At 75.3% G+C, this 40,453-nt stretch carries 39 protein-coding genes and 1 pseudogene; 14 read left to right on the forward strand and 26 right to left on the reverse strand.

Translation table 11 applies throughout. The annotated features are described in order from the left end of the window. Positions 1-894 (reverse strand): 1-acyl-sn-glycerol-3-phosphate acyltransferase (locus tag MNY60_RS14990; protein WP_242360974.1); only part of this gene is annotated, 894 nt, incomplete at its 3' end. Positions 895-1,104: 210 nt separating this feature from the next. Between MNY60_RS14990 and MNY60_RS14995 the strand changes: the two genes are divergently transcribed. Then, positions 1,105-1,635: a ferritin family protein gene (locus tag MNY60_RS14995; protein WP_242360975.1), complete on the forward strand. Its 531-nt coding sequence runs from the start codon at positions 1,105-1,107 to the stop codon at positions 1,633-1,635. A gap of 113 nt (positions 1,636-1,748) precedes the next feature. Next, complete coding sequence (locus MNY60_RS15000) at positions 1,749-2,072, forward strand: FKBP-type peptidyl-prolyl cis-trans isomerase (protein WP_242340479.1); 324 nt, start codon at positions 1,749-1,751, stop codon at positions 2,070-2,072. Positions 2,073-2,086: 14 nt separating this feature from the next. Here the strand turns inward: MNY60_RS15000 and MNY60_RS15005 are convergent, their stop codons facing one another. The 5 genes from MNY60_RS15005 to MNY60_RS15025 form a co-directional block, all read right to left on the reverse strand. Next, on the reverse strand, positions 2,087-2,341 hold the full coding sequence (locus MNY60_RS15005; protein WP_242340478.1) for a hypothetical protein: 255 nt from the start codon (positions 2,339-2,341) through the stop codon (positions 2,087-2,089). Positions 2,342-2,434: 93 nt separating this feature from the next. Continuing rightward, complete coding sequence (locus tag MNY60_RS15010; protein ID WP_242356415.1) at positions 2,435-2,626, reverse strand: hypothetical protein; 192 nt, start codon at positions 2,624-2,626, stop codon at positions 2,435-2,437. Between the two features lie 200 nt (positions 2,627-2,826). Further along, positions 2,827-3,240 carry a peptidoglycan-binding domain-containing protein gene (locus MNY60_RS24320; RefSeq protein ID WP_242360977.1) on the reverse strand — a complete coding sequence of 138 codons (414 nt, stop codon included), beginning with the start codon at positions 3,238-3,240 and terminating at the stop codon, positions 2,827-2,829. Further along, positions 3,237-4,388: a DUF748 domain-containing protein gene (locus MNY60_RS15020; protein WP_242360979.1), complete on the reverse strand. Its 1,152-nt coding sequence runs from the start codon at positions 4,386-4,388 to the stop codon at positions 3,237-3,239. The genes MNY60_RS24320 and MNY60_RS15020 overlap by 4 nt, the downstream gene beginning before the upstream one ends. 143 nt (positions 4,389-4,531) lie before the next feature. Further along, positions 4,532-5,980: an aminoacyl-histidine dipeptidase gene (locus tag MNY60_RS15025; protein WP_242360981.1), complete on the reverse strand. Its 1,449-nt coding sequence runs from the start codon at positions 5,978-5,980 to the stop codon at positions 4,532-4,534. A gap of 133 nt (positions 5,981-6,113) precedes the next feature. Between MNY60_RS15025 and MNY60_RS15030 the strand changes: the two genes are divergently transcribed. Further along, positions 6,114-6,308 carry a hypothetical protein gene (locus MNY60_RS15030; protein WP_242360983.1) on the forward strand — a complete coding sequence of 65 codons (195 nt, stop codon included), beginning with the start codon at positions 6,114-6,116 and terminating at the stop codon, positions 6,306-6,308. 9 nt (positions 6,309-6,317) lie between these two features. On the opposite strand, the gene MNY60_RS15035 is transcribed toward MNY60_RS15030, so the two are convergent. The 3 genes from MNY60_RS15035 to MNY60_RS15045 form a co-directional block, all read right to left on the reverse strand. Continuing rightward, positions 6,318-6,845 carry a ribonuclease H gene (locus MNY60_RS15035; RefSeq protein ID WP_242340472.1) on the reverse strand — a complete coding sequence of 176 codons (528 nt, stop codon included), beginning with the start codon at positions 6,843-6,845 and terminating at the stop codon, positions 6,318-6,320. 84 nt (positions 6,846-6,929) lie between these two features. After that, positions 6,930-7,412, reverse strand: a complete 483-nt coding sequence (gene ybaK, locus MNY60_RS15040) for a Cys-tRNA(Pro) deacylase (RefSeq protein ID WP_242340471.1) — start codon at positions 7,410-7,412, stop codon at positions 6,930-6,932. Then, the gene (locus MNY60_RS15045; RefSeq protein ID WP_242360985.1) at positions 7,409-8,017 is read right to left on the reverse strand and encodes a phosphorylase; all 609 of its coding nucleotides are present in this window, start codon (positions 8,015-8,017) and stop codon (positions 7,409-7,411) included. The genes ybaK and MNY60_RS15045 overlap by 4 nt, the downstream gene beginning before the upstream one ends. Positions 8,018-8,121: 104 nt before the next feature. Here MNY60_RS15045 and MNY60_RS15050 point away from each other — a divergent pair, with 104 nt between their 5' ends. Then, a complete protein-coding gene (locus MNY60_RS15050; RefSeq protein WP_242360987.1) occupies positions 8,122-8,742 on the forward strand; it encodes a tRNA-uridine aminocarboxypropyltransferase in 621 nt (206 codons plus the stop codon). A 26-nt stretch (positions 8,743-8,768) separates the two neighbouring features. Here the strand turns inward: MNY60_RS15050 and MNY60_RS15055 are convergent, their stop codons facing one another. Beyond that, complete coding sequence (locus tag MNY60_RS15055; protein ID WP_242360989.1) at positions 8,769-9,713, reverse strand: Ig-like domain-containing protein; 945 nt, start codon at positions 9,711-9,713, stop codon at positions 8,769-8,771. 127 nt (positions 9,714-9,840) lie between these two features. Then, positions 9,841-10,929 carry a PLP-dependent aspartate aminotransferase family protein gene (locus MNY60_RS15060; RefSeq protein ID WP_242340467.1) on the reverse strand — a complete coding sequence of 363 codons (1,089 nt, stop codon included), beginning with the start codon at positions 10,927-10,929 and terminating at the stop codon, positions 9,841-9,843. Positions 10,930-11,147: 218 nt separating this feature from the next. Here MNY60_RS15060 and MNY60_RS15065 point away from each other — a divergent pair, with 218 nt between their 5' ends. Further along, positions 11,148-11,897, forward strand: a complete 750-nt coding sequence (locus MNY60_RS15065) for an NYN domain-containing protein (protein ID WP_242340466.1) — start codon at positions 11,148-11,150, stop codon at positions 11,895-11,897. On the opposite strand, the gene MNY60_RS15070 is transcribed toward MNY60_RS15065, so the two are convergent. Further along, positions 11,898-13,670, reverse strand: coding sequence for a monovalent cation:proton antiporter-2 (CPA2) family protein (locus MNY60_RS15070; RefSeq protein ID WP_242340465.1), 1,773 nt, complete (start codon positions 13,668-13,670; stop codon positions 11,898-11,900). It abuts the gene before it with no gap. Between the two features lie 73 nt (positions 13,671-13,743). Between MNY60_RS15070 and MNY60_RS15075 the strand changes: the two genes are divergently transcribed. Continuing rightward, positions 13,744-14,928 carry a 6-phosphofructokinase gene (locus tag MNY60_RS15075; protein WP_242340464.1) on the forward strand — a complete coding sequence of 395 codons (1,185 nt, stop codon included), beginning with the start codon at positions 13,744-13,746 and terminating at the stop codon, positions 14,926-14,928. A gap of 130 nt (positions 14,929-15,058) precedes the next feature. Further along, positions 15,059-16,009, forward strand: a complete 951-nt coding sequence (locus MNY60_RS15080) for a cation diffusion facilitator family transporter (RefSeq protein ID WP_242360991.1) — start codon at positions 15,059-15,061, stop codon at positions 16,007-16,009. Positions 16,010-16,031: 22 nt separating this feature from the next. On the opposite strand, the gene MNY60_RS15085 is transcribed toward MNY60_RS15080, so the two are convergent. The 7 genes from MNY60_RS15085 to MNY60_RS15115 all read right to left on the reverse strand — a co-directional run bounded on the left by MNY60_RS15085 (position 16,032) and on the right by MNY60_RS15115 (position 23,925). Then, complete coding sequence (locus MNY60_RS15085; RefSeq protein WP_242360993.1) at positions 16,032-16,736, reverse strand: spermidine synthase; 705 nt, start codon at positions 16,734-16,736, stop codon at positions 16,032-16,034. Then, the gene (locus MNY60_RS15090; protein WP_242340461.1) at positions 16,733-17,245 is read right to left on the reverse strand and encodes a TerB family tellurite resistance protein; all 513 of its coding nucleotides are present in this window, start codon (positions 17,243-17,245) and stop codon (positions 16,733-16,735) included. Before MNY60_RS15090 ends, MNY60_RS15085 begins: the two co-directional genes overlap by 4 nt. Positions 17,246-17,322: 77 nt before the next feature. Continuing rightward, entirely contained in the window at positions 17,323-17,712 is a 390-nt protein-coding gene (locus tag MNY60_RS15095) for a cupin domain-containing protein (RefSeq protein ID WP_242340460.1), read from the reverse strand. Positions 17,713-17,987: 275 nt separating this feature from the next. After that, the gene (locus MNY60_RS15100; RefSeq protein WP_242360995.1) at positions 17,988-18,827 is read right to left on the reverse strand and encodes an Fpg/Nei family DNA glycosylase; all 840 of its coding nucleotides are present in this window, start codon (positions 18,825-18,827) and stop codon (positions 17,988-17,990) included. Positions 18,828-18,842: 15 nt separating this feature from the next. Then, positions 18,843-23,489: a DEAD/DEAH box helicase gene (locus tag MNY60_RS15105; protein ID WP_242360997.1), complete on the reverse strand. Its 4,647-nt coding sequence runs from the start codon at positions 23,487-23,489 to the stop codon at positions 18,843-18,845. Positions 23,490-23,503: 14 nt separating this feature from the next. Further along, positions 23,504-23,707, reverse strand: coding sequence for a (2Fe-2S)-binding protein (locus tag MNY60_RS15110; RefSeq protein ID WP_242360999.1), 204 nt, complete (start codon positions 23,705-23,707; stop codon positions 23,504-23,506). Beyond that, positions 23,704-23,925, reverse strand: a complete 222-nt coding sequence (locus tag MNY60_RS15115; protein ID WP_242356298.1) for a hypothetical protein — start codon at positions 23,923-23,925, stop codon at positions 23,704-23,706. Before MNY60_RS15115 ends, MNY60_RS15110 begins: the two co-directional genes overlap by 4 nt. A 322-nt stretch (positions 23,926-24,247) precedes the next feature. Between MNY60_RS15115 and MNY60_RS15120 the strand changes: the two genes are divergently transcribed. The 4 genes from MNY60_RS15120 to serC all read left to right on the forward strand — a co-directional run bounded on the left by MNY60_RS15120 (position 24,248) and on the right by serC (position 29,731). Further along, the gene (locus tag MNY60_RS15120; protein WP_242361001.1) at positions 24,248-26,542 is read left to right on the forward strand and encodes a CHASE domain-containing protein; all 2,295 of its coding nucleotides are present in this window, start codon (positions 24,248-24,250) and stop codon (positions 26,540-26,542) included. Between the two features lie 77 nt (positions 26,543-26,619). Further along, positions 26,620-27,003, forward strand: coding sequence for a hypothetical protein (locus tag MNY60_RS15125; RefSeq protein WP_242361003.1), 384 nt, complete (start codon positions 26,620-26,622; stop codon positions 27,001-27,003). After that, positions 27,000-28,373: an MFS transporter gene (locus tag MNY60_RS15130; protein WP_242361005.1), complete on the forward strand. Its 1,374-nt coding sequence runs from the start codon at positions 27,000-27,002 to the stop codon at positions 28,371-28,373. The genes MNY60_RS15125 and MNY60_RS15130 overlap by 4 nt, the downstream gene beginning before the upstream one ends. A gap of 230 nt (positions 28,374-28,603) precedes the next feature. Next, a complete protein-coding gene (serC, locus tag MNY60_RS15135) occupies positions 28,604-29,731 on the forward strand; it encodes a 3-phosphoserine/phosphohydroxythreonine transaminase (RefSeq protein ID WP_242361006.1) in 1,128 nt (375 codons plus the stop codon). Between the two features lie 45 nt (positions 29,732-29,776). Here serC and MNY60_RS15140 read toward each other — a convergent pair whose 3' ends face one another. Next, a complete protein-coding gene (locus MNY60_RS15140) occupies positions 29,777-30,070 on the reverse strand; it encodes a hypothetical protein (protein ID WP_242340629.1) in 294 nt (97 codons plus the stop codon). A 429-nt stretch (positions 30,071-30,499) separates the two neighbouring features. Here MNY60_RS15140 and MNY60_RS15145 point away from each other — a divergent pair, with 429 nt between their 5' ends. Beyond that, positions 30,500-31,345 (forward strand): hypothetical protein, encoded by an 846-nt coding sequence (locus tag MNY60_RS15145; protein ID WP_242361008.1) that lies wholly within the window; start codon positions 30,500-30,502, stop codon positions 31,343-31,345. A 9-nt stretch (positions 31,346-31,354) separates the two neighbouring features. Continuing rightward, a complete protein-coding gene (locus MNY60_RS15150) occupies positions 31,355-32,149 on the forward strand; it encodes an alpha/beta fold hydrolase (RefSeq protein WP_242356291.1) in 795 nt (264 codons plus the stop codon). Positions 32,150-32,190: 41 nt separating this feature from the next. On the opposite strand, the gene MNY60_RS15155 is transcribed toward MNY60_RS15150, so the two are convergent. The 4 genes from MNY60_RS15155 to MNY60_RS15170 all read right to left on the reverse strand — a co-directional run bounded on the left by MNY60_RS15155 (position 32,191) and on the right by MNY60_RS15170 (position 37,003). Then, positions 32,191-33,183, reverse strand: coding sequence for a BON domain-containing protein (locus tag MNY60_RS15155; protein WP_242356289.1), 993 nt, complete (start codon positions 33,181-33,183; stop codon positions 32,191-32,193). 233 nt (positions 33,184-33,416) lie between these two features. After that, positions 33,417-35,213: a cytochrome c biogenesis protein gene (locus tag MNY60_RS15160; protein WP_242361010.1), complete on the reverse strand. Its 1,797-nt coding sequence runs from the start codon at positions 35,211-35,213 to the stop codon at positions 33,417-33,419. Between the two features lies 1 nt (position 35,214). After that, a complete protein-coding gene (locus MNY60_RS15165) occupies positions 35,215-36,378 on the reverse strand; it encodes a cytochrome c biogenesis protein ResB (RefSeq protein ID WP_242361012.1) in 1,164 nt (387 codons plus the stop codon). Continuing rightward, positions 36,359-37,003: a hypothetical protein gene (locus MNY60_RS15170; protein ID WP_242361014.1), complete on the reverse strand. Its 645-nt coding sequence runs from the start codon at positions 37,001-37,003 to the stop codon at positions 36,359-36,361. Before MNY60_RS15170 ends, MNY60_RS15165 begins: the two co-directional genes overlap by 20 nt. Before the next feature lie 270 nt (positions 37,004-37,273). Here MNY60_RS15170 and MNY60_RS15175 point away from each other — a divergent pair, with 270 nt between their 5' ends. Continuing rightward, on the forward strand, positions 37,274-38,344 hold the full coding sequence (locus MNY60_RS15175; protein WP_242340622.1) for a 3-deoxy-7-phosphoheptulonate synthase: 1,071 nt from the start codon (positions 37,274-37,276) through the stop codon (positions 38,342-38,344). A gap of 31 nt (positions 38,345-38,375) precedes the next feature. On the opposite strand, the gene MNY60_RS15180 is transcribed toward MNY60_RS15175, so the two are convergent. Then, positions 38,376-39,512, reverse strand: a complete 1,137-nt coding sequence (locus MNY60_RS15180; RefSeq protein ID WP_242361016.1) for a DNA topoisomerase IB — start codon at positions 39,510-39,512, stop codon at positions 38,376-38,378. 133 nt (positions 39,513-39,645) lie between these two features. Then, positions 39,646-40,453, reverse strand: a pseudogene (locus MNY60_RS15185) (peptidase M48); the annotation flags it as partial.

Consider the following 40,453-nt stretch of genomic DNA (forward strand, 5'->3'; position numbering starts at 1 on the left):
CGCCGGGGGCGAGGCGCGCCGCTCGCGCGCCGCGCCGCGCGGCGGGGTGGGCGGCCCGGCGGCCTCCTCCGCCTCGGCGTGGCGCGCTCCGCGCACGAGCGCGACGAGCGAGGCGACCTGCGCGAGCGTCCGGTGCGCCGCGGCGTGGTCGAGGGTCGCCTGCACCGTGCGCTGCACCTCGCGCGCGACGGCGCTGCTGTACTCGGAGTCGACGAGCGCGTCGCGCCCGCGCGCGCCGACCTCGACGGGCGGGTGGAACACCACCTTCCAGCGCGCCGGCAACGGGAGGGCGAACACCGGCAGCCCGATGGAGGAGCCGATGAGCGGCTCGAGGAAGCGCACCGTCCAGGCCACCGGCAGGCTCTCCTCGCCCCCGAGGATCGCGACGGGGACGATGGGCGCGTCCAGGGCCGCGGCGACGCGGACGAACCCGCGGTTCCACGGCCGCATCCGGTAGGCCTCCCAGAAGGGCTTCGTGTTCCCCTCGACGCCCTCCGGGAACACGCCGACCGTGCGGATCTCCGGCGGGAGGCGCTCGGGACGCCGGAAGGACGACGCCGGCAGCGCGCCGAGGCGCCGCAGGAACGGCCCGAGGAGCGGCGCGGCCAGCGCCGCGTCGGCCGCGGCGAAGTACGGGCTCGCCTCGCGCCCGAGGACGCGGCGCACCGCCAGCGCGAGGAAGAACGCGTCGAGCGCGAACCAGCCCGCGTGGTTGGGCGCGAGGACGAGCCGGCCGCTCCGCGGGAGGTGCTCCGCTCCCTCCACCTCGAACGAGAACCACCCGAGCCGGACGAGCCGCTCCATCAGGGGGACGAGCTTCCCGCCGACGAGCGCCTCGTCGATGGCCGGGGGCGCGGCCGGCTCGAGCGCCGAGGGGCGATGCGGCGTGGACATCCTGAGGGCCTGTGGGCCGGGCAAGCTCGGGAACCGCCTCGCCCGCACGTCCGGCTCCCGGGCGGGCCACGGCAACGCTGCGCTCCAGCCGCCGGGGCGAGAAGCCCCCACACGGAGACCCAGGGCGGTGCATCGCTCGGCGATGTGCAGCGTTAGGTCTGCTGGGCTCCCTCGACCCGCGCAGCGCAGGCGCCCACGCCTGGAGGAACCATGAACGACGCCGCGATCGACTTCGCCAAGCTGAACCTGCAGGACGCCCTCGATCTCGCGATCCTGATCGAGGAGGAGGCGCGCGATCGTTACCAGGAGTTCACCCGGATCGTGGGCGGCCGCTACGCCGGGGACGCCTCCGACATGTTCATGCTCATGGCCTCCTACGAGAAGCGCCACGGCACGGAGCTCGCCGAGCGGCGCCGCGCGAGGTTCGGCGACGCCCCGCGGCGCGTCTCGCGCGAGCAGCTGTACGACATCGAGGCCCCCGACCCCGGCCAGCCGCGCGTGTTCATGTCCGCCCGCCAGGCGCTGGAGGTCGCGCTCTCGTCCGAGAAGAAGGCGTTCGACTTCTTCTCCTCCGCGCTGCCCTACGTGAAGGATCCGGACGTGCGGGCGCTCTTCGAGGAGCTGCGCGCCGAGGAGCAGAAGCACCAGACCCTCGTGCGGGACCGGCTCGAGAAGCTGCCGCCCGGCCCGGACGTCGAGGAGGAGGACGCGGACGAGCCGGGCTCCGATCCCGGGAATTGACGGCCGGCCTGCGCGACGACGGCCGATTACGTTTCGCGTCACCTGAGGAATCGCGTATCACGAGCTGTCGTCTAGGATGGTGCCCCGACCACCCGAGCGCGAGGAGTACACGCATGGCCAAGCCGAAGATCGAGGACGTCGTGAAGGGGAAGGGCCCGGAGGCGGTGCGGGGCAAGACGGTCGAGGTGCACTACACGGGCTGGCTCACCGACGGGAAGCAGTTCGACTCGTCCGTCGGCGGCGATCCGTTCTCGTTCCGGCTCGGCGCCGGAGAGGTGATCGAGGGCTGGGACCGCGGCGTCGCGGGGATGCGCGTCGGCGGCAAGCGAAAGCTCACGCTGCCCCCGGACCTCGCCTACGGGGCGCGCGGAGCGCCGCCGGCGATCCCGCCCGACGCGACGCTCGTGTTCGAGGTCGAGCTGCTCGCGGTTTACTGAGCGAGCAGGCCGGATCAGAGCGGCTGGCAGTGCGGCAGGCGAGCCGCGTGCTCGTCGTCCACGCGGCGGAAGCGGTACGTCCGCCCGCAGCGCTGGACGTGCCTCACCTCCCCGGCCTCGTCGAAGAGCACCGGGAACCCGGCGCGTCGCCACTCGCGGCGGGTCCCCACGGTGTTCAGCACCCGGGCGACGGTCGGCGGCGTCGACGCGTCGTCCTCCCCCTCGAGCTGCCAGCAGTCCGGCTCCGGGGCGGTCGGCAACAGGGCCATGTTCACCTCCGCGCTGCTCCGAGCACGCTAGCAGCGTGGCCCGCTCGCCGGCGGCGTCCTCGATGTGTTCGGCCGAAGCGGGGACGTGCGCTTTCACCGCGCTCGGAGCAGGAACGCCACGCCGCCCCACACGCCGGCGAGGCCGGTCGCGACGTAGAGCGCGCCCGCGGCCATGGCCCGGCCCCCCGTCAGCGTCCCCGCGCTCGTGCGCATCGACCTGCGCAGGAATCCGTCCCGGACTCCGAGCCAGGCGCACGCGAGGCCCGAGACGAGGAGCACCGCCACGGCGAGCCAGTGCAGGGGGTTTCCGCGATCGAGGAAGAGCTCGATGACCGCCTCCGGGGCTTGCCCGCGCCGAATCTACCGCGGAGGCGCGCGCGTGTCCGCCGGGCCTGCCGCCCGCCGGCGCGTGGGCCCGCGCGGGAGCCGGCTCGGATCCGGCGAGCTCGCCCGGGCGAGGATGGCTGCCCCGGCGGACCGGGCGTTCAGTCCCCCTCCCCGCCCCCCTCGCGCCCGTAGGCGCGGTCGGGGTCGACCCCCAGCCGCTGCAGGGTCTCGCGGTCCGGGAAGCCGGTCGCGGCGAGGTCCTGCGATTCCTGGAACTTGCGAAGCGCGCGCGAGGTCGGCGCGTCGAGCTCTCCCGCGCGGTGCTCCCCGAGGAGGCCGCGATCCGCGAGGGCGCCCTGGATGTCCTTCACCGCCCCGGGGGCGAGGAGCGCCTCGGGGCCCGCCGGGATGCGCGGCCGCCCGGCCTTCGGCGGGACGCCCTTCTCCCCCGCGCGGTCCGGCGCCTCGGGCCGGGGCGACTCGCCGCCCGCCGGCGAGGTGGGGTGCTGCGGATGGCGGCACGCCGCGGCCGCGAGCGCGACGGCGACCACGAGCGTCCGCCGCCGGATCACTTCTCCCCCGTCGGCTGGGCGCGCGGCTGCGCCTCCCGCCTGGGCGACAGCGCGCGCCTCGCCTGCTCGACGACGTTCTCGGGCCTCTTCGCCTCGGGCGGCGGCAGGCCGGAGAGGCCGTCCTCGAGGCCGCGGACGAACGCGTTCCGCACGATCCCCAGGATGGTCGGGACGGCCTGCGCCTCTGGATCGTCGACGGTCCCCTGGATCGGGATCGTCGTGGCGACCGCCTCGCGGCCGGGGACGTCGTCCTTGAAGATGCTGAGCGTCACGTCGGCGAGGAGCGACTTCAGCTTCGGCCCGAGCCCCGGCTTCGCCGGCCTCGTCCCGGCGTCCTTCAGGATGGGGCGGACGCCGCCCGAGATCTTCCCGCCCTCGGCGCGGAAGCGGAGCGACATGTCGAGCTCGCCCTTGTCGGGCGCGATCCCCGCCTTCGCGCCGACGATCGAGGCGAGCTCGACGAGCTGCAGGCGCTCGAGCCGGCCCTGCCCGGCGAACGTGAGCTTCTTCGCGAGCGGGTCCGCGGTCGCGAAGAGCGAGACGGCGCCCGAGCGCTGCAGCACGCCGCGCGCGGCGAGCACCGTCGGCTCGTTCTTGGCGAGCGCCTTCCGCGTCGCGAAGTTCTCGAGCGTCCCCTCGATCCGGTGCACCCAGAGCTCCGGCCGCTCCGGCTCGCGCTCGTCCACCCAGCGGAGCTCCCCGTCCTTCACCTGGAGGCGATCGAGCCGGAACGGCGCGAGCGCCTCGATCCCGTGGCCGACCTGCGGCGCCTCCGCGGCGCCCTGCTTCCTCGGCTGCTCCTTGGCGCTCACGAGCGTGAGCTTGGGCTTCTCGAGCTCGACGGCGGCGACGACGTGTCCGCGGACGAGCTCCTTGAAGTAGAGGCCGAAGCTCGCGCGCTCGACCTGGAAGTACGGGAGCGCCGAGCCGCCCGGCGCGAGCTTCTCGATGCGCAGGCCGCGGATGGCGTAGGACAGGTCGTGGACGCTCACCTCGACGTCCTGGAAGCGCCCGCGCATCCCCTCCATCCCCGCGAGCACCTTGCGCGTCCGCCAGGTGACGAGCGGGTCGAGCGCCGCGCGAGCGCCGACCAGCACGACGAACAGGATGGCGAGCGCTACGAGGAGGCGCTTGCGGCCGCGGCGCATCGAGACCCCCAGCGAAAGCTGGGAACCCGCCGCCGCGCGCGCACGCGACTCGAGGCGAGGGCGACGCGGGGGCCGCCCGGCCGCCCGACGCGCGCGCCCCCTGGTCACCGCGCGAGCGGCTCACGCCGTCGCGCCCCGGGCGCTCAGACGCGCTCGAGCACGGCCACGAGCAGCCTCCAGAACGCCGCCACCGAGGCGATGCGCGCGTGCTCGTCGGGCGTGTGCGCGTCCTTGATGTCGGGGCCGATCGAGGCCATCTCGACGCCCGGGTACTTCTCGCCGATGAGGCCGCACTCGAGCCCGGCGTGGATCGCCTTCACGATCATCGGCTTCCCGAACACCTCCGCGTGCACCCGGTCCACGAGCTTCACGAGCGAGGACCCGGGCTCCGGCTTCCACCCCGGGTAGCCGCCCTCCTGGCTCGCCTCGAAGCCGGCGAGCGCGCACGCCGCCGCGATGCGCGCGGCCAGCGCCTGGCGCGAGGCGTCGATGGCGCTGCGGGTGAGGAAGGTCACGAGCACCGTCCCGTCCTGCGTCTGGACGAGCCCGAGGTTCGTCGAGGTCTGGACGAGGCCGGGGATGGCCGGGCTCATCGCCTCGACGCCGTGCGGCCCGGCGAGGAGGAGCCCGAGGACGGCGCGCGCGTCGCCGGGCGACATCACGCGATCGGCCTCGCCCGGCTCCACGTCGATCGCGAGGTTCGGGTCGAACGCGCCGAGCGCGGCGCGCCACTCGCGCGCGAGGCGCGCCACGTCCTCCCGCAGCGCGGCCTCGCGCCCCGCGTCCACGCGCACCATCGCCGAGGCCTCGCGCGGGATGGCGTTCCGCTTGTTCCCGCCGCTCACCGTCGCGAGCGCGATCCCGTGCCGCTCCACGAGTGCGTCGAGCACCTGGGCCAGGATGCGGATGGAGTTGCCGCGACCCGCGGCGATGTCCACGCCGGAGTGGCCGCCCTTCAGGCCCGAGAGCTTGATCCGGAGCGGCAGGGTGCCCGGGGCGGGCGCCGAGAGGGCGACCTTGCGGGTCGCGACCGTGTCCACGCCGCCGGCGCAGCCGATGGTGAGCTCCCCCTCCTCCTCGCTGTCGAGGTTCAGGAGGTAGGGCGAGCGGAACCAGCCCGGCGCGACGCCCTTCGCCCCGGTGAGCCCCGTCTCCTCGTCGATCGTGAGGAGCACCTCGACCGGGCCGTGGCGGACGTCCTGGCTCGCGAGCACCGCGAGGCCCGCCGCGACGCCGATGCCGTTGTCGGCGCCGAGCGTCGTGCCGCGGGCGCGCACCACCTCGCCGTCGCGGTACACGGGGATGGGGTCCTTCGCGAAGTCGTGGGGGGTGCCCTCGTTCTTCTCGCAGACCATGTCGACGTGGCCCTGGAGGCACACGCCCGGGCGGTCCTCGCGGCCCTTCGTGCCCGGCTTGCGGATGAGGACGTTCCCGAGCGCGTCGGTCAGGACCTCGCAGCCGAGCGCGCGGCCCTGGTCGGCGACCCAGCGGGCCGCCTGCGCCTCGTGCTTCGAGCCGCGCGGGATCCGGGAGAGCTCGAGGAAGTACCGCCAGAGGAGCCTGGGCTCGAGGTCGCTGAGGAGATCGCTCATGGGTGGCCTCCGGTGCCGGAATGGAATGGGCGCGCAGGGTACCACGGCCCCGCCCGGCGCCCGGACCGCGTGGCAGGCGACCCCTCCCTCCCGGGGGCGTGCCACGGAGCGGCGGAGGTGCGACGTTCCCGGCGTGGATCCCGCCGCACCATCGCCACGCCCCCGGTCGGAGGAAGACCTCGAGCGCTGCGCCTCCTGCGGCGAGCGGCTCCGGCCCCGGGATGCCCGGTCGTGCGCGCTCTGCGGCCGCCGCACCTGCCTGCGCTGCCTCGCCCCGTACGGCCACTTCATGCAGGCGTGCGAGGAGTGCCGGCTCGCCTCCTGGTGACTGCAGCGCTCAGCGGATGACGGCGGCCGCGCGAAGCGCCTCGACGACGCTCGCCTCCGTCGGCCCGGGGACACCCCGCGCCGCCGACTGGGCCAGCGCGTCGACGACCTCGTTCACCGCGTGCCCGTCGTGGCCCCGGACCCAGGCGTAGCGGACGGAGAGCTCCCGGCCGCGCGCGTCGAGCGCCTCGATGAGGTCGCGGTTCAGCACCGGCTCGCCGGCGGCCGTCTTCCAGCCCTTCTTGCGCCAGCCGTGGATCCACTTCGAGAGGGCGTCCACCACGTAGCGCGAGTCCGAGACGACCTCGACCGACTCGCCCGCGGGCAGCCCCTGGAGCGCCTCGAGGACGGCGCGCAGCTCCATCCGGTTGTTCGTGACCGCGTACGTGCCGTCCTGCACCCAGCGCGTCGCGCCGAAGCGGAGCGCGGGCCGGACGCGGTCGACGACGACGAAGCCCGTGCCGCCCGGGCCGCCGGGGTTCGAGAGGGAGGAGCCGTCGGAGAAGGCGATGTAGCGGGCGGGAGCGTCTTTCGGCATGGGGGCGGCAAGGTAGCGGAGGGATCTGACCCCGACCCCGACCTCGACCCCGCTCGTGACCACGTGCGGTCTACGCGCCCGCCTCTACTGCTCGATGGCGACGTCCACGGGGACGGGGGAGAGGACGCGCACGAGGTCGGCGGGCGCGATCCCGACGAGGAAGCCGCGCGAGCCGCCGTTCACGTAGAGCTTCGGCAGCTCGAGAATTGTCCGCTCGACGTGCACCGGCATCGCCTTGCGCGTTCCGAACGGGCTCGTGCCGCCGACGAGATAGCCGCTGTGGCGCTGGGCGACGTCCGGCTTGCAGATCTGCACCGTCTTCTTCCCGAGCTGACGGGCGAGCGCCTTCGTCGAGACCTCGCGGTCGCCGTGCATGAGCACGACGAGCGGGGCGCCGGTCTCGTCCTCCATGACGAGCGTCTTCACCACGGCGTGCTCCGGGACGCCCAGCTCCCGCGAGGACACCGCCGTGCCGCCGTGCTCCTCGTAGCGGTAGACGTGCTCGGTGTACGGGACCTTCTGCTGGCGCAGGAGCCGGGTGGCGGGGGTCGACGGGGTCTTGCTCATTCGAGGAGCTCCTCCGCGCCGAACACGCCGCGCTCGCGCAGCGCCGCGACGAGCGCCCGGCTCGCGGTGGCGTGGTTGGCCTTCCACTGCTCGTGCGCCCCGGGGCCGACCCGGTTCGCGACGGCGAGCGCTGCGGCCGCAAGCACGTTCGCCGCGGCGCACGCGGCGAAGACGCCCGTGAGCTCGAGGTGCTCCGCGGCGGCCACCTCCGCGAGCGCGCGCGCGCCCTCCTCCGTGAGCGTGATCGCGGGCGGGACGGCCACGCGGTGCGCGGGGAGCGGCAGCGTGAAGGTGGCGGGCCAGCGGGTGCGCTCGAGCGCGGGGCGATAGGCGCGGCCGGCCCGCTCGTCGAGCGAGGTCGCGATGGCCTCAGACGCCGCGATGAGCTCGCCCGGCGCGAGCCGCGCGTCGTACGCGCCGCAGGTCCCGACGAACAGGACGCGCTCCGGCGCGTGAAGGGCGAGGAGCCGCGCGGTCTCCACGGCCGCCGCGAGGGCGCCGACGCCGGTGCAGGCGACCGCCCAGCCCTCGGGCGGCGCGGCGTCGAGGCCGGCGAGCTCCGGAGGGAACGCCGCGAGCAGCAGGCGGGCGGGGCGAGCGGGCATGGCGCGCATGGTACGCCAACCGGGGCGCACGGGCGGCGCGTTCCTGGCGGCTCCGGGGCCGCTCGACGCGCGCCCGGCGCCGTGCTTTCCTCCCGCGCTCTCCCATGCGCCCGACCTGCCGCCGCTGCCTGCGCCCCACGGAGCTCTGCGCCTGCGCGGACCTCCCGGTGATCCCGTCGCGGACGCGCGTCGTGCTGCTCCAGCATCCGCGCGAGGCGCGCCTCGCGATCTGCAGCGCCTGGCTCACCCGGCTCGCGCTCGAGAACTGCGAGCTCCACCGCGGCGTCGCGTTCGAGGAACACCCCGCCGTTCGCGCGGCGGCCGCGACGCCGGGGGCGGCGCTGCTCTTCCCCGGCGACGGCGCCGTGCCCGCCGAGGCGCTCGCCGGCGCGCCGCCCCCCGTGCTCTTCGCCGTCGACGGGACGTGGCCTCAGGCGGTGAAGATGATCCGGGCGACGCCCACGCTCGCGGCGCTGCCGCGGGTCGGGATCGTGCCGGCGCGGCCGAGCGGCTACGGCGGCCTGCGCCGCGAGCCGGGGCCCGAGCACCTCTCCACCGCGGAGGCGGTCGCGCTCGCCCTGGGCGCGCTCGAGGGCGCTCCCGCGCGCTTCGAGCCGCTCGTCCGGGCGTTCCGCGCGAGCGTCGAGAAGCAGCTCGCCTGCGCGCGCGGAGAACGGCGCAGCCCGCGCCACCGGCCAGGGAGCCGGTGGGCGGGCAGCGGGTAGCCGGGACGCCGCGGAAGGCGCGGGCGCTACTTCGCCACGCGCAGGTTCAGCGACGCGGTCTTGGTGCTCGTCCCGTCCGTGGCGGTGAGGGTCACCTTGGTCCTGCGGGTCACCGCGGACGTCGTCACGGCGAAGGTCGCGCTCTGCGCACCCGCCGGCACGGTCACGGTCTCGGGGACCCCGACCGCGGCGTTGCTGCTCGTCAGCGTGACGATGACGTCCTCCGTCGCCGGCGAGGTCAGCGCGACGGTGCCGACGACCTGCACCGGGCCGCCGCCGATGACCGACCCGCGGGAGAGGCCGAGGTAGGAGAGCGCCGCCGGCAGCGTCGTCACCTCCACGGTGATGCTCGCCGTCGCGCCGGAGACCGGCTCCACGGCGGTGATCGTGGCGGTCCCGACCGCGACCGCGGTGACGAGCCCGCCCGGAGACACCGTCGCGACGGCGGCGTCCGAAGTCGTCCAGGTGACCGTCGCGGTGACGTCGGCCGTGGTGTCGTCCACGAGCGTGCCGTCCGCCTGGAGCTGCAGCGTGGTGCCCACGAGCAGCGTCGGATCGATGGGCGACACGGCGAGCGACACGATCGGCGGGACGACCTCCACCGTCACCCTCCCCGTGACCCCGCTCATCGGCTCGGTGGCGCTGACCTCGCTCGTCCCGACGGACGCGCTCGTCGCGAGCCCGGCGTCGGCCGCCGCGTTCGAGACGGCGACGATCTCGGGGGCCGCCGAGCTCCACACGACCTCTGCCGTGACGTCGCGCGTCGTGCCGTCGGAGTACGTCCCCGTCGCGGTGAGTCGCACGGACTCCCCGACCAGGACGGAGACCACCCCGGCGCTGGCCGGCTGGACCTGGATCCCGGCCAGGTGAGGGCCTGCAGCGGGGCTCTTCTCGCCGCTGCAGGCGGCGAGCGAGACGGCGGCGAAAGTGAGGACGGCGAGCCTTCGAGCGGTGTGACGGTAGGCGAGCATGCTTTCTTCCCCCTGGAGACGCGGCGCCCGGACGGACGCCTGCCCGCTCGGACGGTGATGTCGCAGGGGGACGGATGCGAGTCCGTCGATGTCGGGACACCGTCACGGGGCGTGAGGCCGCCCGCCGTCACGGCCGGGGGCTAGAGCGCCCGCCGATCGCCGCGAGCCCTCGGGCGAGATCGCGCTCGAGGTCCTCGGGATCCTCGATCCCGACCGCGAGCCGCAGGAGCGCCGGCGGCGCGTGCGGATCCTGCTTGCGTCGCCACTCGATGAGCGACTCCACCCCGCCGAGAGACGTGGCGTCGCGGAAGAGGCGCAGGGCCCCCGGGAGCTCCCGCGCGGCGGCCTCCGTCGCGAGCTCGATGGACAGGATCGGGCCCGGCCCGCGCATCTGCCGCTTCGCCAGGGCGTGGCCCGGGTGCGAGGGGAGCGACGGGTGCCACACGCGCGCGACGCGCGGCTCGAGGAACGCCGCGAGCCGGGTCGCGGTCGCGGTCTGCTGCCGCACGCGCAGGCCGAGCGTGCGGACCCCGCGCAGGACGAGCCAGGTCTCGAGCGCGCCGGGGACGCCGCCCGTGACGGTGCGGGTCGCGCGGAGCCCGTCCGCCAGGGCGGGATCGCGGGCGACCAGGACGCCGCCGAGCGCGTCGGAGTGGCCGGCGAGGAACTTCGTCATCGAGTGGTAGACGAGGTCCGCGCCGAGCGCGAGCGGCGCCTGCAGCACGGGGGTCGCGAACGTGCCGTCGACGACGACGCGCGCTCCGGCCGGTCGCGCGCGCGCGACGTGCGCGGCGATGTCCTGCAGCTCGCAGGTCGGGTTCTTCGGGGTCTCGAGCCACACCACGTCCCCCGCGCCGAGGTCGGCCTCGAGGGCGACCTTCTCCACGCCGAACGGCGCGAGCGCGTCGATGGCCGCGTGCGTCCCGTGGTAGCCGCCCGTCGCGATCGCCACGCGGCGCGGCCGCAGGTGCAGGAGCGCCGCCGTGGCGGCCGCCTGCCCGGAGGCGAACGTCACCGCGTGTCCGCCGTCGAGCGCGCCGAGCACCGCCTCGAGCCGCCGCCGCGTCGGCTGATCGTTGCGTGCGTAGACGAGCCCGGCGTCGTTGTCCGCCGCGAAGGTCGTCGAGACGTGGATGGGCGGCGCGATGTCGGCGGTGGGCTCGACGGCGGCGTCCGCGTGGAGGGCGAGGGTGTCGGGCCGGAGGAGGTCGTCCATGGGCGGCATCCTCCGGCCCCGGCCGGTCCACGGCAAGCCCCGCGCGCCGCCGGCGCGTCACAGGCCGCCGAGCGCGCGGGTGGCCTCCCGATTACGCTCAGCGTGCGCGCCGCCCGCGAAGCCCGCATGGAGCCCGCTCGAGCCGCCATTCGCTTGCGCCGGGGCCTCTTCCCTGACAGGGTGCGCGCGCGGGCCCACGTCCGGGCCCGGGAGACCGAATGAAGCGCGACACCAGCCACGATCAGCGCATCGCCCTGTTCATCGACTTCGAGAACCTCGTCACCCGCACCGGCCTCTCGGCGGAGACGTTCGACCTCCAGCCGGCGCTCGACACGCTCCTCGAGAAGGGCAAGGTCGTCTTCCGCCGCGCCTACGCGGACTGGACCCGGTTCTCCGACGCGACGCAGCGGCTCCACGACAAGGGCGTCGAGCTCGTCGACGTGCCGCCCTCGACCCGCGCCGGGAAGAACGGCGCCGACATGCGGCTCGTCATCGACGCCCTCGAGCTCGCCTACCTGCGCGAGCACATCGACACCTTCGTCATCGCCTCCGGCGACTCCGACTTCTGCCCGCTCGCCTACAAGCTGCGCGAGAACGACCGCGTGGTGATCGGGATGGCGGTGCGCGAGTCGACGAGCCCGCTGTTCGTGAAGGCCTGCGACGAGTTCATCTACCTGCGTCCCGGCGGGAAGCGGCGCGCCGCGGAGCCGAAGGAGAAGGACCGGCCGGTGAAGGAGAAGGCGATCCCGGTCGTCGCCCGCGAGGCGGCCGCGGCGATGCTCGCCCGCGCGAGCGGACCGGTGAACCCCTCCGCGATCAAGGCCGCCATCGTGCGTCGCGAGCCGGACTTCGACGAGCGCGACCACGGCTTCTCGTCCTTCAGCCGCCTCCTCGAGGCGATGGAGAAGGAAGGGCTCCTGAAGCTGGAGCAGGGCGCGAAGGGGCAGTGGTACGTGGTGCCGGCGTAGCTAGGCCGGGCGCTGGCGCGCGTCCTCCTCGAACAATCGCTCCAGCTCCTCGCGGCCGCGCCGCGCGATGTCGGTGAGCTTGTCGAGGTCGTCCTGGTGCTGCCAGGAGGCCTCGAACTGCGCCTCGTCGTGCTCACGGAAGCGCTCGACGGCGCTCCGCGCCTCGGCGTAATCCACCCCCAGCGCTTCGAGCACGTCCGAGGTCATGACGAGCGAGGAGTGGAGCGTCTCGCGCACGATGCGCCGGATGCCGAGGCGGCGCAGCCGGTACGCGTGCTGCCGGTTGCGGGCGCGCGCGAGGATCGCCACCTGCGGGAAGTGCTCGCGCACCACCTCCGCCGTGCGCACCGACGCGTCCACGTCGTCGATGGCGAGGACGAACAGGCGCGCCCGCTCGACCCGCGCCGAGCGCAGGAGGTCGAGGCGCGAGACGTCGCCGTAGAAGACCTTGTTGCCGAAGCGCCGGATGAAGTCGATGTGCTCGGGGCTGGCGTCGATGGCGGTGAAGGTGATTCGCTTCGCGGCGAGGACGCGGCCGACCACCTGCCCCACCCGCCCGAATCCTGCGATCACCACGCAGGGATCGCCGGGGGGCACGACGTCGAACTCGCGCGCCGGGCCGCGCCGCAGCAGGCGCCTCCCCACGAGCGCGTGCAGCGCGAAGAGCACGGGCGTCGTCGCCATCGAGAGCGTGACCGCCACGACGAGGAGCGCGGCGACTCCCGGGTCCATGACGCCGTCGGCCGCGGCCAGCCGGAAGAGCACGAAGGCGAACTCGCCGCCCTGCGAGAGGAGGAGCCCGAGCGCGAGCGCGGGCTCCGCGCTCCCGAGGGCCCGCCGGCCGACGGCGAAGGCCACGAGGGCCTTCAGGGCGACCAGGCCGAGGACGACGCCGGCGACCGCGAGCGGGCGCAGGGCGAGCACTCGCAGATCGGCGGTCATGCCGACCGCGAGGAAGAAGAGCCCGAGCAGGAGCCCCTTGAACGGCGCGACGTCCGCCTCGAGCTCGTGGCGGTACTCGGAGGTGGCGAGCAGCACGCCGGCGAGGAAGGCGCCGAGCGCCATGGACAGCCCGGCGGCCGAGACGGCGAGCGCGGTACCCGCGACGAGGAGGAGCGCGGTCGCGGTGAAGAGCTCGGGGTTCCTGAGCGACGCCACGAACCGGAACACCGGGCGCGCCACGAGGCGGCTCGCGACCACCACGCCGCCGACGACCGCCACCGCCTTCGCGACCGTGAGCCACGCGGGCGCCGCCGCGGGCGTGCGCGCGCCGAGCGCGGGGAGGAGCGCGAGCAGCGGGATCACCGCGAGGTCCTGGAAGAGCAGGATGGCGAACGCCAGCTGGCCGTGCCGCGTCCCGAGCTCGTTCCGCTCCCCGAGGAGCTGCACCACGAGCGCGGTGGAGGAGAGCGAGAGACCCAGCCCGGCGACCGCGGCAGTTCGCCACGGCACCCCGAGGGCGAGCGCCACCCCGGCGATGGCGAGCGAGGTCACCGCGACCTGGAGCGCGCCGCGGCCGAACACGTCCCGGCGCAGCTCGACGAGGCGGCGGGGGTCGAGCTCCAGGCCCACGAGGAAGAGGAGGAGCACGACGCCCAGCTCGGCGACGCGGAGCACGCCCTCGGCGTCGCCCGAGAGGGCGAGCCCCTGCGGCCCCACGATCGCCCCGGCGACCAGGTAGCCGAGGACGGAGCCCAGGCCGACACGCGCCGCGAGCGGCACCACGACGACGGCAGCGGCGAGGTAGACGAACGCCGAGCGCAGGAACGGCACGGGGGACCTCCGCGGGGGGCCGACTGCCGGTTCTTAGCGGCGCTCCGGGCGAAGTGCGCCTAGGATTACCCGCATGGCACGCATGCGCGTCGGCATCCTCACGGGTGGGGGCGACGTCCCCGGCCTGAACTCCGTCATCAAGAGCGTCGTCTACCGGGCCGCGGACCACCAGATGGAGGTCGTCGGCATCCGGCGCGGGTGGGAAGGGCTCACCCACCTGAACCTCGACGATCCGGCGAGCCGCGGCCGCTACGTGCTGCCGCTCACCCGCGAGAACACCCGCACCATCGACCGGACCGGCGGGACGTTCCTGCACTCGAGCCGGACGAACCCCGCGCGGATGAAGCAGCTCCCGCCCCACCTCGCCGGCCGCACCTTCCCGACCGCGCAGACGACGAAGCAGGGCCAGACCTCGACGACCCACGACGTCTCGAGCGCGGTGCTCGCGAACCTCGAGGGCCTGAAGCTCGACTACCTCTTGCCCATCGGCGGCGACGACACCCTCTCCTACGCCGCGCGGCTGCACGAGCTCGGCGCGAAGGTGATCGCCATCCCGAAGACGATGGACAACGATGTGCGGAACACCGAGTACTGCGTCGGCTTCTCGACGGCGATCACGCGCGCGATCTCGGCCATCGAGCGGCAGCGGACGACCGTCGGCTCGCACGAGCGGATCGGCATCTTCCGCATCTTCGGCCGCGACGCGGGCTTCACCGCCTTCTACACGGCGTACGTCACCTCGATCCGCTGCATCATCCCGGAGCACAAGCCGAAGCTCGAGCACATCGTCGACCTGCTCGTGACGGACAAGCGCCAGAACCCCTCGAGCTACGCGCTCGTCGTCCTCTCCGAGGGCGCCGAGTGGGAGGGCTACAAGGTCCAGGAGTACGGGGAGCCCGACGCCTTCGGCCACCGCAAGAAGGCGAGCGTCGCCGAGTCGCTCTCCGACGCGATCAAGGCGCGAGCCGGCGAGGAGACGATCGTCTCGGACCTCACCTACGATCTCCGCTCGGGCGATCCCGACTTCGTCGACAAGCTCGTCGCGAACACCTTCGGCACGATGGCCTTCGACGCGCTGCTCGAGGGGAAGAGCGGGCTCATGTCGGCGATCGTCGACGGCAAGTACGACCTCATGCCCATCCCGGATCCGAAGCTCGGGCCCCGCAAGGTGGACGTGGCGTCGATGTACAACACCGACCGGCTGCGGCCGATCTACGCGAACAAGCGGGGGCTGCCCGTCTTCCTGAACCGCGCGTGAGCGGGGCGAGGCGGGAGGGAGCGCCCGCGCTCCCGGCGGCCGGCGCAGCGCGGCTCCGTGCCGCTTGCGGAGCGGAGGCAGGTCGGGCAGAAGGGGTGCGGGCGCCGCCTCGCGGCGCGCCCGCGCCGCCATGACCCGGTCCGCCCCATCCTCGCTCGCGCGCTTCGCCTGGCTCTCCATCGGCGCGGCGATCGCGACCATCGCGCTGAAGACGCTCGCCTGGCGCATGACCGGCTCCGTCGGCCTCCTCTCCGACGCGCTCGAGTCGATCGTCAACCTCGCCGCGGCCGTGATGACGCTCGTGATGGTGACCATCGCGGCGCGGCCGCCGGACGAGGACCACGCGTACGGCCACGGCAAGGCGGAGTACTTCGCGAGCGGGCTCGAGGGCGCGCTCATCCTCGTGGCGGCGGGCGGGATCATCTGGACCGCCGCCCATCGGCTCGTCCACCCGCGCGCGCTCGAGCGGCTCGGGCTCGGCCTCGCGGTCTCGGTCGGCGCCTCGCTCGTGAACCTCGCCGTGGCGCGGGTGCTCATCCGCACCGGCAAGGGTCGCCACTCCATCGCGCTCGAGGCCGACGGCCACCACCTCATGACGGACGTGTGGACGAGCGCCGGCGTGCTCGTCGGCATCGGGGCGGTCGGGATCACCGGCTGGACACGGCTCGACCCGCTCGTCGCCATCGCGGTCGCGCTCAACATCGTCTGGACGGGGGTGACCCTCGTTCGCCGCTCCGCGCTCGGCCTCCTCGACACGGGCCTCGCCGCCGCCGAGCGGCGCGCGCTCGAGGAGGTCCTCGCGCGCCACGCGGCCGAGCACGTGCAGTTCCACGCGCTCCGGACGCGCCAGGCCGGGTCGCGCCGGTTCGTCTCGGTGCACGTCCTCGTGCCGGGCGCGTGGACCGTGCAGCGCGGGCACGCGCTGCTCGAGGAGATCGAGCGCGACCTCCGCGCCGCCATCCCGAACCTCACCGTGACGACGCACCTCGAGCCGATCGAGGACTCGGTGTCGTTCGAGGATCAGGAGCTCGACCGCAGCGCCCCCCCGGCCATCCAGGATCCGGCCGGGCAGGGCCGCTGAGCCGACCCGCCGCAAGAGCCCGCTACACCGTCCCTCGGCGGCGGCCGAGCGCCCCCGCCGCGGGCCCGCGCACGCCCACGATCACGACGTGCCGCACGCCCCCGGCGTCGCCGCGCGCTGGCGCGGCGATCGCCTCCGCCGCGACCCCCGCGCGACCGAGCCGCGCGACGTAGCGGGGGTCCTGACCGGCCGACCAGACCGCGAGCGCGCCGCCGGCGCGGAGCGCGTCGCGGCAGGCGCGGACCCCGGCCTCGCCGTACAGCCGGTCGTTCGCGGGATGCGCGAGCGCGGAGGGGCCGTTGTCCACGTCGAGCAGGATCGCGTCCCAGGCGCCGCGGCCGGCGGTGAGGTGCTCGAGGACGTCGCCCTCCGCGACGTGCACCCGCGCGTCGTCGAGCGGGCGCCCGGCGAGGTGCGCGACCGGGCCGCGGTTCCAGCGCACGAGCGCGGGGACCAGCTCGGCCACCACCACGCGCGCGCCGGGCGGGAGCCGGTCGAGCGCGGCGCGGAGCGTGAACCCGAGGCCGAGCCCACCGACGAGCACGTTGCGCGGGGCGCGGACCCGCGCGAGCGCCGCGGCGGCGAGCGCCTCCTCCGAGCCGTGCGTCCGGCTGGTCATGAGCACCCGGCCGGCGGCCCGGACGGACCACTCCTCCCCACGGCGGGAGAGGACGAGCTCCGCGCCGTCCGGGGCGCGGGCGCGGTCCACCGTCTCCCAGGGGATCACCGCTTGTTCACCGACCGGTGCTCGGAGTACGCGCTGCGGATGTCGACGTAGTCGCGCTCGGTGAGCCGGAGCTCGCCGCAGATCCCGCGGATCGCCTCCTCCTCGGCGACGGAGATGGCGCCGTCCGAGGCGGCGACCGCGAAGAGGCAGTGCACGAGATCCATCCGCTCGGCGTCGCTCGCCTGGTCCCGGAACGTCCGGGCCGCGAGGAAGTTCTGCGTCTCGCCGCTCGCGCGGTGCTCCGCCTTCGCGATCTCGACCACGAGCGCGGCCTGGTCCTTCGGGAGGTGGCCGACGGTCTCGACGATCCGCGCCATGGCCTCGGTCTCGGCCGAGTGGACGTCGAGATCCACGTTGGCCACGCGGGCGAGGAGGAACGCGAACAGCGCGAGGTGCTCCGCGCGCTCCGCCGGGAGCGCCTCGAGGGCACGGGCGACGCGATGGACCACGCCGGCGTCGCGCGCCGGCTCCTCACGGGGGACGAGCCCGAGCCACTCCAGGATCGACATGGCCTTCTTCTACCGCGTCGCCCGCCGCGGCGCAGCGCGTCGCGACCGACGCCCTGGGCGGGCGCCGCAGCCTCCTGCTACTTCGCGGCGCCGCCCGCCGGCGGGGGAGCGGCCGCGGCCTTCTCGCCGCCCTCGGGGCCGTAGAACAGCACCCAGGTGAAGAAATCCTCGCTGAAGTCCTCGAACCAGTGGACCTCGCCGGCGGCGGCGAAGAGCACGTCGCCCGCGCGGAACGCGAAGCGCTGGGTGCCGTTCACGAAGGCGCCGGCGCCGCGGAGGACGACGTAGACCTCGTCGCGGTCGTGAGGCCGCTGCGTGTCGCGGCCGCGCGGCGCGAAGATCTCGACCTGCAGCGAGCCGTGGCGGAAGACGGTCTCGAACCGCTTGCCCCCCGCCCGCGGCAGCCTCGCCGTCGCCGCGCTCGCCGCCACGTGCCTCGCCAGATCGAAGACGTCCTGCCCCGCCATGTCACCCTCCCGAGAAGAGAGCGGAAGATACCTCATGGCGCCCGTCGCTTGCGTGGAGCCGTCGCGAGACGCGCGATGCCGTCGCCGAGCCGGGCGCTCCGAGGAGTGAGCACCGCAGGCGTGCCTGTAAGGCACGTCGAGGAGCGCAACGACGAGGCCGCCCGGCGCAGGCAGGCAGCGTGCGTCGCAGCAGGCTCCATGCGAGCGGGTGGTGCCATCAGAGCGGGCCGCCCGACCGCGCCATCGCGAGGCCGCGCGCTCCCACGCGCCGTCCGCTATCCGCCGCCGGGCGGCGGCTGGCAGCGCGGGCAGTGGTAGGTCACGCGGGCGCCGGGGCCCTGGCGACCGAGCCGGATGGCAGCTCCGCAGCGGCGGCACGGCTCGCCCGCGCGGCCGTAGACGAAGAGCCGCTCGTCGGGGTTCGACCGGCCCGTCGTGCGCCGGCCGCCGAGCCAGGTGGGGGCGCTCGCGCCGTACGGCGCCACCGCCTCGAGGAGGACCCGGCGGGCGACCGTGACCAGCGCGGCCAGCTCGGCGGCGGAGAGCGAGGCGACCGTCCGGTAGGGGTCCACGCCGGCGAGGAACAGGATCTCCGACTTGAGCTCGTTGCCCACGCCCGCGAGCGCACCCTGATCGAGCAGCGCCTCGCCGACCTCGCGCGCCGGCCGCGCGCGCAGCCGGCGCTCCGCCTCGGCGGCGTCGAAGTCCGGGGCGAGCAGGTCGGGCCCGAGCCGGGCGAGGTCCGGCTGCCGCGCGAGGCCTCTCGCGTCGAGGAGCTCCGCCACGGGCAGGTCGAAGCCCACCGCGAGCCAGGGGCGGGTCTCCACGAGGACGCGCATGGCGTCCCGCGGGCGCCGCCAGCGCTCGCCGGGGCGGTACAGGTGCCAGCTCCCGTTCATGCGGAGGTGGCTGCGCAGCCAGAGGTCCCCGGAGAAGCGGACGAGGAGGTGCTTCCCCCGGGCGCTCACGCCCTCGACGGTGCGACCGGCGACGGGGCGATCCGCGTCGACGCGCGCGAGCGGGGGCAGCACCGTCTCGAAGCGGACCACGGTCTCGCCCGCGAGCGCCCGGTGGAGGTTCGAAGCCGCGCGGTGGATGGTGTCGCCCTCTGGCACGCGCGCCTCGCTCCGCTACGGCAGCTCGCTCCCCGCCGAGAGCGCCGCCGCGGCCGCCCGCCGCGTGAGCTGGAGCCCCGCCGCGGTGGGCACGAACCCGGCCGCCTGGAGATACCCCGCGAGCGGGTGCGCCGCTGCGGGACCGCCGTCGATCTCCACGACGAGCGCCGCCTCCGCCTTGCCGTGCAGGGCGCGGACGAGCTCGGTGAGCGCCGCCGCGATGGCGGCGCCGGCGTGCGAGCGCTCCGGCTCGAACTCCGGGAGCCACGCGAAGAGCTGACGGGCGCCGCGCGCCACGTAGGCCGCGAGCTCGCCGTCCACGAGCACCACGTACGCGCCGACCGCGCGCGCGGGCCGCTTCCCCTCCGGGGCGCCCTGCACCGCGGGCCAGTCGAGCAGCGCGCCGTACGGGTTCGCGGGGTCCGTCGCGGCGAGCGTCACGACCTCCGGCGTCTCCGCGGGCTCGCGCAGGGAGCGCAGCAGGTCGAGCACGCCCGGCTGGGCGAACTGCATCGCGCCCACGCCGCCGACGAAGTAGCCGCGCCGGATCCGGCCGCTCTCCTCGAGGTGGCGGAGCACGTCGTAGACCGCGCTGAACCCGCCGGGCAAGGACTCCGCCGCGGCGGCGCCGCGGGTGACGAGGCCGTAGCGGACGAGGAGCTGCTGCGCCGTCGCCGCGCTCCACTCGGTCGCGGTCGGGATCCCGCCCGCGAGCTCCCGGCGCGCGGCGACGAGCGTCCAGCGCCCTCCGGCGGCGGGCGGTGCGGCCCGGCGCGACCGGAACGCGGCCGGAGCGCGCGCGACGACCCGGCCGCGCTCGCGGCGGGCGGCGGCCGGCTCGGCGTAGGCGCGGAGCACCTGGAACGTGTCGTTCGTGACGAGCCCGCGCCAGACGAGATCCCAGAGCGCGTCCACCGTCTGCTGCTCGTACCCGCCGCCCGCGGCGGCGTGCAGCTCGGCGAAGAACGAGGCGCCGCGCCGGGCCAGGTGCTCGAGGATCCGCGCGCCGCGCTCGCCCTGGGGCGCCTCCGCCGCCGGGCGGGTCGTGGGCAGGAGCCGGGGGAACGCGTCCGCGAGGTAGAGCGCGATGCGTCCGTCGTGCTCGCCGATGGGCTCGAGCCCCACCCAGAGCACCTCCCCCGCCGCGGCGAGCGCGTCGACGTCTCCGCGCAGGTACCCGTCCACCCGCGCCGGCAGGATCTCCGTCTCGAGGAGCGAGGCGGGGAGCGGCGCGCCCTGGAGCCTCTCGACCGCGTCGAGCACGGCGTCGAGGCCGCGGCCCTTGCGCGGGATGCCGTGCCAGCCGAGCAGCATGCGCGCGAACGCCCGCGGCTCGACCGGCTCGATCTCCTCGCGCAGCCGCGCGAGCGAGCGGCGGCGGAGGCCGCGCAGGACCTCCGGGTCGCACCACTCGCGCTCCGCGCCGTGCGGGCGGAACGCCCCCTCGAGGAGCCGGCCGCGCTCGAGGAGCCGCCGGAGCGCGCCCTCCGCCGCGGGGCGCGGGATCCCGAAGCGCGCGGCGAGCTCGCCGGTCGTGAACGGCGCGTGGCGGCGCGCGTGGCGCGCGGCGAGGCCCTCGAGCGCGTCGGCCACCGGCCCGAGCAGCGCCTCGGGCACGCCGGGCGGGAGCGGCACGCCGAGGGCGTCGCGGTAGCGCGCGGCGTCCTCCACGGCCACGAGCCGCTCCTCCCCTGCGATCCGGAGCGGGATCGCCCGCCGCTCCGCCACCAGCCGCTCGGCGCCGGCGGCCACCTCGGGGGTCGCCGACCGCCGGGCGATCTCCTCACGGGAGAGGTCGCCGAGGCGGAGCAGGAGATCCGCCACGCCGTCCACGCTCCGCGCGCGCGCGGCCGGGGCGAGGTGCTGGAGCTGCGCCTCCAGGGCGACGAGCGCGTCCGCGTCGAGGAGCTCGCGCAGCTCGGCCTCGCCGAGCAGCTCGCGGAGCTGGGCCTGGTCGATGGTGAGCGCCTGGGCGCGGCGCTCGGCGAGCGGCGCGTCGCCGTCGTAGATGAAGCTCGCCACGAACCCGAAGAGCAGCGAGGCCGCGAACGGCGACGGGACGCGCGTGTCGGCGGTGACGACGCGGACGCGCCGCGCGCGGACGTCGCGCAGGACCCCCTCGAGCGCGGGCAGGTCGAACACGTCGCGCAGGCACTCGCGGTACGCCTCGAGCAGCAGCGGGAAGGCCCCGTAGCGGGACGCGACGGCGAGGAGGTCCGCGGCGCGCTTGCGCTGCTGCCAGAGCGGGGCGCGCTGGCCGGGGCGGCGCTTCGGCAGGAGCAGGGCGCGGCCAGCGGCCTCGCGGAACTTGGCCGCGAAGAGCGCGGTCGCGCCGAGCTGGCCGACGACGAGGTCCTCCACCTCCTCCGGATCCGGCAGCAGGAACGACACGTCGGGCGGCTCGTCGGACCCCGGCAGCCGCACCGCGAAGCCGTCGTTCGTCCAGAGCGTCTCGACGTCCGCGCCGAGGCGCTCGCGCGCGCGGACCGTCGCCGCCATCGCCCACGGCGCGAGGACCGGGCTGCCGAGCGGCGCGAGCACGCACACGCGCCAGTCGCCCAGCTCGTCGCGGCAGCGCTCGACGAGGAGGGTGCGGTCGTCCGGGACGGCCCCTGTCGCCTGGGCCTGGTCGTCGAGGAAGCGGAGGAGGTTGTCGGCGGCGCGCGCGTCGAGATCGTGGGCGCGCACGAGCCGCGCGCGCGCGGCCTCGCGGGGCGTCTCGCGCAGGGCGCGCACGAGCCGGCCGATGCGGCGGCCGAGCTCGAGCGGCCGCCCCGCCGAGTCGCCGTGCCAGAAGGGCATCTTCCCCTGCTCGCCCGGCGCGGGCGAGACGAGCACGCGGTCGTGGGTGATCTCCTCGATGCGCCAGGTCGAGGCGCCGAGGAGGAACGTCTCCCCGACGCGCGACTCGAACACCATCTCCTCGTCCAGCTCGCCGACGCGGGTGTGGCCCTGCTTCCCGCCCGCCAGGTAGACGCCGTAGAGGCCGCGGTCCGGGATGGTCCCGCCGTTCACGACCGCGACGCGGCGCGCCCCCTCGCGCGCCCGCAGCTTGCCGCGCACGCGATCCCAGGTGACGCGCGGGCGCAGCTCCGCGAACTCCTCCGAGGGGTAGCGGCCGGAGAGCATGTCCAGCACGCCCTCGTAGACCGAGCGCGACAGCTCGGCGAACGGGGCGGCCCGGCGGACGGCGTCGTAGAGCGCGTCGACCTCCCAGTCGTCGAGCGACACCATCGCGACGATCTGCTGGGCGAGGACGTCGAGGGGGTTCCGCGGGTAGCGGGTCGCCTCCACCTCGCCCGCGTGCATCGCCTCGGTGAGGCCGGCGCAGGCGAGCAGGTCGGCCCGGTACTTCGGGAAGACGACGCCGCGGCTCGGCTCGTCGATGCGGTGGCCGGCGCGGCCGATGCGCTGCATCCCGCTCGCGACCGAGGGCGGCGCCTCGATCTGCACGACGAGGTCGACGGCGCCCATGTCGATGCCGAGCTCGAGCGAGCTCGTCGCGACGAGCCCCCGGAGGCGGCCCGCCTTGAGCGCGTCCTCGATGGCCACCCGCTGCGGGCGCGCGATCGAGCCGTGGTGGGCCTGCACGAGCAGCTCGCCCGCGAGCTCGTTCAGCGCCGCCGCGAGCCGCTCCGCGATGCGCCGGCTGTTCACGAAGACGAGGGTCGTCCGGTGGGCGCGCACGAGCTCGAGCAGGCGCGGGTGGATGGCGGTCCAGATCGAGGCCCGCACCGGCGCCTGGCTCGCGTCGCCGCTCGCGAGCTCGAGCGCCTCGCCGATGCGCGACATGTCCTCGACCGGGACCTCGACGCGGAGCTCGAGCGCCTTGCGCGCGCCGGCGTCCACGAGGGTGACCGGCCTGTGACGGAGCGCGCCCCCGGCGCGGAACTCGGCCATCGCCGAGGCGCCCGGGCTCGCCGGGGAGGCGGCGCCCTCCCCCGCGCCGCGGCGCCCGCGGGGCCGCGCGGGCGGCGGGGCCGGGACGGGCTCGGCGCCCCCGAGGAAGCGCGCGACCTCCTCGAGCGGCCGCTGCGTCGCGGAGAGGCCGATGCGCTGGAGGGGCCGCCCCGCGAGCGTCTCGAGCCGCTCGAGCGACAGCGCGAGGTGCGCGCCGCGCTTGGTCGGGACGAGCGCGTGGATCTCGTCCACGATGACCGTCTCGACCGAGCGCAGCACCTCTCGCGCGTTCGAGGTGAGCACGAGGTAGAGCGACTCGGGCGTGGTGATGAGGACGTCGGCGGGGACGCGCGCGAACCGGGCGCGCTCCGCCGCGGGCGTGTCGCCGCTCCGCACCGCCACCGCCGGGAGGCGGTACGCGTCGCCCCGCCCCGCGGCGACCTGGGCGATGCCCGCGAGCGGCGCGCGCAGGTTCCGCTCGACGTCCACGGCGAGCGCCTTCAGCGGGGAGACGTAGAGCACCCGGAGCCGCTCCTTCCTGGGCGGCTCCGGCGCGAACATCAGGCGGTCCAGGCAGGAGAGGAACGCCGCGAGGGTCTTGCCGCTCCCGGTGGGCGCGAGGAGCAGGGTGCTCTCGCCGCGCCGGATGGCCGGCCAGGCGAGCGCCTGCGCCGGCGTGGGCGCCTCGAACGCCCGCGAGAACCACTCGCGGACGGCGGGCTGGAAGAGCTCGAGCGCGGCCGCGCGGGCCTTCGCGTCCATCCGCCAGGTTTAACTCACGCGGCGCGCCGCTGCGCGGGCCGCTGCAGGACGACGCCCTCCGCGCGCGCCGCCTCGGCGAGGCGCGAGAGGGCCTCCTCGCACGCGCCGCAGTCGGAGCCGGCGCCCGTCGCCGCGACGACCTCCTCGACCGTCCGGCCGCAGCGCGCCGCCGCTCGCAGGTCCCCGTCCGACACGTCCCGGCACACGCAGATCTTCACGCCCGCACCCGCGACGCCCGGCAGAGCCAGCAGCGCCCGTACACGGTGAGCGAATGAGCCTCCACGACCACGCCGCGCGCGGCGGCGCGAGCCTGCACGCCGTCGAGCAGGCCCGCCGCGTCGAGCGGCGTGACGCCGCCGCAGCGGGTGCAGACCAGCCGATCGCGACCGGCGAAGGGAGGAACGGAGGGCGAGGGAGCTTCGGGACCTGGGTTCACGCCACGCTCGGGAGGCTTGGGCCGAGGCACGATGCGACGACCCGTGAGACTCAATCTCAGTATCACGTCGATTTCCGCCGCAACGTGATCCGGATCAAGGCTCCCCCCGAATGCGAAGTTCACGAATCCTGGGCAAAACACGGGGGCTCCCCTTTCGGGGCCGCACTGCCACTGAGGGGGGAGCGGCGCGACAGCGCCTCAGCGCGCTCGACGCTCGGGACCTCGATGCCCAGGCCCGCTGCCCGCCGCCGCCCCTGCTGGGATGCGCGCGGACGCGGGCCGTCCTTACCCTGATCGCAACCGCCCGAACGGCGGTTTCCTCATGCCGAGGCGCCTCCTCTCACCCGCGCGGGCTGCGCTCCGCCATCACCGGACGCCCGCCGTCGTGCTCGTACTGGGGCTCGCGGCCACGCTCGCCGCCTGGGCGCTCGCGCGATCGACGCTCCGGATGCAGTCGAGGGAGCGCTTCGTGGACGAGGTGGACCGGGCGAGCGCCGCGCTGAACGAGCGGATGGCCGCCTACGAGGCGATGCTGCGCGCGACGAGCGGCTTCCTCCGCGGCGTCGGCGCCGAGCCCTCCGCGCTCGCCTTCCATGACTTCGTCGCGACCCTCGACCTCCGCGATCGCTACCCGGGCATCCAGGGCATCGGCTGGAGCAAGCTCATCCGTCCCGACGAGCTCGCGAACCACGAGGCGGAGCAGCGCGCCGCCGGGCGCCCCGGCTACCGCGTCTGGCCGCCGGGCGCGCGCGCGCTCTACTCGAGCATCGTCCTCCTCGAGCCGCTCGACTGGAGGAACCAGCGCGCCATCGGCTTCGACATGTTCTCCGAGCCCGTGCGGCGCGCCGCGATGGAGCGCGCCCGCGACACCGACGATCCGGCGGCGACCGGGCGCGTCGAGCTCGTGCAGGAGACGGGACGCGAGCGGCAGGCGGGGTTCCTCGTGTACGTGCCCGTCTACGCCGGCGCGCCCGCGACGGTCGAGGAGCGCCGGGACCGCCTGCGAGGGTGGGTCTACGCGCCGTTCCGCGCCGGGGACCTCCTGCGCGCCGCCCTGGACGCGACCGCGATGCAGAAGTTCGGGCTGTCCGCCTACGACGGCACCGAGCTCCGGGCGGAGGCGCTCCTCTTCGAAGCGGGTGCGCGGGACGACGAGATCCGCCTCGCCCTCGTCCGTCGCATCGACGTCGCGGGCCGCCCCTGGACGCTGCGCTTCGCGGCCGGCCGATCCTTCGAGAGCGCGACGGAGCGGCTGTTGCCCCTCGGCGTGGCCCTCGGAGGCCTCGCGCTCACGCTGCTGCTGTTCTGGGCGACGCGCGAGGAGGTGCGCGCGCGGACACGGGCAGAGGCCTCGGCGCGCCGGGCGGTCTTCCTCGCGGAGGCGAGCAAGGTGCTCTCCTCCTCGCTCGACTACGCCGCCACCCTCCCCCGCGTGGCGACCCTCGCCGCCCAGCGCGTCGCGGAGCTGTGCATCGTCTATCTCGAGCGGGGCGACCCGCGCTGGACCGTGGGGCACGCGACGCCCGAGGTCGCCTCGCGCGTGCGCGCCGCGGTCGAGGGGTCCGGCTTCGAGCGGGACGTCGAGATCGGCCCCGCCGCCGCGCTCCAGGGAGGCCATCCCCGCGCCCGGAGCGGCTTCGATCCCGGCCGGATCGCCCTCGCCGCCCGGGCGCCCGCGCTCGCCGGCGCCCTGCGCGAGGCGGGCGTGGGATCCTCGCTCACCGTCGCGCTCGCGTCGCGCGGCGAGCGGCTCGGCACCCTCACCTTGCTCGCCGGCGCGCGGCGCCGCTTCACCCGCGGGGACGTCCGGCTCGCGACCGACCTCGCCCGGCTGGTCGCGGCCGCGGTGGACACCTCCCGCCTCTACGCGGCGGCGCGGGCCGCAGTCCGCGAGCGCGACGAGTTCCTCTCGATCGCCTCGCACGAGCTGCGCACGCCGCTCACCTCGCTCGCGCTCCAGTCGGAGAGCCTGCGCGCCAAGGCGAACCGGCTCCAGCTCGACGACGTCGCGCGGAAGGCCGAGGTGATCCGCCGCAACGTCGACCGGCTCGCGCGGCTGGTCGCGAGCCTCCTCGACCTGTCGCGCATCACCGCCGGGAGGCTCGAGCTCGAGCTCGAGCCGTTCGACCTCGCGGAGCTCGCGCGCGAGGTCGTCGCGCGCTTCGAGGACGAGGCCCGCCGCGCGGGCTGCACGCTCGAGCTCGTCGCGCCCGAGCCGGTGCCCGGCTCGTGGGACCGGCTGCGGCTCGACCAGGTGCTGACGAACCTCGTGTCGAACGCCATCAAGTACGGCCCGAACCAGCCGGTGGAGGTGCGCGTGGAGGGGGTCGGCGAGCGCGCCGTGCTGACGGTGCGCGATCGCGGCATCGGGATCCCGCCCGAGGACCAGGCGCGGATCTTCGAGCGCTTCGAGCGCGCGGTGTCGAAGCGGAGCTACGGCGGCTTCGGGCTCGGCCTCTGGATCGTGCGCGAGATCGTGGAGTCGCTCGGGGGGACCGTGCGGGTGGAGAGCGCCCCCGGGAGCGGCGCCACCTTCACGGTCGAGCTCTCGCGCCGCGCGCAGACCCCGGCGCGCTCGCCGGCCACCGGGCTGAGCCCGGCGGCGCCCACCGCCTGAGCGGCAGGCGCGAGACGCAGGCGGGACCGCGGGCCGGCGGCGGCCGTGGCATGATGCGCCGTCCCGGAGGACCCCCGATGCGCCGCCTCGCCCTCGCTCTCCTCGCCGCGCTCCTCGCCACGGCCTGCCGCTCCCCGGAGGAGAGGCTCGTCGATCGGCGCCGCGACCTGCGCGAGTCGCTCGACCGGCTCTACTCGGAGTACGTCGAGGGCGGCTCGGGCGCGGACCGGCGGGAGGAGAAGCCCGCGGGCGGCGTCGTCGGCCGCTTCGTGCAGGAGCTGGACCGCTCGCACTTCGAACAGAGCTGCCTCGCGGTCGGCCGCGGCGAGCGGACCTTCCTGCTCTCCGAGCAGCTGGAGGCGTTCCTGAAGGACGCCGGGCACTCGCGCGACTGTCGCGAGGCGGCGCGGATCGACGCCGACGTCGCGGCGCTCGAGCGCGAGGGCCAGGCCCGCCCGTGAGCGGCCCTGCCCGAGAGGGGGCGCCCGGGCTCCTCGCCCGGCTCGGCCTCGACCGCCCCGAGCTCCGCGCGTGGGTCCTCTACGACGTCGCGAACTCCGCCGCGGTGACCTCCGTGCTCACGGCGATCCTGCCCATCTACTACGCGCGCGTCGCGGGCGCGGAGCTCCCGCCCACGGTCGCCACCCAGCGCTTCGCGCTCGCCACCACCGCGGGCCTCGCGGTCGTGGCCGTGCTCGCGCCAATCCTCGGCACCCTCGCCGACGTGGCGCCGGTGAAGAAGCGGCTGCTCGCCCTGTTCGCGCTCACCGGGGCGGCGGCCACCGCGGCGCTGTTCGCGGTCGGGCCGGGAGACTGGCTCCTCGCCTCGGCGCTCCTCGTCCTCCTGAACGTCGGCCTCAACGGGAGCTTCGTGTTCTACGACGCGCTCCTCCCGCACGTGGCGCGCGAGGACGAGCTCCACCGCGTCTCCTCCGCCGGCTACGCCGCCGGCTACCTCGGCGGCGGCCTCCTCCTCGCGGCGCAGCTCGCCTGGATCGCGCGCCCGGGGCTCCTCGGCCTTTCTTCCGGCGGGACCCCCGCCCAGGCGACCCTCCCCACCCGGCTCGCGTTCGTGTCGGTCGCGATCTGGTGGATCGCCTTCACGATCCCGCTCCTGCGCCGCGTCCGCGAGCCCGCCGTGCGCGCGCCGGAGGGCGCCGCGCGGGAGGGGACGATCGCGCGCCTCGCCCGCACGGTCCGGCAGCTCCGCCGCCACCCCCAGGCCGCGCTGCTCCTCGCGGCGTTCCTCGTCTACAACGACGGGATCGGCACGATCATCCGCATGGCGGCGATCTACGGCAGCGAGCTCGGCCTCTCCCGCGGGGCCCTCATCGGCTCGATCCTCCTCGTGCAGCTCGTCGGCGTCCCGTGCGCGTACCTGTTCGCCGCGCTCGCCGGCCGCGTCGGTGCCAAGCCCGCGATCCTCGCCGGGCTCGCCGTGTACACGGGCATCGCGGTGCTCGGGTACTTCACGCGCACCGCGGCGCACTTCTTCGCGCTCGCCGTGCTCGTCGGGCTCGTCCAGGGCGGGACGCAGGCGCTCTCGCGCTCGCTCTTCGCGAGCCTCGTGCCGCGCCACCTCTCGGGCGAGTTCTTCGGGTTCTTCGCGGTCTCCGAGAAGTTCGCCGGGATCTTCGGCCCCGCGGTGTTCGCCCTCGCCATCGCGCTGACCGGGTCGAGCCGCGCCGCGGTGCTGTCCGTCATCGGCTTCTTCCTCGCGGGCGCGGCGCTGCTCCTCGGCGTGGACGTCGAGCGCGGACGGCGCGAGGCGCGCGCCGCGGAGGCGCTGGCGGGCACCGCGGTCGCGTCGCCTCCCGAGCGGCTCGTCTGAGGCCCGCGCAGGCCGGGCCACCCGCGCTCGCGCCCATTTGCCGAGGCATCTCGTCGGGTTCGCGCCGCCCGCGCCCGCGACGCGGCCGCTCGCCCGGACGGCCGCGCGCCGCCGCCCCGTCCCGCCCGGGCCACGCGCCCGGAGAACCTCACGCGGAGGTTCCCGGCGCGGCCCTTTTCGCGGAGAATCCCCCTCCCGCTTCCACCGACCGCCCCGACCGCGAGGAGCCCATGAGCCGAAAGAAGAACTTCAACGCCGGTCCCGCCGCACTCCCGCTGCCCGCGCTCGAGCGCGCCCGGGACGAGCTCCTCGACTTCGCGAACAGCGGCATGTCGGTGATGGAGCACAGCCACCGCGGCAAGGAGTACGAGGCCGTCCACGACGAGGCCCTCGCGCTCCTGCGCGAGCTGCTCGCCGTGCCCGCGACGCACGAGATCCTCTTCGTGCAGGGCGGCGCCTCGCAGCTCTTCGCGCAGCTCCCGATGAACCTCGTGCAGAAGGGCCAGACCGCGGACTACGTCGTGACCGGCGCGTGGGGCGAGAAGGCGCTCTCCGAGGCGAAGGTCGCGACCGCCATGCTCGGCGGCGCGGTGCGCGTCGCCTGCACCACCGGCACCGGCGAGGGGAAGGAAAAGTCCTACGTCCGCGTGCCCCGGCGCGACGAGGTGAAGGCGGACCCCGCCGCCGCGTACGTGCACGTGACCTCGAACGAGACGATCCACGGCGTCGAGTACGCCGTCGACCCGTCGCGCCCGTTCCCGTCCCCGGGCGGCGCGCCGCTCGTGGCCGACATGTCGAGCGACTTCCTCTGGCGTCCCTTCGACGTCTCGCGCTTCGGGCTCGTCTACGCGGGGGCGCAGAAGAACATCGGCCCGTCCGGCGTCGTCGTGGTGATCGTCTCGAAGGAGCTCGTCGAGCGCGGCCGCAAGGACATCCCCAAGATCTTCCAGCTCCGCACGCCGGCCGAGAACAAGTCGCTCTACAACACGCCGCCGACGTTCGGCATCTACATGATCCGGAACGTGCTCGCGTGGCTGAAGGGGCTGGGCGGGCTGTCGGCCATGGAGGCGCGGAACCGCAAGAAGGCGGCCCGCCTCTACGGCGCCATCGACGCGAACCCCGGCTTCTACCGCTGCCCGGTCGAGAAGGAGAGCCGCTCGGTGATGAACGTCGTGTTCCGGCTCCCGAGCGAGCAGGACGAGGAGCGGTTCGTCGCCGAGGCGAAGAAGCTCGGGATGGTGGGGCTCAAGGGGCACCGCTCCGTGGGCGGCATCCGCGTCTCGACCTACAACGCCGTCGAGCCGGAGTGGGTCGACGCGCTCGTGGACTTCATGGGCGCGTTCGCGAAGCGCGGCTGAGGCGGCTCACGGGCCGCCGCCCGCGCGCGGGTACGGCGGCCTCGCTCAGGCGATCCGCCCCGGGCCGGGTCCCCTCCACCGGGAGAGGACGTGCACGGGCGCCTTCGGAGGCTGCAGCAGGCCCACCTGCTGAAGCAGGACCGCCAGCGCCGCGGCGACGCAGTAGCCGAACAGCACCGCGAATGCCCAGGCGGGCAGGAGCGTCGAGACGTACAGCACCATCGACGCCAGGATCACGCCGAAGAGCGCCAGGTAGCGATCGGCGCGCGTGAGCCCCGACTCGGGCACGATCTCGACGAGACCGTCGCGGGCCCTGCGGCGTACGGAGGCGTGCGACATCCTGTTCCATTCTGTACGCCAGCCCTGGCAGTGACAACTTCGAGCGGGGCACCTCCCCCAGGCAGGGACGGCGGCCGGGGCGAATGGCGCGCCACGTCGATCGTGCGGGCGCGCTGCTCGATCTCGCCGGCGTAGCGATCCCGGAGCGACTGCGCCTCGCGGACGAGCTCCTCGAACGTGCGGCGCAGCAGCAGCTCCACCGACAGCGTTCGCCCGCCGGAGCTCGTGAGCGAGCTGCTCAAAGTCTGCGCCGCGGAGCTCCGCGGCCGTCGCCCCGAGTCCTCCTCGCGTCCGCCCGCGAAGGCGGCCACGAGGCACGGCGCGAGGGTCGCGTCCCGGCCCTCCGGACCGAGACGGGTGAGGCACGGGGCGGCCCTGTAGGCGATCGTGCGCTGGCGAGCAGCCGCGGAACGCGCTACGGAGAAATCCATGCGACGCCTCGCCTCCTTCCCTGCCCTCCTGGCGGCCGTGCTCGGCCTCGCCGGGTGCGATGTCTTCGAGCGCCTCCAGAACGACCGCGTCCTCGCCGGCGTGCTCATCGAATCCCCTGGCGTGAGCCAGCCGGACCAGAACGTGAACCTGGCAGGGACCGTCGCCGCCACCGTGTTCTTCGGGGAGGTCGACAAGGGCGCGAACCCTGCCGACGCCGCCTCGTGGCGCACGACGGGCCTCGACGGCGCGACGGTCCGCCTCACCTGGGACGGCGGGACCGCGACGCTCGCGCCGGCGGGAGCGGCGGGGCAGTACGCGCTCACCGGCGGCGCGCTCGCGTACGTGCCCGGCACCGCCTACACCTTCCGCGTCGAGTACGGCGGCGAGACGTACTCGGGCACGGTCACCGCGCCGCCCCGGCCGGTGCTGCAGGACGAGAGCGGCGCACCCCTGCCCGTGGTGCAGGCGCCGATCGCGTACTCGCAGCTCCCCGATCCCTACGTGCTGCGGCGGGATGGGACGAGCGTGGCCTTCTACGCCGTCACCGCGCTCTCGTCGCCGAGCGGCGCGGTGAACGCCTCCGCCGCCACCTGCACCAACGCGCCGGACGTCACGGACCCGATGGCGGTGGTGCGGCTCTTCCTCGACGACGGCGCCTGGCGCACGCCGACCTTCTCGCTCGCCAAGGCCGACTGCTTCCCCGCCCCCGCGCCGCAGTACGGCTACGGCCTGCTGCTCACCTCGGTGAACAAGGTGGGCGGTACGAGCCTCTCCTCGAACCTCTTCCTCGGGAGCGGGGTCGTCGCCGGCTCCGCCGCGGCGAGCGTGCTGCCGGTCCATTAGAACCCGCGCATGCCGCTGGTCACGATCCCGGGCTCCCCCGTCGCGCCCGGGCGTGCTCCGCTCCGCGTGAACGTCCGCGAGCGCGGGCGGGGCCCCGCGGCGCTCCTGCTCCACGGCGGCTGGGGCCACGAGGCGTACCCGTTCGACGCGGCGGCGGAGGCGCTCGCGCCGCGCCACCGCGTGATCGTCCCCGACCGGATCGGCTACGGCGCCTCGGAGCCGCTCGCGGAGCTGCCGCGCCGGTTCCACCAGGCGATGGCCGACGAGACTGTGGCCCTCCTCGACGCGCTCGGGATCGAGCGGGCCGCGCTGTGGGGCCACTCGGACGGCGCCGTCGTCGCGGCCTGGGCGGCGATCCGCCACCCGGCGCGCGTCACCGCCCTCGTGCTCGAGGCGCTGCACTTCTTCCGCGCCAAGCCGAGCTCGCTGGAGTTCTTCCGGACCGGCCTCGAGGCGCCGGAGCGGTACGGCGAGGGCGTCGTGCGCGCGCTCGAGCGCGATCACGGCGCGCGCTGGCGCGAGGTGGTCGCGCGCGGCGCCCGCGCCTGGCTGGACATCCTCGCGGAGGGAGAGCGCGCGGGCGGCGACCTCTACGACGGGCGCCTCGGCGAGATCACCGCCCGCACGCTCGTCCTGCACGGCAGGCGCGACCCGCGCCTCGAGCCCGGCGAGCTCGAGGCGGCGCTGCGCGCCCTCCCGCGCGCAAGCCTCGCGGTCGTCGACGCCGGGCACAGCCCGCACACGAGCTCCGCCGCGGGCCCCGAGGCGGTGCGCCGCGCGGCGGAGTTCCTCGCGCTTCCCTAGACGTCGATCAGCGTGGGCGGGGCTGGACGCAGCCCCGTCGCTCAATGTCTGCGGGCGTCCGGCGAGGGGGCCTGCCCCGGCTGCGGGCGCGCCTGGCCGGGCAGGGTCTGCCCGCTCATCCCCGTCTGCGCCGCCGTCGCCTGGCCCGGCTGCAGCTCCGTCTCGCGGCGCAGGCGCAGGTTGTTGTGCACCTCGTCCACCCCGAAGACCTCGTCCGCGAGGTCCTCGAGCATCCGCTTGTCCCAGCGGCTCCCGACGGTGCCGGTGAGCGTCACCTCCGCGTGCTCGACCTTCACCTCCACGTCGCTCGCGTCGAGATCGCTGCGCGCGATGCGCTCGGAGACGTCCTCGCGGATCCGCTCGTCGGAGCGCTTGTAGCCCTTCGGGCCGCGTCCGGTCATCTTGCGCCAGCCCTCCCTCACGCGCTCGCCGAGCCGCTCCATCGGGCCGGGCTCCTCTCCGCCGCGGCCCCAGTCGCTCCGGCCGCGGAACTCGTGGCCGCGCTCGCTGCCGCGGCCGAAGTCGCTGCGCGCCTCCCAGCGCCCCCGCCCCTCCTCCTCGCCGTAGCGCTCCGCCATCCCGCCCATGAAGCCGCCGTACTCCCGCCCGCGTCCGCGCTCCCACTCGCGCTCGCCGTAGCGGCCCCCGGGGCCCCAGGAGCCGGGCCCCTCGCCCGACGGCTCGAACTGCGTGGTGCGGTGCCAGCCGCCCTCGTCGCGCTCCTCGTGCTCACGGCCGCGCCCGAAGCCGCCCGCGCCGTAACGGCCCCCGGCTCCCCGGCCAAAGCCCGCCTCGCGATCGCGCAGGCGATCCCACTCCGCGCGCCCGCCGGGCTCGCGCCCCAGCTCGAAGCGCCCCTCGCCGCGCTCCTCGCGGCGCCAGTCGTCGCGCTCCTCGGCCTCGCGCCAGCCCCCGCCGCGCCAGGTGTCGTCGCTCCGCCAGCCGCCGCGCTCCTCGCGGCCGCGCGGGCCATGCGCCTCGTGCCCGTGCTCCCGCCCTTCCCACCGCCCCTTCTCCTCGTCCCAGCGTCCCATGGCTCTCTCCCTCGCCGCGCGGCTGCGCGGCGCCCCAGAGGTCCGTCGTGCTGCGCAGGAAAAATGTAGCCACCCCGCCGAGGGTCGAGCGCGCTCGCGCCCCGCCCGACCAGGCGGGCCGGGCGGCGCGAGAGCGGCCGGCGCGCGTCGAGGGGGAAGGAAGCGGAGGCCCCGCGCGCCGGGCGGCGGCGGGGCCTCGCGGTGGAGCGGGCGTGGCGCGGCGTGCGCGCCGGCTAGACCGGCTGCGAGGCGCCCTCCGGCCGGTCCTTCCCGGGCGCCGCGGCCTCGGCGCGCCGCGCGCTCCAGAAGCGCGCCGGCACGAGCGCGAACAGCATGAGCACGAGCTGCGTCCCGACGAAGGCGGACAGCGCCCAGAACGCCTTGTCCATGAACCCGTACGAGTGGAGCCCGACGCCGAGCATGTTCACGCCGAACCACGAGAAGCTCGTGATGACGTTCCCGAAGATCGCCATGGCCATGATCCCGCGCTCGCGCGCGTACCCCGCCCACCGGGCGTGCAGGATGATGGCGTTCCACAGCACGATGAGGAGCGCGCCGTTCTCCTTGGGATCCCAGCCCCAGAACCGGCCCCAGGACTGATCCGCCCAGATGCCGCCCAGCACCGTCCCGACGAAGCTGAAGAACAGGGCGAAGCAGATGATGCCGTAGGTCATCGCGACGATGGCCTTGCTCGCGGCCGGGTCGGCGCGGCGCGTGAGGTGCCGCCGCACCACCCATCCGATGGCGAGCGCGCCCGCGAGGAACGTGCCGCTGTAGCCGATGGTGATGGTGACGACGTGCGTCGCGAGCCAGAAGTTCGAGTCGAGCACCGCGCGCATCATCTCCATCGTGTCGCCGTCGACGGAGAGGTGGTGCGCCACGATGAGCGAGGCGAAGCCCGAGGCGGCCGCCACCGCGGTCGCGAAGCCGCGGCGGTACATCCGCTCGAGCACGACGCCGAGGAGCACCGCGGCCCAGCCCACGAACACCGCCGACGAGTAGAGGTTCGTCACCGGCGGCCGGCCCTGGATGAGGACGCGCGAGGCGAGGCCGAGCGTGTGGACGACCGCGCCCGCGAGGAGGAGGCCGAACGCGAGCCGCTGCAGGAGCACCGGCCTCCACAACCAGGAGACGAACACGGCGAGCAGCGCGAGCACGTAGATCACCATGCCCGAGTAGAACGGCTGCGCGGCGTTGAAGAGCCACTCGTGATCCGACCGGGCCGCCGCGTCCGGGCGGCCCAGCGCGGCGGTCGCGGCGAGGTCCGCGACGGAGCGGTTGAAGCTCGCCGCGTCCTGCGCCTGGTAGGCGAGGCCGAGGCGCGCCCACTGCTCGAGCCCGGGCTCGACGGTCGTCGTCCCCGTGAGCGCCTCGCCCACCGAGCGCCACGCGTCTCCGGTCGGCGTCACGGGCAGGAGCGGCTTGAAGTGCGCGAGCTCCACGAGCAGCTGGTGCCGCTGCGGCGCGCCCGGGCCCGCCCGCGCCGCGATCTCCGCGGCGAGCCCCGGCGTCCCCTCGAGCTGCACCGTGTTCTTGAGGCGGTGGTAGAGGAACATCCGCTCGAAGAGGTTCACGATCGCGGACTGGAAGTGGCTGCGGACCTTGGGGTCGATCGGCTCGGCGGCCACGTACTGGCGCTGGATCTCGTCGATGCGCGGGGCGAGCGTCGCGAAGCTGTAGTAGCGGTTCCGGCTCTGCTGGATGCCGAGGAGCCCGAGCACCTCGGGGTCGTCGATGACGAAGAGCTCCTGCCGGTCGGCGACCTCCGGGCGGAACATCACGTCGAGGAGCCACTCGTCGGGCCCGATGCTCCGCCCCTCGGAGCTCGCCGACTGCTTCCCGCGGATCATGAGCAGCGCGTTGCGCGCGATGGTGTCGACGGGCTTCACGCGCCCGCCCTCGAGGACGGGGACCTGGCCGAACGCCTCGACGTCGAAGCCCCGCGGCTTCCCCGACGGGAGGAGCGACGAGGCGGCCCCGGCGAGGGCGAGGCCGAAGGCGATCCAGGGCACGGCGCGCTTCAGGTTCATCTCAGGCCTCCGAGGCGGCCTGCCGCCGCCGGCTGGAGCGGCGCAGGGTGATGGCGAAGTGGACGATGAGCCCGATGGCGACGAGGACGCAGGAGACGTACGGGATGAGCCACCCCGGGTTCTCGACCACCTGCAGGATCGAGAGCGTGTCGCCCTTGCCGAAGCTCGCCTGGTAGAAGGCCTTCCCCTCGTAGCGGAGCGGCTGGTTCATGTAGATGAGGACGTCCCGCTGCTCGCCGCGTGACGGGTTCGCGATGGTGACGAGCGAGGAGAAGTTCTTCGGGATCTGCGTGCCCGGGTAGACGTCGTGCCGGAAGTCCTTGAGGGTGATCGCGAAGGGCAGGTACTCGCGACGGCTGCGCAGCTGGAGCTGGTAGGTCCGCCCCTCGTGCGTGAACGACTGCGGCGCGCCGAGGCCGTTCGAGACGAGCCAGGTGCCGTAGCTCCGCCCGCCCGCGACCGGCTCCACGAAGGCGGCGGCCTGGTTCGTCTGGTCGTCGCGCGACACGGGCGGCCGCTCCCGCACGGCGACGCCGGTGCCGACGCCCGCGGTCACGGGCGACGGCGGATCGGCGGGGCCGAGCCGCGCGAGCTCCGCGTTGCGGAAGAAGCGTCGCACCTGGACCGCCACGGGGGTGCCGGGGACAGGGATCGCGCCGCCGCGCTCGAGGCGCGCCGCCGGGACGCTGTAGACGTCGTCCATGGCGGGATCGGTCACGTCGATCACGGCGAGCTCGAGCTCGCGCGGGCTCTCGACGTAGTTGACCGTCTGCCCCTCCTCCACCGCGAGCTGCGACTCCACCTGGAACGCGCCGGTCACGAACTCGCCGAGCACGAGCAGGATGAGCCCCGCGTGCGAGATCCACAGGCCGACCTTCTTCCAGGCGAGCTCGAGCCGGACGAGCTGCGCGAGGAACAGGTTCACGAGGAGCACGAGGCCGACGAGCGCGCCGCCGGGGAACACCGGGATCCGCAGCTCCGTGCCCGGGACGTCCCACCAGACGAACCAGGCGCGCATGTAGATCTCGACCGCCGGCCACGTCCCGAGCTTCACCTGCGCGAGCGTGCAGGCCATCACGAGCACCATCAGCGCCGCGAGGCACGCGATCGTCAGCTTCAGCGAGACGAGCGCGCGGAGGACCGGGTTAGTCGTTCGAAGCGTCACGGCGGAGGCTCTCCACGATGCGGAGGAAGTCGGGCCGGGCGGCGTCCACGGCGCCGGCGTCACCCGTCATCTTGATGAACCAGCTGTTCCCGTCCACGACCGCGAGGCCCGCGACGACGCGGCTCTTCGCGGTGCCCTCGCTCGTGAAGTCGTAGAGGGACACCGTGCCCGCCTTCGTCTCGAGCGGCCTGCGGGCCTTCGCGAGGGCGGGGCCGTCGAGCGCCGGGAGGCCGATCTGCCCGCGCCAGCGGTTGACGTTCGCGAGCTCGCCGCCCGCCTCTCCGGGCAGCACCGTCACGGAGACGTCGAGGCGCCCGCCGACCGGCGCCTTGAGCGTGGCGTAGCGCATGCCGCCGCCGCCGGTGGTCTCGGTCCACCGCGCGGGCAGCGTCCAGACGAGCTTGCTCCCCGCCACGGGGGACGGCGGCGCGGGCACCTGCCCGCTCGCCGGCATCATGGGCGACGCGGCGGGCGCCGGGGCCGCGGAGCCGGAGGACTTGGGCACCCGGTAATGGGCGATCTCCTGGCTGCGGCAGCCTGCGAGGGCGACGACCGAGACCGCCGCGGCGAGCGCGAGGGCGCGCGCGCCCGAGGGGCGGGATGGAGAGTCCAGGCGTGAAATCAAGGGCGTCTGACCTTCCTCGGGACGAAAACGCAAACTTCGCGCGGGCGAAGACCGGTGGGGCTCCGGCGGCAGGTTAGCGCCGGTACTGATCCGGATCAAATCTTGTCGGGGTGCTGACGGCTCGGGCATCCGGTCTCTTCAACCCGGCGCCCGCGGGTCGCCCGGCCCGCCCGAACCCGGCGGCCGCGCTCGATCATCCTGGCGCCGCCCCTCGCATTTTTCGTCGCCGGATGCGATACGGATCGGGATCCCGGAGGGAGCGGACCGCCCATGCAGCAGACCGAGAACCTGAACGTCGCGGCGTTCGACGTGATGCCCTCGCCCGACGAGGTGAAGGCTCACATCCCGCTCGACGAGCCCGCCGCCCGGACCGTCATCGCGGGCCGGAGAACCCTCGAGGCGATCCTCGACCGCCGCGATCCGCGGCTCTTCGTGGTCGTCGGCCCGTGCTCGATCCACGATCCGGTCGCCGGCCTCGACTATGCGCGGCGGCTGCGCGCGCTCGCGGACGAGGTCTCGGGCACCCTCTACCTCGTGATGCGCGTCTACTTCGAGAAGCCGCGCACCTCCCTCGGCTGGAAGGGCTTCATCAACGATCCGCGCATGGACGACTCGTTCCGCGTGGACGAGGGCATGGAGCGCGCCCGGCGCTTCCTGCTCGACGTGAACGAGCTCGGGCTCCCTGCCGGGACCGAGGCGCTCGACCCGATCGCGCCGCAGTACTACGGCGACCTCGTCGCCTGGACCGCCATCGGCGCGCGCACCTCCGAGTCGCAGACGCACCGCGAGATGTCCTCCGGCCTCTCCACGCCGGTGGGCTTCAAGAACGGCACCGACGGCGACCTCGAGCCCGCCGTGAACGGCATCGTCTCCGCGGCGAGCCCGCACTCGTTCCTCGGCATCAACGACCAGGGGCGCTCCGCGGTCGTGCGCACGCGGGGCAACCGCTACGGCCACATCGTCCTCCGCGGCGGCGGCGGGCGGCCCAACTACGACACCGTGTCGATCGCGCTCGCCGAGGACGCGCTCGCCCGGGCGAAGCTCCCGAGGAACGTCGTCGTCGACTGCTCGCACGCGAACTCGCGCAAGAAGCCGGAGCTCCAGCCGCTCGTGCTCCGCGACGTGGTCCACCAGATCCGCGAGGGCAACCGCTCCGTCGTGGGCCTGATGCTGGAGAGCTTCCTCGAGCCGGGGAACCAGCCCATCCCGCAGGATCTCTCGCAGCTCCGCTACGGCTGCTCGGTCACCGACGCCTGCATCGGCTGGGACACCACCGTCGAGAGCCTTCGCTGGGCGGACGACGTGCTGCGCGAGGTCCTGCCCGCGCGCGCCGCGCCCTGACGCCCCCGCGCTCCCGTCAGGCGCGCTCCCGTCAGGCGCGCTCGCGCTCCGGCGCTCGCGCCGCCCGCCGCTCCGGCTTGCCCAGGGGGCCGGACGGGCGCAGCGGGCCCGGCCGCACGACGCTCCTCGTCCCCCGCGACCGCTGCGCGGGGCCCCGCGTCGCGGCGCGCCGCAGGAACGTGACGAGCGCGCGCTCGGCCGCGTGGAGCCCGCCGCCCCTCGCGAGCCCCAGGACGTCGTCGGGCGAGAGCCCGCAGGAGACGACCTCCCCCCGCGCGAAGCCTTCGAGCACCGCGGGGCTGATGTACGAGCCGCGCGCCACCGCGGGCGTGTTCCCGAGCCGCTGCGCGACCGCCTTCACCGCGGCCTGGACGAGCCGCTTGCGGCTCGTGCGCCCGGGCACGAGCTCGCGCGCGGCCTCGGCGAGCGCGCTCGCGCAGAGCAGCGTCCCGGCCCAGGTCCGGAAGTCCTTCGCCGTGACGGACCCGCCGGCCGCTGCGCGGAGGTAGGCGTTGAGGTGGCGGCGGCGGACGTCCACGATCTGCCCGCCCTCGACGAACTTGAAGACGTCGCGGCCCGGCACGGCGAGGAGCTCGCGGACGAGGTGGGCGATCCGCCGGTCGCGGACCTCGCGCACCTGGCGCTGCCCCGACTTGCCGCGGTAGTCGAACACCACCCGGCCCCCCGTCACGCGCACGTGCCCGGGCCGCACGGTCGCGAGCCCGAAGCTCCCGTTCTCGCGCGCGTAGGCCTCGCTGCCGGGGCGCATCCAGGTCGCCTCGAGGATCCGCGTCATCCCGGCGAGCACGCGCTCGCGCCCGAGGCCGCGCCGGCGAAAGTCCCGCTCCACCCGGGCGCGCACCCTCGGCAGCGCATCCGCGAAGCGCAGCAGGCGGCGGTACTTCGCGGCCGCCTGCCGGCGGACGAAGTCGGGGTGGTAGCGGTACTGCCAGCGCCCCGCCTTGTCGCGGCCGACGGCCTGGAGCTTCGCGCCCGCCGCCCGGCTCACGCGCACGTCGGTCCACGCCGGCGGGAGCCGCAGCGCCCGGATGCGCTCCACGTCCGCGGCCGCGGCGGGCCGCCCGTTCGCCTGCAGGTAGCGGAAGCCGGACCGCGGAGTGCCGACGCGCCGGAGCCCCTCGCGCTCGAGTCGCTCGATCGCCCTCATCCGATCAACCCCTAGGCACTGCGCGGGCGAGGCGCCAGCGGAGGCGTCCGTGCCGGGGCTGAGGCGGGGCGCGAAGACTCGCCCGGTCGGGGCCGGGGCCGTCGCGATGAGCCGCGAGCGGCCGCGCCCACGTTCACGCCTGCGCCGCGCGCACCGCCCGCTCCTCCGCCGCGAGAATCGGCGGCGCCGGCACCCCGAGGGACGCGGCGATCGCGCGCAGGACCTCGCCTTCGGCCGGCCGCACCTTTCCGTCCGCGGTCACGCACGCCTCGCAGGCCGCGAGCACCCGCTCCTTCACGCGCGGCGCGGCCGCGTCGAGCGACGCGAGCGCCGTCTCGAGCCTCGCGGCGCCCACGCGGCCGCGCGGGAGGACGCGCCACGGGCCGCCGGTGCCGAGCGCCGAGACCGCCGCGTCGAGCGCCGCCTGCGCAGCGGCGCCGTCGGCAGCGCCCTGCCAGGCGAGCACGGAGAGCACCTCGAGGCACTCGACCTCGACCTCCGCGACGCGACGCGCCCCCGCGCCCTCGCGCGCCGCGCGGGGCGCGAGCCGGTGCGCCACGACGCGCTGGAGCGACCACTCGAACACGGTCGTCCGGCGGTCGGCCGCCGCCAGCGCCGCGAGGTCGCGCACGAGGGCCTCGCCGTCGGCGGGGGCGAGCCGCCCGAGCGCGGGCGCGGCGACGTCGAGGAGCGCCATCCTCCCCTCGCGCCCGGTCGACGACAGCGCACCCGCGAGCCGGGCCACCTCGGCGCGCAGCGCCGGGTCGGCGACCGCGGGGAGCTGCACCGCGCGGACCGTCTCGTCCGGATCCGCGAGGAGCGCGCGCACGAGCGCGGGCGCGCTGCCGGGGCCGCGCGCGGCAGCGAGCGCCGCGGCGGGGAGCGCGGCGAGCAGGGCCTGCGCGCGCGCGACGTCGCTGCCTGCGGCGCCCGGGGTCGAC

The sequence above is a fragment of the Anaeromyxobacter sp. SG17 genome, assembly GCF_022690695.1.
GTDB classification, from domain to species: Bacteria; Myxococcota; Myxococcia; order Myxococcales; family Anaeromyxobacteraceae; genus Anaeromyxobacter; species Anaeromyxobacter soli.

Coding starts and splice junctions, on each gene's coding strand:
- MNY60_RS15020 (WP_242360979.1), bottom strand. CDS start 4,388: ATGCGCCGCGGCCGCAAGCGCCTCCTCGTAGCGCTCGCCATCCTGTTC.
- MNY60_RS15000 (WP_242340479.1), top strand. CDS start 1,749: ATGGCCAAGCCGAAGATCGAGGACGTCGTGAAGGGGAAGGGCCCGGAG.
- serC (WP_242361006.1), top strand. CDS start 28,604: ATGAGCCGAAAGAAGAACTTCAACGCCGGTCCCGCCGCACTCCCGCTG.
- MNY60_RS15045 (WP_242360985.1), bottom strand. CDS start 8,017: ATGCCCGCTCGCCCCGCCCGCCTGCTGCTCGCGGCGTTCCCTCCGGAG.
- MNY60_RS15095 (WP_242340460.1), bottom strand. CDS start 17,712: ATGGCGGGGCAGGACGTCTTCGATCTGGCGAGGCACGTGGCGGCGAGC.
- MNY60_RS15175 (WP_242340622.1), top strand. CDS start 37,274: ATGCAGCAGACCGAGAACCTGAACGTCGCGGCGTTCGACGTGATGCCC.
- MNY60_RS15075 (WP_242340464.1), top strand. CDS start 13,744: ATGGCACGCATGCGCGTCGGCATCCTCACGGGTGGGGGCGACGTCCCC.
- MNY60_RS15105 (WP_242360997.1), bottom strand. CDS start 23,489: ATGGACGCGAAGGCCCGCGCGGCCGCGCTCGAGCTCTTCCAGCCCGCC.
- MNY60_RS15035 (WP_242340472.1), bottom strand. CDS start 6,845: ATGCCGAAAGACGCTCCCGCCCGCTACATCGCCTTCTCCGACGGCTCC.
- MNY60_RS15080 (WP_242360991.1), top strand. CDS start 15,059: ATGACCCGGTCCGCCCCATCCTCGCTCGCGCGCTTCGCCTGGCTCTCC.
- MNY60_RS15005 (WP_242340478.1), bottom strand. CDS start 2,341: ATGGCCCTGTTGCCGACCGCCCCGGAGCCGGACTGCTGGCAGCTCGAG.
- MNY60_RS15160 (WP_242361010.1), bottom strand. CDS start 35,213: ATGAACCTGAAGCGCGCCGTGCCCTGGATCGCCTTCGGCCTCGCCCTC.
- MNY60_RS15150 (WP_242356291.1), top strand. CDS start 31,355: ATGCCGCTGGTCACGATCCCGGGCTCCCCCGTCGCGCCCGGGCGTGCT.
- MNY60_RS14995 (WP_242360975.1), top strand. CDS start 1,105: ATGAACGACGCCGCGATCGACTTCGCCAAGCTGAACCTGCAGGACGCC.
- MNY60_RS15065 (WP_242340466.1), top strand. CDS start 11,148: ATGAAGCGCGACACCAGCCACGATCAGCGCATCGCCCTGTTCATCGAC.
- MNY60_RS15120 (WP_242361001.1), top strand. CDS start 24,248: ATGCCGAGGCGCCTCCTCTCACCCGCGCGGGCTGCGCTCCGCCATCAC.
- MNY60_RS15060 (WP_242340467.1), bottom strand. CDS start 10,929: ATGGACGACCTCCTCCGGCCCGACACCCTCGCCCTCCACGCGGACGCC.
- MNY60_RS15125 (WP_242361003.1), top strand. CDS start 26,620: ATGCGCCGCCTCGCCCTCGCTCTCCTCGCCGCGCTCCTCGCCACGGCC.
- MNY60_RS15145 (WP_242361008.1), top strand. CDS start 30,500: ATGCGACGCCTCGCCTCCTTCCCTGCCCTCCTGGCGGCCGTGCTCGGC.
- MNY60_RS15155 (WP_242356289.1), bottom strand. CDS start 33,183: ATGGGACGCTGGGACGAGGAGAAGGGGCGGTGGGAAGGGCGGGAGCAC.
- MNY60_RS15090 (WP_242340461.1), bottom strand. CDS start 17,245: ATGTCGATCCTGGAGTGGCTCGGGCTCGTCCCCCGTGAGGAGCCGGCG.
- MNY60_RS15025 (WP_242360981.1), bottom strand. CDS start 5,980: ATGAGCGATCTCCTCAGCGACCTCGAGCCCAGGCTCCTCTGGCGGTAC.
- MNY60_RS15055 (WP_242360989.1), bottom strand. CDS start 9,713: ATGCTCGCCTACCGTCACACCGCTCGAAGGCTCGCCGTCCTCACTTTC.
- MNY60_RS15140 (WP_242340629.1), bottom strand. CDS start 30,070: ATGTCGCACGCCTCCGTACGCCGCAGGGCCCGCGACGGTCTCGTCGAG.
- ybaK (WP_242340471.1), bottom strand. CDS start 7,412: ATGAGCAAGACCCCGTCGACCCCCGCCACCCGGCTCCTGCGCCAGCAG.
- MNY60_RS15050 (WP_242360987.1), top strand. CDS start 8,122: ATGCGCCCGACCTGCCGCCGCTGCCTGCGCCCCACGGAGCTCTGCGCC.
- MNY60_RS15180 (WP_242361016.1), bottom strand. CDS start 39,512: ATGAGGGCGATCGAGCGACTCGAGCGCGAGGGGCTCCGGCGCGTCGGC.